A 49,275-nucleotide genomic window follows, 5' to 3' on the forward strand; every position below is an offset into this window, starting at 1 on the left:
AGGTGGTCAGCACATTAACAAAACCGATTCTGCAGTGCGTCTGACTCATGCGCCAACAGGTATTGTGGTGGCGTGTCAAAACCAGCGTTCACAACATGCCAACCGTGATGCAGCGTGGAAACAGCTTCGTGCGAAACTCTATGAATTAGAGATGAAAAAGCGGAATGAAGCAGCGCAAGCGCTCGAAGATACAAAGTCAGACATCGGTTGGGGTAGTCAGATTCGCTCTTATGTGTTGGATGATTCACGCATCAAAGATTTGCGCACCAATATTGAAACTTCAAATACCAAAGCGGTATTAGATGGTGATTTGGATAAATTTATTGAAGCGAGTTTGAAGCAAGGGTTGTAATAAATCCGTGTAAAATCCATTTTACAAATTAAATATTAAATAAATTCAGTATCTTGAATTTATATCGTAAAAAATAGATTTAAATATCGAAAAATTACGATATAGTGTATTCAGGTGCTGAATTAATTGATTCATTTCGATCATTGATAGAGATTTATGGATACTGAGGCAATATTCAAGGCGTTGGCAAACCCAGTACGTCGACAGATTTTACAGTGGTTACGTGCACCTGAGCAGTATCTCCCTGTAGAATTACACGACTATATTGTGCCAGGCAGTATGTGCGCAGGGCATATCGAACGACTCGGCGGTGTGTCGCAATCTACCATGTCCAATCATCTCTCGGTGTTGCAACAAGCAGGTCTGATCACTATGCAAAAACGTGGACAATGGTCATACTTCACCCGCAATGAAGACTTAATTCAGCAATTTATCGCATACTTAAAAGACGCATTGTAAGTCGTCATGTGAGGTCAAAATGGCTGAGTTAAATACACCATTACAAGTTGGTGATGTAGAGATTTCAAATCGTTTGGTGCTTTCACCAATGACACGTACACGTTCTGGAGAGATTCGTGTCCCGAATGATCTGAACATCGAATATTATCGCCAACGTGCCAATGCCGGTTTGATGCTTACCGAAGCGATTGTGATCAGTCCATCGGCAGTCGGCTATGAACACACCCCTGGCTTATATAATGCAGAACAAGTCGCAGGCTGGAAAAAAGTCGTCGATGCAGTACATGAGCAAGGTTCAAAAATTTTTGCTCAGCTATGGCATGTGGGACGTATTTCTCATTCAGACTTATTAAATGATGAAACACCTGTATCTGCAAGTGCAGTGCAAGCTGATGGTCATGTCAGTTTACTTCGTCCGAAACGTCCATATGAAACGCCACGTCCATTGTCGATCGATGAAATCAAAAGCATTGTACAAGACTATAAAAATGCCGCTGCACTTGCCAAACAAGCAGGCTTCGATGGCGTAGAACTACATGCTGCCAACGGTTATTTGATTGATCAATTCTTACAAAGCTCAACCAATCTGCGTGATGATGAATATGGCGGTGCGATCGAAAATCGTGCGCGTTTATTGTTAGAAGTGGTTGATGCCTTTATTGAGGTATGGGGTGCAGGTCGAGTCGGCGTACATCTTGCACCACGTATGGATGCGCACGACATGGGTGATGCCAACCCAAGTGAAACTTTTGGTTATGCCGTAGAACAACTGAGCCAACGTGGCATTGCTTTTATCTTTGCTCGTGAATACCAAGCTGAAGATAGCTTGAGTCCAGAGCTTCGTGCTAAGTTTAAAGGTGTTTGGATCGCCAATGAAAAGCTCACCGCTGAATCTGCAAAACAAATCCTTGCTGAGGACAAAGCTGATGCAGTGGCATTTGGTTTAGCCTATATCGCTAATCCTGATCTTTACCAGCGTTTACTTGAGAATGCACCGTTGAATCAAGTTAATCCAGAAACCTTGTACGGACGTACTGCTGAAGGTTATACCGACTATCCTGCACTGCAAAAAGCAGACGCTTAATTGTTACTTATGATTTTTATCTAAAAAGCTCATCATTAAGGCAATCTTGGTGGTGAGTTTTTATTGCACATTTACTAAATGTTTCACGTGAAACGTCGATATATGGCTATACTGTATCATGTCATCAAGTATAGAATAATAAAAAGGGAGCGGTGAAAAATGGAAAAAGCCATCAGTTTGCTTGCCACTTGTACTTTACTCAGTGCCTGTACCATAACACACGATCTGCTGTATCTAGGTTTAGGCTTTAACAGCTATGAAAATACTCCTGTGATTTTGACTCACTATGCGATGGAAATGCCATTGGCAGAAACGCCACCGATGCTCATTGCAGGTGCAGCAGATCAATCCATGTCGGAGCGTAATGGCGGTGGTGCAGGAAATAGTGTGCTGACACCGCCAAAAGACGTCGGTCGAGATGGGCAGTGGCAAGTGTCTGCGCAATGGGTCGAACTGATGACCAACCGTGCCTATCGTGCCACGCTGAATGTGCCGATTAAGGACATCAATATTGAACATGGCGGTTATGTCTTTACCCCGATTTTTGGTCCAAATGGCTTGATGATGATTGGCTCGGATAAAGTTGGTTTGGATGAAAGCTATCGTCGTAATATCGCTGCGGTGTGTGGCGAGCGTGTGCCGTCAGCCGATGCAGAGTGGAAAGACAAGCAAAACATTTTACCAGGCATAGCGGTCATTCTACCGAAAAATCCAAAACCTGCGGCTTATTCAGACTGTCGGATTCCTGCGCTGATAAAGAACAAATAAAAAGGAACAAATAAAACTGTTCAGATGAAAAAGCCCTGAAATTCACGCATAATGCGCAAGACCTTTTAGAATTATCAAAGCCATTTAGCCGATGACTGAACAGACTCAATTCCCACCATTTTGGTATAACTTGCTTTTAAGTTGTATCAAGCCACTGTATCGCTCACGGGTAAAAAAACGCTCGGGGCATTTGGCGGATTATCAGGATGAAGTGCGAGAGCGTTTTGGCGAATTTCAAATAGCGAAGAATCAAAAGGTGATTTGGTTTCATGCGGTATCGGTCGGTGAAACCAATGCGGCACAGCCGTTGATTGCACATTATCTCAAGCTCGGTCAGGCAGTGCTGGTCACCAATACCACACGCACAGGGCAGGTTCGTGCCAAGTCATTATTTTTAGGACAATATCCTGAGTTATTCCAAGCGGTATTTTTGCCAGTGGATCAACGTGATTTGATTGAACAATTTATCTCACAATATCAGCCACGGATTTTATTGTTGATGGAAACTGAGCTGTGGCCAAATCTCTTGGCGTGCGTACATCAACGACAGATTCCACAGCTGTTATTAAATGCACGCTTATCGGAAAAATCAGCCAAAGGCTATGCCAAGTTTAAGCGCTTAACCGCACCGATGTTGCAACAATTGGATTTTATTGCGGCGCAAGATCAAGCGAGCAAACAACGCTTTGTCGATTTGGGAAAATCGAGCGAACAAGTAGAAGTATTGGGTAATGTGAAATTTGACATGACTATGCCTGATCAGTTTCTTCAGCAAGCGGAACAATTCAAACAAGACTGGTCATTAGAAGATCGGCAAATCATCGTGCTTGCCAGTACCCATGCGCCCGAAGAAGCGCAAATACTCAACGGATTAAAACCGCATTTACAGCAGAATCCGCAACTTTTATGTATTGTGGTGCCACGTCATCCTGAGCGTTTTCAAGAAGTCTTTGATGCGATTAAAAGCCTTGATCTGAGCGTGCAACGTCGTAGTTTACATCAAACTATTGACGCATCGACCCAAGTCTATTTGGCAGATTCGATGGGGGAGATGTGGTTGTGGTTTGCATTGGCGCAGGTCGCCTATGTTGGTGGTTCGCTGAACGAACCGGGTGGCGGACACAATATTCTTGAGCCGATCGCAACTGATGTGGCAACAGTTTTGGGTAAAAATTATTTTAATTTCCAAACGATCGTTGATGAATTTGTTAGTCATGATGCGGTGCTTGTCGCATCAGATGCCAAACACGCTGTAGCTCAAATGATGGAGTTAATCAATGATCCGTCACGCCGTCAGCAACAGGTTGGTCGGGCACAGCAGATTTTACATGCCAATCAAGGCGCAGTGGAGCGACATATTGCCTTGATTGATCGCTACCTAAAAGTAGAAAATCGCAAAGCTGAAAGCAAAAAGTCTGAGTCTGCATTATGAATTTAGTGTTGCTGCCTGAACAAACGGATTCAACGATTTGGCAGATTAACGATGCACGACAAGTTAGTCATTTAAAGCAACATTTAGATGTCAAAATCGGCGATCAGATCAAAGTTGGTGTGCTCAATCAAGCACGGTATCTTGCTGAAGTCGTTGAAATTCAATCTAATCAAATGATTGTGACACCAGTCGAACAACAAGCCATTCCTAATAAATTACCTGTGACTTTGATTTTGGCATTGCCTCGCCCGAAAGTATTAAGGCGCTTGATCATGGATAGTGTGACTTTGGGTGTAGAGAAAATCGTCTTGCTACATAGCTATCGTGTTGATAAAAGCTATTGGCAAACGCCTTTTCTTGAGCAGTTAGATCATTATATTCAGCTTGGACTCGAACAAGCAGGGGATGTGATTGCACCATCAATTCTTCTTGAAAAACGCTTTAAACCCTTTGTTGAAGATCGTTTATCTGTGTGGAATCACAGTCAAACAACCTTTGTAGCACATCCTTATACAACAGATGTGATGCCGATCAACTTCAATCAACAGTGTCAACTGATGATCGGTCCAGAGGGTGGTTTTATTCCCTATGAGATTGATTTGCTCAAAGAAAACGGTTGCCACATTCATCATGTTGGCAACCGTATTTTGCGTACTGAAACCGCAGTGTCGAATATTCTCGGGCGATTATTCTGCGCTTGATGTTGGCGCCGCGATCGCTTGTGGTGTCGACATTTTCATCTCTTGGATTGGATATGGAATATTGACACCTTCACGGTTAAATGCTTGTTTCACTTCAGATTGAATCTCGCTACCCGAAGCGAGAATATTGGTTTCTTTCAGGTCAATCCACCAACGCACGGTAAGGTTGACCGAGAAGTCTGCCAATGCCGTTACGATCACTGTATGCGCAGGATTACCAAGTACATTGGCGTTATTTTCCAAGATACGATTGATGATCGCTTTTGCCTTATCAATATCATCATCATAGCCAATACCCACCACAAATTCACAGCGACGACGATTATACGCAGTGTTGACCGTGATCGGACTGGTATAAACCGTGGCATTTGGAATCACCAAACGACGACCATCATATGAGCGTAAGAAGGTCGCACGAATCTGAATGTCTTCAACTGTACCTTCCAAACCTTCGACGATGATATCATCACCAATACGGAACGGTTCGCCAAGTAAGATCAAAATCCCTGACAATAAGTTTTGGAAAATATCTTTAAATGCAAAACCGATGGCGACGGAGCCAATACCGAGTGCACCGATCAACTGACCCGGTGAAAAACCAGGAATGATGATCACCAATGCAACCAAAAAGCCGAGAGAAATAATCACCACACTACCGACACGGTTCAATACCATGACAAGATTTTGACGCGTATTAGCGCGTTTTAATAATGCTTTACGAATAAAATATTTGAATAGACGTGTAAGCAATAAGAAAATACAGAAAACAACAAGCCCGATAATGATATACGGCACACGCTCCCAAAAAGCAGCGATAAATTTATTCACGATGGCATAGCTGTCACTGTATTTTTGTGATTCTTCAATGACTTTAGCCGTGGTTTTTTGTCCTGCTTCAAGCAAAACATGACCAGCCTGTTTGGCTGTTTCTGAAGCTGTAGATTCGTTACTCACAACACTTTCCAAAAAATAAAAAACAGTGTGCCTGAAGCAGCAACGTCTTTCAGTTTATAAAATGTGAATTTTAGAAACATATTATGAAGTGGTAGTTTATGCTCGCTAAGCATGTTTTTAAAAATTGTTCCACGTGAAACCTCAACGATGATCGCCTTAAAATGATTTACACAAAGCGCATGATCTATTCATGATTGAGGATCGGCTTAACAAAATCAAACTGGTGAAGCACAGCAACGCAGGGCATTATTTTAAACGGTATAAAAATGACAGAATTCTTTGGAGAAATAACATGTTGAAATCAGAATTTGCAAAAACCTTTGCCATGCTTGCTACAGGGTTAAGTTGTGTACTGATGGCGCAAAATACACTTGCTGATGCGCCTGAGCATCGCATTATCAATCTTCAGGCAGAAGCTACGCGTGAAGTGGCGAATGATGAAATGCAAGCTACGCTCTATACAGAGCTGAATGAAAAAGATGCAGCCACGCTTGCCAATAAGATCAATAGCATCGTCAATCAAGCAATGAATACAGCGAAAAGCTATCCAAAAGTTGAGATCAAAACAGGTGGTCAAAATACCTATCCTGTATACAACGACAAACAACAATTGGTGAACTGGCGTGGTCGTGCGGAAGTGATCTTGAATAGCCAAGACTTTAAGCAAACCAGTGAATTGATTGCAAAATTGCAAGAAAGCATGCAACTCGGCAATATCAATTTTGAAGTGTCTGCGGAACAGCGCAACAAAGTCGAAAGTGAGCTATATATCGAAGCGTCAAAAGCATTCCAACAACGTGCCAAGCTTTTACTTGCACCGTGGGGCGCATCGAATTATGAGTTGGTGAATCTACAACTCAATGCCAATGCAAACCGTCCAATGCCGATCTATGCGGCACGTGACGCATCATTCAAAGCTGATAGCATTGAAAGTCAAAATATTGAAGCAGGGAATAGTGAAATTACCGTGATTGCCAATGGTAGTATTCAGTTGAAATAAGCGATTTGATCGCTGAAAAATACTCGCAAAAGCGAGTATTTTTTTACATTGAATTTCTGCGGTGGCTTTGTTGATCCAAAGGTTTATTGATCTAATACATCAAGTATGACTTGTGTGACATCTTGGCATAGATCACGATCATTAAAGATTTCATAAGCAGTGATGGTGACATCAGTATTCGATGGTAGGAGTTTTTGTTCTTCTTCGATCAAATGTTCGATTGGTAAAATAGTCTGTTTAATCGCAAACAGATCAATGTCTTCGAAAGGAATCTCTTCATCATCAAGAATCAGTGCATCTTGTGTCAAATACGGACGAATAATCGTCGGAATGATGGACTGAATATCAGTGATGTCAAATACGCAAATGTCACGCTCTTCATCGTTCTTTCCTAAGTTTTCTTTGGCTTCAATGATGAGATGATAGTAGGGCATTAGACGATCCTCAGTAAAAATTCACATCGGGTTGATTTCATTTTACTATGCGCAAAAATTCGCCATCACGCAAGCTTTTTACATGCTTATTTACATGCTGACGAAGCATTGATACTAAACACTGATAGCAAACGCTAAAATCCCTTGATTGAAAACCTACTTAAAAGCGTAATGCTGATCAGTTAAGTGAAATTTCAGGATTACTGATTGATAAATCTCCCCCTTGCGAAACAATGTTTCTCATCTTTGAAAAAGAGGGGAATACCATTGAATTCAACACTGTATTGAATGTCGGAATACCCCCTCCTTTGAAAAAGGAGGGTTGGCGAGGATTAAAAATGCTTAACTGACTGGCATTATACTTAAAAGCGGAGCTTTAAATCAGCATTCAGCAATGGAGATTAAAAAAGGCAGATAACAAGACACATTAAAAGCCTGATGCGTAACCTTCTTTTGGATATTTAAACTGATATTTCAAATCCAATTGCCACGTTTGATTTGCACCAAGTGGCTGTTGCCATTGGTAGATATTCTTTTGCCCTTGCCATTCTGTTGCTGTCGGTGCGTGGCTAAACTGATGCTCAACTTTAAGCGCATCATTTTGGCTCTGCGGTACACTTTCAAAGACGATTAAATCAATCGCTTGCGTATGGCGGTTTTGGATTTGATATTGTTTTGATAAGATTTCTACAGTTTGTTTGCTAAATGCGCCTGTTTGGTCTTGATCACGTTGATCATTTAAGACTTTGACCAAGACTTGCTCATCTTCACCAAAGTTAAAGTGCATTTGCTCTGCACTTGGGTTTTGCCACTGACGTTGACCGATATAGTCGCCATCACGATAGAGTTTGATTTCACCACTTGGCCAGTCACCTGTAACACGTGGAATCTCGGCACTCAAATAGGCACGTTGCTGTTGCTGTGGAATCACCCATGTACTGAGTTTTGCTACATAAGATTGTTGATCAAGTGGTAGTGAAATTTGTTGCTTACTGCTTGGCACAGAGGCACGTGTCGAGGTGGTAAATTGGGTGCTATAGGTTTGTTGCACTTGCTCAAACTGAGGAAAACGAGGTTCTTCTACACGCTTGGCACCCATCGCATCAGCAGTCGATCTTGCTTGTAATGCAACAACTTCCATCGCAACAGGCGCAGGTTCGTAAGTTGGTTCATTACGAGGTTCGTAATAGTTTACCCACCACGGATTGGGTTGGATTTGTTCAATCCGACCTTGTGGTGTATTGGTAGAAAGTGTCAATTTTACATTGTCCCAATCTTCACCTGTTTTTTGTGCAATCATCGCCATACGAGTGAGCGTGACTTGTTTCGTTGCACTATTTAGCTCAACTTTGTAGCTTGGTCGCCACGTCGCATAAGGCACTTGATAAGCAATTTGAATCACGCCTGAAGACGGTGCATTGACATGAAGCTGTAGCCTGCGCTGATTAAAACGATGATCGCCAATCTGGTTTAAATCTTGATTAAGCTCTTGTAGGCGTTGTTCAAGTTCTTTCTTCTCTTGGTTTGCTGTGGAAATGGTGAGGTAAGCATCATAAGCCTGTTGGCGTACCGTCAACGCATTGCCTTGTTTGATATTGCCTAAAAAGGTGTTTTGTAATTCGGCGGCTTGGATTTTGGCATTCAGTTTGGCGATGTCGCTTTCCAGTTGTTTGATTTCATTTTTAAGCGCAGAAGATTCACGTCCCGCAGGTTTATCCAATGCACTATCGACACTGGTCACTGCGCCAATATCGACATTTTGTCCTTGTACTTTGATCGCAGATACATCGAAGTTGGCAGGCAATCCTTCCAGTTCAATCAAACGCTCACCTGCACGGACAGGAATGTTACGCTCGACCAAAGCACCATTAGGATAAACCGTCACATGTTGAATCGGTGCATCTTTCAATGCCAAAGCCCAACTTTGCTGTGCAATAGCACCGATGATGCAGATGCTTAAAACTGAATATTTCATGGTCATGCCGTCCTCAAATTTATTATGCGAATGCCAATGTTGTTAAAATGATTAAATCAAAAGGAGTTAAAATGATTAAATCAAAAAAAATATAACAACTCTACGCATTTTGACTGCGAAATACAAAATACACACACGCCAATAAGCACAATCCTGCCCAAAGATAATCCATTTTAAAGGGTTGTTTAAACAGGTAAATCATAAAGGGCACAAACACGATCAAAGTCATGACCTCTTGGCTGATTTTCATCTGACCAAGTGACCAACCCTGTGCATCGAGCCAACGTGTTGCAGGAATCATAAAGCTATATTCAAGCAGTGCAATCGCCCAGCCAAATAGGACTGCTTGCCAAATGGGTGCATCGTGTAAAAATTTGAGATGACCGTACCATGCCAACGTCATAAAACAATTGGAAATGACTAAAAATACAAAAGCCCAAGCCGTGATTGACATGTAAAACTACTCTGGAATTTTTTCATAGTGTATGTTGAAATATCACATCATGACTATAAAAAAGTCGTCAAATCCTTCTCATTTTTATCCAGTAAACACAGACATTGATCTGACAATAAAAAGCACTATCTTTTCCCGATGAGCCTTGCTATCTTGCTAGGCGAATTAAAAACAATGCGTCGCAACCGTTTGCAACGTATAGCGATAGCAAGAGAGAAGAGAGTAGTACAGATGCATCTGCATATTTTGGGTATTTGTGGCACATTCATGGGTTCATTGGCATTATTGGCACGTGAGTTAGGACATACCGTGACGGGGAGCGATCAAAACGTCTATCCACCAATGTCTACCCAACTCGAAAATGCAGGCATCGCATTGATGCAAGGCTACGATCGGAGTCATCTACAGCCACATCCCGATTTAGTCATCGTCGGCAATGCCATGAAGCGTGCGATTGATGCGGTGGAGTATATGCTCGATGAAGGGCTTGCTTATACCTCAGGGCCTCAGTTCTTAGCCGATCATGTGCTTAAAGACAAACACGTACTTGGTGTTGCAGGGACGCATGGTAAAACCACCACTACCACCATGCTTGCTTGGGTACTTGATCAGGCAGGACTTAATCCAGGTTTCCTCATCGGTGGTGTACCACTCGGTTTTAGTGAAAGTGCTCGATTAGGTGACAAATATTTCGTGGTTGAAGCCGATGAATATGATTCTGCATTCTTCGATAAGCGTTCTAAGTTTGTACACTATCATCCACGCACAGCGATTCTAAATAATCTTGAATTTGACCATGCTGATATTTTTGATGATTTGGCAGCGATTCAAAAACAATTTCATCATCTAGTACGTACCATTCCAAGCACAGGTCGCATCATTGCACCCATCACTGAAACCCATATTGACGAAGTCTTAGAAATGGGCTGTTGGACGCCAGTGACACGTACAGGTTTTGCGGTCGAAGATCAAGTTGAACTTTCCGCAGAGCTGATCTTAGCCGATGGTAGTCACTTCAAAGTGTTGCATTTCGGCATTGAAAAAGGCGAAGTGCAATGGACGATGACAGGTCAACACAGTGTCGCCAATGCACTGGCAACCATCGCCGCAGCAGAGCATGTCGGTGTAAGTATCCATCAAGCTTGTGAAGCATTATCGAACTTCGGTGGCGTGAAACGTCGCATGGAGTTACTCGATACCATCAACGGTATTGAAGTTTATGACGACTTTGCCCACCACCCAACAGCGATCGAAACTACGCTGGACGGTGCACGCAAACGTCTCGGCGAACGTCGTCTATGGGCGATCATCGAGCCACGCTCGAACACCATGCGGATGGGTAGCCACAAAGCAGGACTTGCACACTCGGCACGTGTTGCTGATGAGGTGATTTGGTATCAGCCAGAAGGTTTGGATTGGGACTTACAGCCTGTGGTCGAAGCATCAAGCAACTCAGCACATGTCAGTCAATCTCTCGATCAAATCATTGAACGTGTAAAAAATGAAACACAATCAGGCGATGCAGTGGTGATCATGTCCAATGGTGGCTTTGGTGGATTGCATCAAAAGTTGATTCAAGCTTTAAAAGGCTGAGTTCACAGGTGAGTCACTTGTAAACTTTTGCAATACTTTTTGAAAAAAATACATAATCAGCACGATCAAAGCGCTAGACTTTGGTCGTGTAGAATTTTAAAAATCGCTAAGCTTAATTTTTATAAAATAAATTATAATCAATGGTTTGAGGTAAATTTTATCATTGTCATTTTTATCGAAGATTGGCAGTTTTAGACCAAAGCATGATTGTTCAACCATGCAAAGCAAGTTTTACTAAGTTCAGAATAAACATCATTTGATGTATTGTGATATTTGTCATGCTCCCGATCATGAATACGACTCATGCAAGCAGTCATGCAACCTCGCATTTGACAACATGTATGGCGAAGCGTGAAACAACATACAAATAGAACAACACATCAACGGACATAGCAAGCGAAGGGAAAGCCAAATGAATGAAATCTATCCAGTGCCAGAGCAATTTGCCACAACCGCACGTACCAACCTCGAAGAATATGAAGCACGTTATCAGCAGTCGATCGACGATCCTGAAGGCTTTTGGGTAGAGCAGGCAAAAATCATTGACTGGATTAAACCCTTTACCAAAGTCAAAGACACCAATTTTGATCGAGATAATTTTAAAATTGAATGGTTTGAAGATGGTGAGTTGAATGTCGCTGCCAACTGTCTTGATCGTCATCTCAAAGAACATCCACACAAGCCTGCGATCATTTGGGAAGGTGACCACCCATCTCGTCATAAGATCGTATCGTTTAAAGAATTGCACGATGAAGTCTGCCGTTTTGCCAATGTTTTGAAAAAGCGTGGGATTGGCAAAGGCGACCGTGTGGTACTGTATATGCCAATGGTGACAGAAGCTGCTGTAGCCATGCTCGCCTGCGCACGTATAGGTGCAGTGCATTGCGTGGTATTCGGTGGTTTCTCTCCTGATTCATTAGCGAGTCGTATTGAAGATTCACAAGCAAAATTGGTCATCACTGCAGACTCAGGCTTACGTGGTGGCAAGCTGTTACCACTGAAAGAAAATGTCGATGCGGCACTTGAGATCGCAGGGACGGAAAGCGTAGAAAATGTCATCGTGGTCTATCGCAATGCCAACCCAATCGACATGAAAGAAGGGCGTGACCTGTGGTATCACCTTGAAATCATGGAAGTCAATGCAGACTGTCCACCTGAGCCGATGAAAGCGGAAGATCCGTTATTTATTCTCTATACCTCAGGTTCAACTGGTAAACCAAAAGGCGTATTGCATACCACAGGTGGCTATCTTGTCTATGCGACCAGTACCTTCAAAGAAGTCTTCGATGTGAAGCAAGATGATGTGTATTGGTGTACCGCAGATATTGGCTGGATTACAGGACATTCTTACTTGATCTATGGACCACTTGCCAATGGGACAACCACGGTGATGTTCGAAGGTGTGCCACAATATCCATCGTGGGCACGTATCGGCCATGTGGTCGATAAACACAAAGTGTCGATACTCTACACCGCACCAACGGCGATCCGTGCCATGATGCGTGAGGGCGATGCTTATGTGCGTGAAAGTAATCGTAGTAGCTTGCGTCTGCTTGGGTCAGTCGGTGAGCCGATCAACCCTGAAGCGTGGAATTGGTACTATGAGGTGGTCGGTGAAGGACGTTGCCCGATCGTCGATACATGGTGGCAGACAGAAACAGGCGGAATTTTGATTGCACCATTACCGGGTGCGATTGACTTGAAGCCAGGTTCAGCGACCAAGCCATTCTTCGGAGTTAAACCGGCACTGGTCGATGGTGAAGGTCAAGTAGTTGAAGGTGCGGCAGAAGGTAATCTCGTCATTCAAGACTCATGGCCGGGTCAAATGCGTGATATTTGGGGTGATCATGAACGCTTCCTCGAAGCTTATTTCTCTACATTCCCAGGCAACTATTTCACTGGTGACGGCTCACGTCGTGACGAAGATGGTTACTACTGGATCACTGGCCGTGTCGATGATGTATTGAATGTGTCGGGTCATCGTCTTGGTACAGCAGAGATCGAAAGTGCATTGGTACTGCATGAAGCGGTTGCCGAAGCTGCGGTGGTCGGTATGCCTCACGAGATCAAAGGGCAAGGCATCTGTACATTCGTGACCTTACAAGCGGGTGTAGATGAGAGCGAAGAACTGCGTAAAGAATTGGTGCAATGGGTACGTAAAGTGATGGGGCCTGTAGCCAGTCCTGATGCGCTACACTGGGCACCTGCACTACCTAAAACCCGTTCGGGTAAGATCATGCGTCGCATCTTGCGTAAGATCGTTGCCAATGAGCAAGACAGTATCGGCGATACCTCGACCTTGGCAGAACCGCAAGTGGTCGAGCAATTGATCATTACGGTACATGGGCAGAAGTAAGCTCTCGTACTTGAATTGGTTGTAAATAAAAATCTAGCTTCTGCAAATGGGCTAGATTTTTGTATTTGGGATTGTGTGTGAATTGCTCAGTTCTATTGTCATTTTGACTACACTAGGGCAAACTTACTTTAGTGCACTAACCTAATTATCCAATGAATGACCAACTCAAACTTAGTCTAGAGGCTTATACTGATCTAGAATCATATGCTCAGACTACTCCAAAAAGTCAGACTTTATCAGTCCTGTCTTTATTTTCGGGCTGTGGCGGTATGGACTTGGGCTTTGAGGGTGGCTTTGCGGTACTAAAAGAATCGATTAATCAAAAGTTGTGTTCAGACTTTATCGATCATACGATTGATGAACACTTTATCAAAGTCCGAAAAACACGGTTTAATACCATCTTTGCCAATGATATTTTGTCGTCTGCGCAAAAGGCATGGACACACCATTTTGAGCAAAAAAATCAAAAAACCTTTCACCTTGAAAGCGTTGTCGATTTAGTCAAAAAACATCGTCATGGTGAAAGTGTCTTTCCTCACAGTGTAGATATTGTGACGGGTGGATTTCCATGTCAGGATTTTAGTGTTGCAGGAAAACGTAAAGGATTTCAATCGCATAAAAGCCATACAGGGCAACTGATAGAAGCATCGTTAGACACAAGTACGCCATCGGTTGAAACTCGTGGACAACTGTATATGTGGATGAAAGAAGTCATTGAAATTACCCAACCTAAAATATTTATCGCCGAAAATGTAAAAGGCTTGGTTAATCTAGATAATGTCAAAGAGATTATTCAGCAAGACTTTTCATCTGCACATGGTCATGGTTATTTGGTTTTATCACCACAAGTTTTAAATGCTGCAAATTTTGGTGTTCCACAATCGAGAGAGCGAGTTTTTTTCATTGGCATTAAAAAATCTGCATTAAAGCCTGATATTTTAAAACAACTTCTCGAAAATCCAACCACTGAAAAGCTGTCCCCTTATCCTCAAATCACACATATCAATCCACTTCATGTGGATGTAAATCACAAATCGAATCTTGCACCCATTGTGACATTGCAGTCTGTATTTAACACCTTAGAAGAGCCTGAGCAGACGACGGATTTAACACATCAATTTTACTCAAAAGCAAAATTCATGGGCAAGCACTGTCAGGGTCAGACCGAGATTAAGTTAGATGGTATTGCCCCAACGATCCGTGCAGAGCATCACGGCAATATTGAGTTTCGACGTTTATCCAAAGAACATGGTGGAAAATTAGACCGTGAATTAGAGCAAGGATTAACTGAGCGACGCTTAACACCTAGAGAATGCGCATTAATCCAAACCTTTCCGCCAGATTATGATTTTGTACTTGCAAATCCAAATGGGCGCAAGGGATCGTACTTGGTCAGCCCATCCCAAGCTTACAAAATCATTGGCAATGCTGTACCACCATTATTGGCTTATCATTTGGCAAAGCGGATTGAAAGTTTGTGGGATGTTTACTTCAATTAAATTAATTCTTCGAAAATTATGATCATTTCAAATAATTCTGAACCACATATCACTGAATTTCATCATCTTTTATATCTAACATTAAGTGAGTTACAGTCCTCTGCACCGAAAAACATAGTCAAACTACAACAACTTACTGCACAAAAATTTGAAACGCATCTTAAAGAGTTAATGACAGAGCTTGCTCAAAATACCGTTTTTGAAAACTCAATAGAACTGGTGAGTGGACAACGCTTTCCCGATATTGTTGCCAAGCAATATTATGGTATTGAGGTCAAAACCACGATCAAAAATCATTGGAAAACCACAGGGAACAGTGTGTTTGAGGGGACACGTGTTGATGGTGTAGAGCGTATATTCATGTTCTTTGCAAAACTGGCGGATCCGATTGAATTTCGATGTAGACCGTATGAGGACGTATTATCTGAGGTCGTGGTGACTCACTCTCCTCGTTATTTGATCGATATGAATCTTGCACAGGGACAGACTATTTTTGACAAGATTAATATGCCATATGACCAATTAAGAATTTCGTCTAATCCAATTCTGCCGATCAAAGATTATTATCGCAGTAAACTTCGTGATGGGGATGAACTTTGGTGGATGGACGCTGATCAGGACAAAGCCAATAATCTGATTTTGAGAATGTGGAACAATTTAAGCAAAGATGAAAAACAATTGTACCAACTCAAAGCAATGATTTATTTTCCCGAACTCTTTGGTAAACAATCCGATAAATTTGGCAAATTAGCCATGTGGCTTGTGCAACAAGAATCCATCGTTTGTCCAAATATTAGAGACCAATTTACGGCGGGTGGACGTATTGAAATTCACATCAACAATCAAAGTTTTGGAGAGTTGCCTCGAATTTTTTCTCATTTAAATAATAATTTACATCTCATACAAGAATTGTTTAAGGAGAGTGATCCAAGCCTTTTATCACATTATTGGAATGAGCCTACTACTGAGATGAGTAAATATGAGTTATGGACAAATAAAGTGGTTTATTTCAGTCAACAACATCATGAATATTCTGAAAACATTGTTCGATTTCTAAAAGTAATACTTTGATGAAATGTGTTTAAGTCATCGAACAAAAATTTGATCAAATAATCATATACAAAACACCCCTAAAAATTCGTATCTAACACAGCAATCCACGTCACAAAGTGCTACCATTTTGCCAGTTTAAATTTTCACAATTTGGAAGCGGTATGCTGATACAACGTGGCGGATTAAAAGTAGTCGCAGGACTTGGAATCTCTGGGGTTTCTGCAGTGAATTATTTGCATCAACAGGGCTATCAAGTCGCTGTGACTGATTCACGACCGACGCCACCGGGCATCGAGCAGATTCCTGCCGAAATTAGTCAAAGTTTTGGTGTGCTCGATCAAGAGTTACTCTTACAAGCCGAAGAAATCATTTTGAGTCCAGGTCTTGCGCCACAGCTTCCAGAGATTCTAGTGGCGATTGCGCAGGGTATTCCTGTCGTTAGTGACATTCAGCTACTACGTCGTGCCACCGAAGTACCGATCATTGCCATTACAGGTTCGAATGCCAAAAGTACCGTGACCACATTGGTCGGCGAGATGGCAAAAAATGCAGGCAAGAAAGTCGCCGTCGGTGGCAATCTCGGTCGTCCTGCCTTGGATTTATTACAAGACGAGCCTGAATTGATCGTTTTAGAATTATCCAGTTTTCAGCTCGAAACCACCACGCATCTTGGTGCTGAGGTCGCGGTGGTGCTGAATATGAGTGAAGATCATTTGGATCGTCATGGCGATATGGTTGGCTACCATGCTGCGAAACATCGCATTTTCCAAGGTTGTCATCAGTTTGTGTTTAACCGTGATGACGGACTCACTCGTCCATTGGTAGCGGACAATATTCCATTTCTCAGTTTTGGTTTGAATGCGCCTGACCTCAAGCAATACGGTGTACTGCGTGACAGTCAGGGCAAAATGTTCTTGGCGAAAGGCACAACACGTCTGCTCGATAGCAGTGAGATGTATATGCAGGGCAGTCACAATGTGGCGAATGCCTTGGCGTGTTTGGCTTTGGGTGAGTCGGTGGGTTTGCCATTAGAGGTGATGTTAGACACCATTAAACATTTCAAAGGCTTGGAGCATCGTTGCCAATATGTCGATGAGAAGCAAGGTGTGCGCTACTATAATGATTCCAAAGGTACCAATGTCGGGGCAACCCTTGCAGCGATCAATGGTTTAGGTCAGGCGCTTGCACCTCATCAAGCCAAAGTGGTGGCGATCCTCGGCGGTCAGGGCAAAGGACAAGATTTCAAACCATTATCGAATGCACTGTCACAATATGCTCGCCATGTGGTATTGATCGGTGAAGATGCCAATAAGATCGCCAGTGCGTTGGCTTCTGATATTGAGGTGAGTTTTGCCACGACATTAAAAGCTGCGGTCAAAGAAGCGCAAAGCCATGCCGAGCAGGGTGATGCGGTATTGCTCTCGCCAGCCTGTGCAAGTTTTGATATGTTTAAAAGCTATAATGATCGTGGTGAGCAATTTGTACAGTGCGTTGGGCAACTGTGAAATTGAAATGAAGCGCAATGAAATTACCAAGTGAAATAAAAAAGTCGCTATGAAAGATTTTATTTATCCAAAATTGCAATGGATGCAACATCGTATTGATCTCGGGTTTAATCGTCTGTTGGCGTTTTTACCTGCGGAAGTGACTGCACGCAATACCTTATTATTTTGTGTGTTAAGTCTGCTGTGTATCGGTACGGTGATGGTGGCGTCCGCGTCGATGCCATTTGCCGAACAACTGCATGAAAATCCATTTCATTATGTACATCGTCATGCCTTGTATATCGTCCTCGCCTTTGTCGCAGGGATCGCAGCCTATAACTTCCAACTAAAAAATTGGTTTGGTAAAGCACCAGTGCTGTTGTGGATATTAACGCTGATCCTATTAGGTTTGGTGCTCGCAGTTGGGCGAGATGTCAATGGATCAACACGTTGGCTGAGCTTTGCAGGCTTTACCTTTCAACCGTCGGAATTTGCCAAATTTGCCATGACTGTGTTTACCGCAGACTATGTAGTGCGTCGTGGCGGTGAGGTGCGTGAGAGTTTTGCCAGTTTTGTACGGCTCTGTATTCCTGTCGGAACGACCGTGGGTTTGATCATGTTCGAGCCCGATCTTGGAGCATCGGCAGTGATCATCATGACCATGTTTACCATGTTCTTTTTGGCAGGCGCACCGACCAGAGCCTTTATGGTGCTGTTTGGCGTGGTGGTGGCATTGCTTGCGATGTTTATCGTGATTGAGCCGTATCGTTATCGTCGTTTGATGTCGTTTAGCGATCCGTGGCAAGATCCGCAAGGTGATGGTTATCAGCTAGCGCAGAGTTTGATTGCCTTTGGTCGAGGTGAATGGTTTGGTACAGGGCTTGGTCATAGCGTGCAGAAGCTTGCTTACTTGCCTGAAGCACATACCGACTTTATGCTTGCGGTGACTGGTGAAGAGCTTGGTTTCTTTGGCATTAGCATTATTTTCTGCTTATCATTCTTGATGCTTGCAAGCTGTATGCGCATTGGTCATCGTGCGCTTGCCAATGGTCATTATCGTAGTGGGTATTTGGCGTATGGGATTTCGGTGATTTTCCTGCTACAAATCTGCGTCAATGCAGGGATGAATATGGGGCTAATCCCAACCAAAGGATTGACCTTGCCATTTATTAGTTATGGTGGCTCGTCATTGTTGATGTGTGCCTTTATGATCGGGGTGATGTTCCGTATTGATAAAGATACGCAAAATAAAGCTGAGCTTCGGACAGATACTTAATTGTTGAAATTTAGAAGTTCAAAGCAGGGTTAATCCCTGCTTTTTTATGCGCTGTAGATAAAACAAGGCTTAATAGACAAAAACTATTGATAAATCTGCGACAATATTGTGCTTTGTGGAATGCGTTCACGTTGCCATTGTGCCACTGCTTGCGCAAGCATGGTTGATGGGCGGTCAAGATCGAGCGGTGGTTGATTTAAAGCCTGAGCAGCCTGTGAGAGCAGTTCTGAGGCATTGTCTGGATCAAGTGCTTGTGCAAAGTTCTGTTTAGATAGCTTTCGACCATCGGCATTCATCGCCAGTGGTAGATGAAGATAATTAAGCTCAGGATAGCCTAGACAGTGACCTAGCCAGATCTGACGTGCTGTATTGTCCAGTAAATCTGCACCTCGTACGACATTTGTCACGCCTTGCAAATAATCATCGACTACTACAGCCAGCTGATAGCTGATAATGCCATCACGACGTTTTAATACAAAATCTCCAAGATCTTCTGCCAAATTGCTACATTGCCGACTTTGTAGGGGATCATCAAAGCAGATGGGTTCATCGTTCACTTTCAGGCGAATGGCTTGATTGGCAAAGTCTAAGTTTAAATCTCGGCATGTCCCTGCATAGATGGCATTGCTACCTAGCATTTTGCGAGTACATTGACAGGCGTAAATATCGTGTTGAGCTTTCAGTTGTACTAAGACATCTTCATAAATCTCAAGACGATCTTTTTGAAAGAGAATATCACCGTCAGGGACAAATTCAAAAGCGTCGATACAGCGTAAAATATGCTGTTCGCTATCGGGATAAATACGGGGAATGTCGGTATCTTCGATACGAACGAGCCATTGTCCTTGATTGGACTTGGCTTCGCAGTAGCTCGCTAATGCAGTGATCAGTGAGCCAAAATGCAATGGTCCTGTCGGTGATGGTGCAAAACGTCCTACATAATCCATCCTGTTACCTCCCTCCTTTTGTAAAGGATGAGAAGCATCGCTTCGCAAGGAGGGAGCTACAGACACAGTATTAACCGTTATTTTGCTTCTCTTTGATCTCTGCAAGTGTTTTGCAGTCGATACATAAGGTCGCTGTTGGACGAGCCTCTAAACGACGTAGACCGATCTCAATACCGCAAGTTTCACAGAAGCCATAGTCTTCATCTTGGATTGCTTGCAACGATTGTTCAATTTTACGAATCAATTTACGTTCACGGTCACGCGTACGTAGTTCAATTGCAAACTCTTCTTCTTGAGTGGCACGGTCATTCACATCAGGCAATGCAGATGATTCATCTTGCATTGAAGTCAAAGTACGATCGACTTCTGACATCAATTCTGATTTCCACGCTTCTAAGATTTTACGAAAATGCTCTAATTGTCCTTCGGACATATATTCTTCATTTTTCTTTTCTTGATATGGTGCAAAACCAAATAGGCTCGCCGTCGTCCCCGTCTCTGCGTTTTTCGCTTTAGGCTTGCGAGTGCGTTTTGCAGCTGGTTTTTCTGCTGTAGCCACGTCTTTTACATCTTCCAGTTGTGATTTATCTTGATTTGCCATTTGGGGGCATTCCTCATCGAACTAGTGTATATCTATACGCAAAAAGTGAGGTAAAAAGCAAGTGCTTTTGCAATTACTTGCCTGATTATTACTCGGGCGCACATCATATAGACTTTTTTATCAAGATGAAAGTGCCAAAACGTGTATAAATATGGCAAAAGTGGAAAATACGACTTAAGATACTGAATTAATAAGATTTTAGAGCAAAATCAACTTGACCAACGGCATGTTCAATACGATGAACCGAAGTTTCAAAATGCCCATCTGCATAGAGTTCGAGTAAGCGATATCCCGGAGTCGCCTGATCTAGGCAAAATTCATTTTGATTGGGTTTAAACTGAATACTGGTCGAAGGGCAAGACAGAAAAGTCATCTGACCATGTTGGTGTGCAAAATCTTGATGGACGTGCCCTGAGATGACCAAACGTACATGCTCATGTGACCCTAAGCAAGCCAATAACTGTTCACTATTTTGTAGGCGATGCGGTGATAGCCAATCACAACCGACATCAAAGGTATTGTGATGCAGTGCGATAATGATGTATTGCGTTTTATGCTTTGCAAGCAAGCGATCAAGTTGAATCAGATCATGATCAGAGATCATTCCTGACACTTTTTGATCGACCTGACTATTGATCAAAATCATACACCATGCGCCAAGATCAATAACCGTGGGCTGATCATTTTCACTTAATGATGGGAAATGTTTACTCTCATCATGATTGCCTCGCACCCAATAATGCGGTCGTTCTAATTTGGATAGGGTGTTTTGATAGAGTTCATAAGTCTGTGGCAAGGGTTGCTGTGCAATATCGCCTGTATTAATGACACAATCAAAGGCCACGTTCTTTTGCGCATGTGATAAGACGGCCTGTAAGGACTGATACGGTGCGATCCCTGCAAACTCACGATCGGCCTCAGCCATAAGGTGACAATCACTAATCTGCAATAGTCGCACAGGTGATTGATTTGAAAAATGTTCTGATTTGATGGCGTGGTTCATTGCACTTCTCCCATCAATTGTTTTTTCGATTGTTGTTGATGTAGATACAACTGAAACCATTGTATGGCGATAATTAAAGACGCATTACTTAGATAAGGACTCTGCATCAATCCGTCTAGCTGCGCATAGTCGAATACATGTACCTTGATGTCTTCACCTTCTTGCACCTCACCATGCACACCCCCTGCATGAGTTAAATCCGCTGTAGCAACATAAAGGTTGTATATCTCATCGCTTGCACCTGTCGATGGGTGATAGCGATACAATTGTTTTAAATTTTCAATCTGACAGTTTGCTTCTTCGAGCGCTTCACGTTTTAAACAGGTTTCGGCATCTTCGCCATCATCAATCAGCCCTGCAATAATTTCCAATTGCCACGGCGTGCGTTCAGAATTTAAAGCACCTGCTCGAAATTGCTCAATTAACAAAAATTTTTGCAAATGTGGATCATGTACCAAGACGCCTGCAGCCTCACGGCGACGGACGAGCTCTCTGTGAATAACACTGCCAAAGTCTTGATTGGCAAATAGGCGATGACGAATTTTTAATTTTTCAACATGCACGAAGCCACGATAACATTGTTGTCTGTCCAAGACTTCAACATCGCCGTGATCAAATTGTGGTTGGTATGAAAAAATATTTGTCATCGTTCGCAAATAGGCTAATTAAATTCTGTAACTTAATTAGCCTAGCTTGCAAGGTTAAAAAGATCAAACCTTTTGGTACAGAGAATTGCCTTGTTGTCGGAATTCTTCACTCATCTGCTGCATACCATCTTCACGTTTTGAATCAATAAGTTGCTGTGCAGCATAATCTCGAACATTTTGTGTGATTTTCATCGAACAAAATTTTGGACCGCACATTGAACAGAAATGCGCTGATTTGTGCGCCTCTTTTGGCATGGTTTCATCGTGCATGCTTCGTGCGGTATCTGGGTCGAGTGCCAAATTAAACTGATCTTCCCAGCGGAATTCAAAACGTGCTTTAGACAGTGCATTGTCACGTGCCTGTGCACCTGGATGACCTTTGGCAAGATCGGCAGCGTGCGCAGCGATTTTATACGTGATAATACCGTCTTTGACGTCTTTCTTATTGGGTAGACCGAGATGCTCTTTTGGTGTGACATAGCACAGCATCGCCGTACCGTACCAACCAATCATCGCTGCACCAATGGCTGAAGTGATGTGGTCATAACCCGGTGCGATGTCCGTCGTCAGAGGTCCTAGCGTATAAAACGGCGCTTCTTTACAGACCTCGAGCTGTAAGTCCATATTTTCTTTGACCATGTGCATCGGCACGTGTCCCGGCCCTTCGATCATCACTTGTACATCATGTTCCCATGCACGATGTGTTAGCTCACCCAAAGTTTTTAATTCGCTAAATTGCGCTTCATCGTTGGCATCTTGAATACAGCCTGGACGCAAACCATCGCCTAAGCTGAATGACACATCATAGGCTTTCATGATTTCGCAGATGTCATCGAAATGGGTATAAAGGAAGTTTTCCTCATGATGGGCAAGACACCACTGCGCCATGATCGAGCCACCACGTGACACGATCCCTGTCAAACGATTTGCCGTCATTGGCACATAGCGCAGTAATACGCCTGCATGAATGGTGAAATAGTCCACACCTTGTTCAGCTTGCTCAATCAAGGTGTCTTTAAAAATTTCCCAAGTCAGGTCTTCTGCGACACCATCGACTTTTTCCAAAGCTTGATAAATCGGCACAGTCCCGATCGGTACAGGTGAATTGCGAATAATCCATTCACGCGTTTCATGGATATTTTTACCTGTCGATAAATCCATGATGGTGTCAGCGCCCCAACGGGTCGCCCACGTCATTTTTGCCACTTCTTCATCAATGCTTGAGCCAAGCGCAGAGTTACCAATATTGGCGTTAATTTTCACCAAGAAGTTGCGACCAATGATCATCGGCTCACATTCAGGATGGTTGATATTGGCAGGAATAATCGCTCGTCCTTCAGCCACTTCTTGACGGACGAATTCAGGGGTGATTTCGGTTAAATTCTTTGCGCCGAAGTTTTGCCCCGCGTGCTGACGCATATCCACGCCGTCACGTTGACGCTGATTTTCACGGATCGCAATATATTCCATTTCAGGGGTAATAATGCCTTGTTTGGCATAGTGCATTTGGCTGACGTTTTTACCGATTTTTGCACGACGTGGGTTTTGGATATGGGCAAAACGAATTTCTGCGGTACGAATATCTTTGAGGCGTTCTTGCCCGAATTTTGAGCTTAAACTGTCGAGCTTTTCACTGTCGTTACGCTCTTCAATCCACGTTTGGCGAATCGACGGTAAGCCTTTATTTAAATCAATTTTGACATTTGGATCGGTATAGACGCCTGATGTATCGTAGACACGAAGCGGGAGATTTTTTTCACCGCCTAAGCCTGTTGGTGTATCGGTGAGCGTGATTTCACGAAACGGCACTTGAATATCACTGCGTGAGCCTTCGACATAAACTTTTTGTGAGGCAGGTAAAATGCGGGTTAAATCTTTGGCATCTTGTTCGTGCTGTGCGTTGATTTCTTGTTGGGTTGTTGAGCTAGATGATGAATTGAGATTCGAGAGTTGGTTCATGGCTGTATCCTATGGCAGAACAATCACGAATCAAGCAGAACTAAAACAGAGATAGAAAATGGGACGATGATAAATAAATTTATCTTATATTTTCAATGTATTAGCAGGCTTGATTCCTACGCAGGTCTTAACCTGATCAGGTTCAACGGTACTCGTATTTAAACTCTTTTGACTTCAAAATTTTCAATTCTGAAGTCATAATCAAAGACTTAATACGATCTCAGCGAGTGCTTACTCGCGCTCCGTCAAGCAATGTTAAAAGATTAACAGAATTGAAAAAAATTGCTTGGCTATTTTGTCAGCAAGGATTCAATCATTGGTCAAAATATTGACTAGACTTACTGCTGCCACATCACACAAATTCCATCCGCATGACAGTCACGATAGCTATCACTGCTACTGTCCCACGGATCAGACAAATTCAACACTTTGCGGAGTTGTTCGCGAGCGATTGTATAAGAACTTTTTTCATAACCATCTCGGTCTTTTGGCTCGACAGGATACTTTTTCATACGCTCATTTACAGGTGTCTTGATGAACGTGAGGAATTTTTTTGCAGGTTCTGCGAGCGCAGTATCTTGGCGTTTGGCAAGGGCTTTGATATGTCCTAAAGCGTTTTCATCTATCCATGTGTCTGGCGCAAACTCATCAGATACAGGCGTGTTGTCCGATCCAAAGAAAATGAAATATTGGTATTCTTCAAAGAGTTTCTTTGCATCTGCTTTAAAATGGCTTTGTGGATATTTTTGAAGATAATTTTCCCAAAACAAAGCACGATCGACCATTTCTGCCCACGAGATCGCAATGGCGGCATCATTGAAAAATAGTGCGTCATTATCCTGTGCCATACGAGTCACGAAGACACGCTGATCTTCAGGAAGTGCTTCAGCGAAAATGGCTTTGATATACGCAGGGCTACGACGATATTGGAACATACCTTCACCTTGATAATGTAGCTCAATATAAGCTTTATCTTGTTGATTCATCAAATATTGATCACGAGGCGACAGTGTTTTAAAAATCTTTTGATCGCCTTTAACCACTGGCTGATCAAGTGCATCACCTTGCTTCGCTTCTAAAATACTGAGTCCATATTCATCAAATGCCGCCATCTGCTTGGCATCGGTGAGCTCATGCGCAAAGAAGCGCTCGTACATTGACGTTGTTTCATCAATCCATTTGAGTTGCTGTGCATTATCGACTAGGGTGACGCAGTCTTTGAGCAATTGATTGACCTGTTCTAAAGCTTCTACTTTGCTTTCATGGTTAATCGCTCGCATGGATGTGCTTAAACTCAGGCAGGCTTTATCTACTTGTTTTGCCTGTGCGGTATTTTTTAGCTCATTCGTTTTTGCATCATTTGCGGTCTTTTGATTTGGTTCATTTGAGGGTTGGCATGCGCTTATGAACATTGCACTCAGTACGGTTGCATTGAGTAGCGTGATCGGCGAAAATTTTTTTAGAGCCTTCGTATTTAAAATTATTGTATTGAGAACGGTATTTAGAATAGTCATATCAAACCTTTTAATCGTTGGTTTTTGGAAAAATTTTGGAGTTGTAATTTGGATATAAGCTCAGATGCCATTCTAAGCGAAAAATACGTCGCATAAATCAGCTATTACAAAAGCACACGGAATGTACTGTGAAGTTTACGGACATTCACAGACCCTAGAAATCAGCAAATGAAAGTTAAAAATGCACGAGAAAGTGCTGTGGACATGAGAGCAATTGGCTAGCTTTTATATAGCGAAGTACAACGAGCTACAAAGATAGGGTTAGATTTTGCAAAGAAGTTTAGTTAAAATAAATTGCTTTACATCTGTATGGCAAACACTTCATGTCACAAGTTACTCAAATGGAAGTCATGATCTCGGCAGACGAGATTCGTGAACGTATCTACGAACTTGCAGCGCAAATCAATCAAGACTATCAAGAGAATAAAAAAGAACTGGTTTTGATTGGTCTATTACGTGGCAGTATCATCTTTATGGCGGATTTGTGCCGTCAGATTGAGATTCCACATGAGCTCGATTTTATGACTGCATCAAGCTACGGCAGTGGTACTTCATCAACTCGTGATGTAAAAATTCTTAAAGACTTAGATGGTCAGATCGCTGGTAAAGATGTATTGATCGTCGAAGATATTATTGACTCAGGCTATACACTAAGCAAAGTCGTGGAAATTATACACACGCGTACGCCGCATAGTATAGAGATTTGTACTCTCATTTCAAAACCATCTCGCCGTGTGATAGACATTCCTGTCAAATATGTGGGCTTTGAAATACCAGATAAGTTCATCGTTGGCTATGGTTTGGACTATGCACAGAAATATCGCCATTTGCCGTATATTGGTCACGTGCTCGGTATTGAGTGATTTTTGTGCACAATATCACAACATAAAGCGCATAAAGTCACTATATATTCTCGCATTTTGTCGATAAATAATAACTAAAATAACGACAAAGGAGAGGCATTATGCTTTCGCTAATTTGGGCTATTATCGTGGGCTTTATTGCGGGTCTGATCGCTCGTGCGCTACATCCAGGTGATGATAAAGCTGGATTTATTGTCACGACCTTACTTGGTATTGGTGGCTCATTGTTGGCGACCTATGGTGGTCGGATGCTCGGGTGGTATTCTGCCAATGAAGCTGCTGGATTTATCGTATCTGTGATCGGCGCTGTGATCGTATTAGCGATTTATAATTTAGTTCGCAAAAAAGTTTAAGCTTCGGCTTAAGCTTTTTGTAGCTTTGGGAAGTTCCAGTTTTTTTAAGTCTACGGTACATCACCTGCTAAGCAACGACGTTTCCCATCTTGGTTAAATGCTTCGAGAATTAAAATCACATTAACCGAATCCCTTGCTGACCTTGCGGTGTGACTTTAAAAATTTCCACCGCAAAAGTAATATTTTTCCCTGCAAGCGGATGATTAAAATCAATCTCGGTAATGTCATCTGCTACAGACATCACTACGCCAAATAGGCTGGCTTTGGCTTTATCTTCAAACTCGATCATATGACCGACTTCGGGACGCTGTTCAAACTTCACCGTGTCAAAACGTTGCACATTCTCAGGATTCCATTCACCGAAGGCATCTTCAGGCGGTAGGCTCACGGTACGGCGATCGCCTGCACGCAAGCCGAAGAGCGCTTTTTCAAAACCGGGCAAGAGATTACCATCGCCGATGATCAAAGACACAGGCTCATCACGGCTACGGGTATTGTCGATTTCTACGCCATTTTCGATCGCCACAGAAAAGTGCAGTTGCACTTTTGAACCATCTTCGATGCGGGTTTCGTCATTTGGATTGATAATTTCAGACATAATTTTTCACTGTGATTCACAATAGTTTTTAGACGGTTTCGCCACGGAAATGATCAGGCAGACGGCGTTTGATGACGTTTTTTCTCAAGGAAAAAGGTGTCGATCAATAACAAAATCGTCCCTAAAGTAATCGCACAATCGGCAAGATTAAATACAGGGAAATTCCACGTTTGATAATGCACATGCAAAAAGTCGATCACCACGCCATGTACCTGTTCACCACGATAATTGACCAATTGCGTGGTCAAGCGGTCGATCAAGTTACCCACTGCACCACCCAAAATCAACGCAATCGAGGCCGGCAAAACTTTTAAGGTTTTTGGCATGCGCAGTAACCACACCACAAAAAATACAGAAACCACACTCGCCAATACTGTAAAGAAGTAGCGTTGCCAACCGCCTGCATCGGAGAGAAAGCTAAAAGCCGCACCGGGGTTGTATGCCAATGTCCAACTGAAGACTGGCAGGACATTGACACTATTGCCTTCAAAGACCAATTTATCCAGCGCAATTTGTTTACTGATTTGATCCAAAATGATAGTCAAGATACTGAGTCCTAACCACCAAAAATTCACTGCGTTAAAGCGCAACCAATCTGCTTGCTTAGGCATATTTTCTCTCTTCACCTGTGCCTGATGGCAAGTTGATGATACAACGTGAACACAATCCCTCATGACCTGCATGGGTGTTCACATCAGGCAGTACATGCCAACAACGCACACACTTTTCACCGTCTGCACCCGATACCGCAACACGTAAGCCGTCAATATCAGTGGCTTCACCTTTTGATTCATCAAACGTGTGTACAGCGACTTGCGAGGTGATCAGTACAAAGCGTAATTCATTTTCCAAGCGGTCAAGAGTGGTTTTTAATGCCTCATCCGCCCAAATATCAACTTTGGCAGAGAGATTTGAACCGACCAATTTGGCATTACGTGCCGCTTCGATTTGCTTATTCACCGCAGATTTGACTTGAATCAGACTTTGCCAATCGGCTTCACTGATTAAGTTTTGCTGAGTTGATTTAGGCAAATCATACCATTCGGCAGTAAACACATATTTCTCTGTTTGCTCAGGGATGAGTTCCCATGCTTCTTGAGCGGTAAAGCTTAAAATTGGACTCATCCAACGCACAAAAGCTTGCACCAAATGATACAGTGCGGTTTGCGCAGAGCGACGTGCTTGCGAATCAGCTTTGGTGGTGTATTGACGATCTTTGATAATATCGAGGTAGAAACCACCCAAGTCATTAATACAGAAACTGGTGAGTGCATTGCTCACGACATGGAAATTCATCTCGTCATAGGCTTTGCGAATCGTTGCTTGCACTTCGCTAGCACGTTGAATGATGTATTGATCTAATGCGATCAACTCATCCATTGGTAGCGCATCACGACTTGGCACAAAACCATTCAAATTTGCCAGCATAAAACGCAAAGTATTACGAATACGGCGGTAGCTGTCCGATACCCGATTGAAAATTTCTTTCGATGCGGCGATTTCATAGCGATAATCGCTCGAAGCCACGTACAGGCGTAGACCGTCTGCACCGAGTTGCTTGATAATTTCTTCTAATGGAATGTAATTGCCCAAAGATTTTGACAATTTACGACCATTCTCATCAACGGTAAAACCGTGCGTCAGCAATGACTTATACGGTGCATGACCACGCACACCAATACTGGCAAGCAATGAGGTCTGGAACCAACCACGATGTTGATCCGAACCTTCGAGATAGAGATCGGCAGGGCTTTGCAAGTCGTCACGTTGATCAAGCACGGCAAAATGCGTTGTACCCGAATCAAACCACACGTCTAAAGTGTCACGCACACAGTTGTATTGTTCAGCATCTTCGGCGGACAAGAAGTCTTTGCCATCACGGTTAAACCATGCGTCAACACCTTCTTGCTCGATGAGTTTGGCGACTTCTTCAATCAGCTCAGGCGTGCGTGGGTGAAGTTCATTGGTGTCTTTATGCACGAAAAATGGAATCGGAACGCCCCACGTGCGTTGACGAGAGATACACCAATCTGGACGACCATCGACCATGGATTGCATACGATTTTTACCCCAGTCAGGAATAAATTCGATGTTGTTTTCAATCTCATTCAAAGCGGTTTCACGCATGGCACATTGTTCCATGTTGATGAACCATTGTGGTGTAGCACGGAAGATGATCGGTGTTTTGTGTCGCCAGCAGTGTGGATAGCTGTGAGTGATTTTTTTATGCGCCCATAGACGACCTGTTGCACCGAGTGTCTCGATGATTTTCGGATTGGCTTTATAAATATGCTCACCTGCAAATATAGGCGCAGTCGGTAGATAAACACCATTTGACCCAACAGGATTGTCCACTGCAAGGCGATATTGCAAACCGACTTTATAATCGTCCACGCCATGACCCGGTGCAGTATGTACCGCACCTGTACCACTGCCTGCAGTGACGTGCTCTCCTAGAATGACAGGCACTTGACGTTCAGCGATCAACGGATGTTGTAATAATAAGTGTTCAAGTTTATCCCCTGTAAAATCCGCCAAAATTTTTGGGTTTTCCAGTTGATAACGGTCACAAGCCGAAGCGACCAATTCTTTCGCTAAAATTAAATTATGTGTTCCACGCTCCGATTGCACTTCAACCAATTGATACTCAAGTTCAGCGTGCAATGCCACCGCTTGATTGGCAGGCAGTGTCCACGGTGTGGTCGTCCAAATCACGATATCGGTTGCTGTATTGACAGTGTCGCCGAGTTTCGCTGACAAATCAGCAAGATCAACTACGCCAAAACCGACATCAATGGCATCAGACTTTTTATCTTCATATTCCACTTCGGCTTCCGCAAGCGCAGAGCCACAGTCCAAACACCAGTTCACTGGTTTTAGACCCGGGTGGATGTGACCATTTTTCTGAATTGCAGCTAATGAACGGACAATATCCGCCTCTTGCTTAAAGTTCATGGTCAGATACGGATTGTCCCAATCGCCAAAGACGCCTAGACGTTTAAAGTCTTTTTTCTGCAACTCTACTTGGCTTAGTGCATATTCACGGCAGGCTTGACGGAACGTCGTTGCATCGACTTTGACGCCAACTTTACCGATTTTTTCTTCGACTTTCAGCTCGATCGGCAGACCATGACAGTCCCAACCCGGTACATACGGCGCATCCATGCCGTCCATGACACGGCTTTTTACGATAATATCTTTTAACACTTTATTCACCGCATGACCAAGGTGAATACTGCCGTTGGCGTATGGAGGACCATCATGCAGAATGTATTTTTTCTTGCCCATTCGAGATGCACGAATCTGCTGATAAATGTCGTCGGCGTACCAGTCGTCTAACCATTTTGCTTCACGCACGGCCAAATTGGCTTTCATGGCAAAATCAGTCTGTGGCAAGTTAAGTGTGGCTTTATAATCCACGACATTTTCAGAAGTTTGCTTATCGCTCATGCATCTGCCTTCCAGTTGGGTTGTAAAATCAGCATCGCTGATCGTTAAAGATAAATAAGGTCAATGGTGTCAGCGGTTTAAAAAATCAATCGAGTCGTTGTCGTCTCGAAACTTTTTCAATTGCATCACATCATCATCAATACCATCTTGCAAAGCCTGCAACGATGAATAATTTTTTTCGCCGTGTAAATAGTGCAAAAAGGTTACTCGCACCAGCAAACCATACAGATTAGCAGAAAGTTCAGGGAAATGAACCTCCAATCGCCACTCAGGTGTATCTTGCTCGATCGCAGGGCGTGTACCGACATGACCTGCACCATACAGGCTTTCAGGCAAATAACCTTTAATACCAATTTGATCTGTATTTTGCGTTGCTAAAACTTGTGAAAACGGTTTTTCCAAGCTCTGTACATCGACTGCATAAATGCCACTTAGACATGGTTTATGACGATGCAAAGCGACATTAATGGTGGGGAAATTGATGGTACGACCAATCTGATCTCCGTAGACCACACGTCCAGTAATGCTGTACGGACGACCAAGAAGCTGTGCAGCAAGGGCAAAATCCCCTTGTTGCAACACCTCACGAATGCGAGTTGAGCTGACACGATCGGCATCGTGATTGACAGTATGCAAATTGGTCACGTCAAAACCTTGTTGACGGAGAAAGTCACTGTCGCCACTACGATTTTTACCAAAATGAAAATCATCACCGAGCACAAGACTTTTGGCATTGAGTTGATGTTTTAATAATTCTGCAAACTCAAGCGCACTCATGCCACGAAAGGCATCATCAAACTTGGCAACGGCAACATAGTCCACGCCAAGCTCGGTTAGTAATTCAACTTTCTCACGCAAGGATGAAATGCGAGGCGGTGCCTCGCTACCTTGAAAAAACTCTAAAGGTTGCGGTTCAAAGATCATCACCAAGCTATGTAATTGTTGTGCTTCGGCAACTTTTTTTAGCTCAGCAATCATCGCCTGATGCCCGAGATGGACACCGTCAAAGTTGCCAATCGTGACAACCGTTGGAGGTAACTGATGGTGAGGAGTCAGCGCATGTAAACGAAGCAGCTTCATAGCCAAAATGAAATCTGAACAATTTAAAGGCGACTATTGTGCCATAAATTGATTGAAAATGTTATGTGTCAATGCAGTTCGCACAATGTTTCAAGTACAAGTTTTAAATCAAGATGTTTTAAATCAGGGCATTTCAAGCCGAGCAACTACGGATAAAGTTATTTTGACAGACGGTAATAGGAATATTGCACGTTTTTATCTCGATACACATCGTAGCTACGTTGTTTAAAGTCGGACACCCAACTGTTGCCGCTATAGCCTGCGATATGACCATATTTATGTTTTTGCGTACGGTGGATAATATAAATATCACCATCTTGTGGATTGTCAAAAGACGGTTGAATTTGACGATAGCCGATCGTCTTCAAAGTATCGCCCCAGTCTGCGGCTGCTACAGGATGCGATTGAAATTTTGCACCAGCAGATTGAAATGCAAGACGAATGCTACGAGCGCAACGACTGGTACTGGTCTGACGCGTGATGCTTTTTAATTTATTGGTAAAAGAATCTAAATTGAAAAATTTCGCACTCAAACCACGCGCACCATCAAAAGGTCCAGAATGCTTTTCGGCAGACTCGGCGATCACTTGGACTTGAGGTTGAGTATTAAAGTTTGCAGGATCCGTTGCAACATTATCGTAAATCATATTTACATCATAAAACTGAAGGCGGCGTATAAATAACACACATTTTTGAGAAATGGGAGTAATGTAATAATTTGAAATATTATTACATTACGCACTTGGCATAAAAATTTGCAAAGTGTGATTTTCTTCAAAATATTTATTTAAGTATTCACTGCTATGTAGTGGTTTTGTTTATATCTAATGAATATATGTTTTAAATATGTGTCATCGAGCCGAGCACTCGAAAGCCGTTTGCGCCTGTGACCGCAGGCAGATTTCCAGCCTGACCTTCACAAAAGCGCATTGCAAGCCACGCAAAGGCGGTCGCTTCCACCCAAATCGGTGCCAGTCCAAGTGCTTCGGTGGTTTGCACAGACCAGTTGTGCTTACGCAGTCGCCAACGCAGTTGTTCGAGTAATGTGCCATTAAATGCACCACCACCACAGACATAGATTTCACCTGTCGGCATGGTGTCTTTACTACGATAAATGGCTTTTTTAATCGCTCGAGTGGTGAGCTTCATTAAGGTCGCTTGCACATTTTCAGGCTGATCTTCGAGTTCATCATAGTCGAGATCATTACGCCAATCAGCAAGTTGATCATCAAGCCAGTCGATATTGAAGTCTTCTCGCCCTGTGCTTTTTGGTGGTTCTTTAGAAAAATAATCGTGCGCTTGTAGACGATCGAGTAGCGAGCGAATCGGATGACCGTATGCCGCCCAATTGCCATTTTCATCATAAGGCTGACCTGTATAACGATCGCACCACGCATCCATCAGAATATTGGCAGGCCCTGTATCAAAACCGAAAATTTGCTCGGGTTGACCCGCAGGAAGCATGGTGACATTGGCAATTCCGCCCAAGTTTAAAATCACCCGATGAATACTTTCATGCTGAAATAACACTTGATGAAACGCAGGAACCAGCGGTGCACCTTGACCATTCGCTGCCAAATCACGACTACGAAAATCGTAAACCACAGGAAGATTGGTCAGTTCGGTAATGATATGCGCATCGCCAATTTGCAGAGTAAAACCACTGTCTGGACGATGGCGAATGGTTTGACCGTGCGAGCCGATGGCTCGGATTTGGCTGTGATCCAGTTGGTTGTCTTCGATCAGTTGATTGACACCATGACCAATCATTTTACCCAGTGCCACGTGCGCAACCGCCATGCGATCAATTTCATTATCATCAGGCAATGACAATGCCATCAGCTGATCACGCAAATCTTCTTCAAATTTTAAAGTCAAGGTAGCGTGGATCTTTAATGGATCAAAAGATGCGGCAACGAGGTCTAAGCCGTCCATGCTCGTGCCTGTCATCACACCAATATATATTGCACTCATGCCGATCTTTGCCTGCATTTTTCTGAAAAAATGTTAGTATATCGCACAATTTGAAAGTTAGAACGATTAGGTTTTACTGATGAGCACTTTTCTACCTGCTGAAGAGCAGTTGGCGTTAATCCAACGTGGCACGCATGAGATCATTTCTCAAGATGATTTATTGAAAAAATTGAAACAAAATAGACCACTACGCATCAAAGCAGGTTTTGACCCGACGGCGCCTGATTTGCATCTCGGTCATACTGTACTTATTAATAAACTTAAAGTCTTCCAAGATCTTGGGCATGAGGTACTATTTTTGATCGGCGACTATACTGCCATGATCGGTGACCCAACAGGGAAAAGTGCGACACGTCCGCCATTGACTCGTGAGCAAGTCGAAGCCAATGCCAAAACTTATCAAGAACAAGTCTTTAAAATCCTTGATCCTGCCAAAACCAAAGTGGTATTCAACTCAGAATGGTTTTCAAAACGCTCTGCTGCGGATTTGATTCAATTGGCAAGTCAGCAAACTGTGGCTCGAATGCTTGAACGTGACGACTTCTCAAAACGCTATCAAAGTGAACAACCGATTGCCATTCATGAATTTTTGTATCCATTGGTACAAGGTTATGATTCTGTAGCGATGGAAGCCGATGTTGAGTTAGGTGGTACAGATCAAACCTTTAACTTGCTGATGGGACGTACCTTGCAAGGACGTTATGGGCAAGAGTCGCAAGTCTGTATCACTGTGCCGATCTTAGAAGGTTTGGACGGTGTCAAGAAAATGTCCAAATCGCTTGGCAACTATATCGGTGTATTTGATGCACCAGGTGCGATGTATCAAAAAATCTTGTCGATGCCTGACAGTTTGATTGAGCGGTATTTTGAATTGCTCAGCTTTAAATCAATGGATGACATCGAAATCTTGCTCAAAGAGATGGCAGAAGGACGCAATCCGCAAGAGATTAAACGTATCTTGGCATTAGAAATTGTAGAACGCTTCCATGACCAAGAAGCTGCGGAAAATGCCCATAAAAGCGCAGGTAACCGAATTGTCGATGGTGAAGTGCCTGAAGACACGCCTGAAGTCGATATTTCACTGTCTGAAAATGGCGGAGAAATCTTTATTGGTTCGATCGTGCGTCTTGCAGGATTGACGAAGAATGCAGCGCAAGCTAAAGATGCAGTCGCTCGTGGCGCAGTCAAAGTTGACAATGAAGTAGTCGATGGTTCATTTTCTGTGAATGCACCAAAAACTGTGGTGATCCAAGCAGGGAAGAAAGCCATTGCTCGGGTAAATTTTATTAAATAAACCGCAAATCTAAACAGTTGATTGGAAAAACGCTACTTTTACCAGTGGCGTTTTTTTGTTTTGAGTTTTCGAATTTTGTCGATCATTGCGAAATGGTTTAAAACAGATTACACGCACCACTTGATCTCTGAAAGATGCGTTGTTATAAACAATTCATGAAAATGCGTAGAACATACGTATTATTTTCAAGCATAATACAAAATTGTCATTTCGATTTTACTTATAAAATGAATCATCAGATTGTTAAGACGTTTATGGCGATCTGACAGTTGATTGGCAATTATCAGATTAGAATATTTGAGGTAAAAACATCATGTCCCTGATCCGAAGGTGGTTTGATCCGATCCGATCGAAATGGTATTTCGACCGTCCGCATCGTCAAGCCGAATTGCCGATAGATCAAGGAATTAGTGCCTATCTGCGCTTGGATGATGTCTATAGCTATCTTGCGGTTCAACAGCTCATACAGCTCGAAGAAATTCTGATCGACGAGATTCGACCTTTAAAAATTGTGATTTCTACACAAACTGCTCCGCCACCGCAAGGCATGTCAGTCAAAGCATGGCAACATTATACTTTAAATGATGCCAAAATCTTGGCAATGCAGCATCGCTTTGCCTTTGATGATGTGCCAGAGATGCCGACACAGCAGGCTTTGGATCAAGCGCACACTATTCTTGAGCGCACACCGCTGACAGGTCGTGACTTTTTATATTTGCTTGAAGATATTTTCCATATGTTGTGGAATCAACAATATGGCAAATTAAACATGCTCTATATGATGGCGAAAAATTACCGTCAGCCGAGCGAAGATGCGCAGTTTCGTTTTGATGATACGCCTATTCTGACGGCATTCTTTAGTTTTGGTGGACGAGAATATCAAGCGGTAGACGATTTACTGCGTTTGACACGTCGTTTACAACAACAGAAATTACTCACTTCATCGCCAATTTTCCTGATTAATCATATCGAATGGCGTGAGCATCTGATTCAAGATGCCGAAGAGCTGACTGATATACAAGCCATGCAACCTGAGCTTGATTTGTATTTCACCTTAGAAAATCCAATTTCATGGTTATTACTTGCCTATATCAAAGAAGAGTTGGCGAATCTTTACAACATCCATATCAATATTTATCCGCTACCGTATCAAGGGCGTGATTTCTTTGATTGGAGTTTGGCGATGCGACTGTCGAAACGGACAGATGTGGCATTTACACCATTTTGTCGTCCTGATCAAAACACAGTCATGGCCATGGCAAAATTATTTTATCAAGTTGAACCTGAGCAACGTGTTGATGCGGTCTTAGAAATGCTACGACTGACATGGACGAAGGGTAAAGATTTAAGCTTGGCGAGCCATCAGCGCAGTGTGTTAATGAATCATCAATTTATTCAGGAAAGTGTTCAAGAAAAAATTTCTAATGACGACGTTTATCAGGCTTTACAGCGTAATCAACAACACTGTGATGCGTTACAACAGCCGAATCAACCTGTCATGGTATTGCGCATTGCCGAACAAGAATTTGTCTTCAATAGCTTGTATCGGGTATGGATGATTGAAAGTATTTTTTCGAATATTTTGCAAAAGAAATATGAAGCAGAATCTGCATCGAATGAGTCAGACTTAGTTGAAAAAGACTTGAGGATTGAATCACAAAATGTTGAATAATTGAGCCATTTATTATTTTTTGAAGCGCATACATTTCAATCACGTCAATATTAAAAACGCTCAAGGCCAATGTTCAAAACGCTCAAGACTACGACTGAAATGGTCTAAAATGATAATAAGCTGTCCTTTTCGGCAGTTCTTTTGAACCCTAATGCCTTTGATAATTTCGGATAGAAACTCAAAGTATATTAGGTGACGCAATGAATGCACCCGCACAGCTTAGTTTGCAGGACGCAACTGCCCATGCAAAAAAGATTGATAAAAAACGCCGTTGGTGGCTTCTCAGCCCTGGTCTGCCGATGATCGGTGTGGGTATTTTGGCAGGTTATCAGTTTGGTCCAAAATGGACACGTAAGCTGTTTGCGCTCAGTGGTCCGATTGTGCTGCATGCGATCATTCCTGCATTCGATGCCGTGATTGGTAATGATGAAAACAATCCAACCGATGAAGATGTGCAGAGCCTCGTCAAAGATCCGTACTACGATTGTCTGGTCAAAATGTTTATACCGATCCAAATGGCGGCGAATGTCTATGCGGCGTATTTGGTATCACGTAAAGACACGCCGATGCTCGATCGAATTTTACTTGGCATCTCAATGGGTGCGATCAACGGTATCGCAGTGACCACGGCGCATGAGCTATCCCATCGTCCGAATAAATCAGATCATATGTTGTCACATGCGACATTGATGCCACTGTTTTATAATCATTTCCGTGTGGAACATCCGTATGGTCATCATAAGCGTGCAGCGACACCTGAAGACCCCGCATCATCACAAATGGGTGAGAGCTTTTACCAATTTTGGCCACGTACCGTATTTGGTGGTATCAAGTCGGGTATTGAGATCGAAGCTCGCCGTTTGAAACGTAAAGGTTTACCATTTTTCAGTAAAGACAATGAGTTGCTTCAAGGTTGGGCGATGAGTGCGACATTCCATGCTGGTTTGATTAAAACCTTTGGTACGCAAATCATTCCATATCTTGCTACGCAAGCGTTCTATGGTATTAGCCTATTTGAAATCATTAATTATATTGAACACTATGGACTGAAACGTGAGCAGAAAGCAGATGGTAGCTATGCTCGCACCATGCCTGAGCACAGTTGGAATAATAACAATGTGGTGACCAATCTGTTCCTGTATCAGCTACAACGTCATTCTGACCATCATGCCTATCCGACACGTCCATTCCAAGCGTTGCGTCACTTTGAAGAAGCGCCTGAATTGCCGAGTGGTTATGCGACGATGCTGTTGCCTGCACTCATTCCATCGTGGTGGTTTAAGATGATGGATCAACGTGTCTATGATCATTATCAAGGTGATTTAAACAAAGCCAATATTCATCCGAAACGACGTGCTGAATTAATGCAGAAGTTTAATGTGGTGGATGAAACAGATCATGTTTGATTTTTGAAAAGGCAGGCTTGGAGGTCGGTAGCCCTGCAAACTTTACACAAAATCAGTTTCGCTTGCGAAAGTGATTTTGTGTTTTAAATTCTTGAATTCTTATGACAACTGAAAAATTGATAGATTTTGGTGGATTTACTTACAAAACACCGAGAAAAATTTCTGCAATATACTTAAAAACTACTGCGCATCAATACTTTCACCAGTCACCGCATGACTATCTTTACCCATCAGGTACAGATATGCAGGCATGATGTCTTCAGGTGTCGGCAAGGTTTTTGGGTCTTCACTTGGATAAGCTTTGGCACGCATTGCCGTGCGTGTGCCACCTGGATTGATACAGTTAAAACGAATATTGTCTTGATCTGCAAATTCACGTGCAAAGATTTGGCTTAACGCTTCTACGCCAAATTTCGATACAGAATATGCACCCCATTCTGCACGTGCATCACGTCCCACGCCACTACTGGTAAAGATAATGGATGCACTGTCAGAGCGTTTTAACAAAGGTAATAAGGCTTGGGTCAGGACAAAAGGAGCACGTAGATTGATATTGAGCACATCATCCCACACCTCAGCAGGATAATTTTCCAAAGTCACTCGTTCGCCCAAAATCCCTGCATTATGCAAGATGCCATCAAGACGACCAAACTGCTTGTCTAAGGTATTAAACAAGGTGTCATAATCATGTGCGGATGCACTGGATAGTTGCAATGGTAAAATCGCAGGTTGCGGTGCGCCAAGTGCTTCGATCTCATCATAAATAATTTCAAGTTTATTAATGCTACGACCATGTAGAACCACTGTTGCACCGTGAAGTGCATAGTTAATCGCTGCGGCGCGACCAATACCATCGCCACAACCCGTCACAAGGATGACGCGACCTTTGAGTAAATCAGGATCAGGTTGATAGCTTTTAAAGTCCATGTGGAACCTCTAGTGGTATGGGTAATTCATTGTAGAAATTGTTGAATAGATCATTTTATTTATCGGTCAAAGCATGTACAAAGTCAAAGGATATTTGTTAATGACTTTGCACTACTTTTACCTTTCAAATTTATTGATTAACCAAAGACAGCAACAAATCAGATAATTCAGTAACATCTTGAACGATATAATCTGCACCCCATGCTTCCAAGTCATCAGCAGATTCAGGTGGAAGATAGCCATAGGCAGCCAGTATCGTTGGCATATTGGCATTTTTCCCGGCATCAATATCACGAGGGTGATCTCCGACATAGACGATTTGATTTGCTTCGATATTGAGCTGTGATGCAGCAAGGAACATGGGTTCTGGATCAGGTTTGGTATTTTTGACATCATCAGGACAGACCAAGACCGCACAACGCTCGGTCAGATTCAGTGCTTTGAGTAAGGCTTCGCTGAGTCCACGAGGCTTATTGGTGACAATGCCCCACGGAATTTTGCGCTGTTCAAGCTGAATGAGTAATTCATCCATTCCCTCAAATAGCGTGGTATCCACTGCAATATCTGCACCGTAGCGATCAAGAAAAGCTTGACGGAGTTCGAGAAATCTAGGATCGGTAACTTCTAGGTCTGGATAGACCAAACGCACCATAGCACGAGCGCCTTCGGACACTTGAGTGCGAATGCGTTCGGCAGATACGACCTCAACGCTACCTTCACGGCACATGGCTTGAATGATGCGAATAAAGTCTGCTGCTGTGTCGATCAAGGTGCCATCAAGGTCGAATAAAACCGCTTTGATCATGCCTCGTTACCTGCTTGAGTTGTTTTGCTTTTTTTAGCAGTTTTATTTGATGCTTCTTCAGTAGATGTGGCTACAGCAGGCTTGACCGTGTGTACCATATAGTTCACATCGACATTCGGGGCAAGCCAATAGTATTTGGTCAATGGATTGTAATGCAGTCCTGTCATGGCTTTGAGTTTCAAACCTGCACCACGAATCGCACCTGCTAATTCAGAAGGGCGAATGAATTTGTGATAATCATGCGTACCACGAGGCAACATGCGAAGTACATACTCCGCACCGATAATCGCAAACAGGTACGACTTCGGATTACGGTTGATGGTCGAGAAGAACACATGACCATTTGGCTTGACTAAATCAAAGCAAGCTTTCACGATAGACGCAGGATCAGGCACATGTTCGAGCATCTCCATACAGGTCACTACATCATATTGACCTGCTTGCTCACTTGCCAATTGTTCAACAGGAATTTGCTTATACTCGATATTATTTACACCTTCTTGCTCGGCATGGATACGTCCAACCGCAAGCGGTGCTTCACCCATATCAATACCGAGTACAGAACCTGCACGACGTGCCATACTTTCCGCCAAAATACCGCCACCACAGCCGACATCGAGAATTTTCTTCCCTGTGAGTCCACCAGACTTTTCATCAATCCAATTTAGACGTAGCGGATTGATCTGATGCAAAGGGCGAAATTCGGAGTGTTGATCCCACCATTTATCTGCCAAAGCTTCAAATTTGGCGATCTCTTGGGCATCGACATTGGGTGTGGTCATATCTCAGTACCTTTGGGAAAATGGAAAATTATTCTATAAATAAACGGATTACCGTAGCTTAGCTTAGAATACCAGTGAAGAACATTATTAATCGTAATCAACGAACAAAAATCTGTTCACAGATTAAAACGATTCGTCCCTATTTACTCTATATTTATTTTATTTAATATCCTTTATAGTGTGAACACTTAAAAAATTATTCAAGATGATGAGGACGTATAGACCAATGAAAAAGCTTGCTTTAACGGTAATGTCTGCTGCAGTGATGACAGTTTCAGGAATGACGTTTGCCGCAGAACAATTTATCGAAGGAAGAGATTATAAATTGGCACCAAAAGTAGGCAAAGTGGACGTTGCTGGCAAGATCGAGGTGCGTGAGTTTTTTTGGTATGGTTGTGGACACTGCTACAGCCTAGAGCACCCAATGCAACAATGGCTTCGCAAATTGCCAAAAGACGTGAACTTTGTGCGTACACCTGCGGCGATGAATCCAGTTTGGGAGCAAAATGCACGTGGTTACTATGTGTCTGAAGCATTGAAAATCCGCCGTAAAGCGCATATCCCATTATTTGATGCGATCCACAAAGGTGGTCAACAGATTTTTGATCAAGCATCTTTGGCGCAGTTCTATACCAAATATGGTGCAGATACCAAGAAATTTAACAGCTTGTTCAATTCATTCGCGATCACAGGCAAAATCAACAAAGCCAAAAACTTGGCAATGGATTATCAATTGACAGGTGTACCTGCGGTAGTTGTCAATGGTAAATACATCGTGCAAGGTGATAGTCAACGTGTTATTCAAGTCGTGAATTATTTGGTCGATAAAGAACGCCAAATCATGAAGAAAGCCTCATAAGACAGTACTTTAGATTGAAGTAATTAAAAATAAAATTGGAAAAGCTCGGCATGGTTCGGGCTTTTTTATGCACAAAATTTTGATTAGGCTCTAATTTGAAAATATAAATTCTATTTATTCAGCACTTTGCCAATTTTCAATGCCACGAAACATTAGTCGCACTTGAACTGTCACTTGGTCAATATATTGCTGTTGCTCTGTTTCAAGCTGAGGCGAGCTGAGATTTTCACGCATATTGCGCCACGTCATTGCCCAAGTAAATGATAAATTGATCAAAATGGTCGAAATTACCATCAAGTCTTCAACACTTTCCACATGTTTAAAACTGGTACTTTCCGTCAGATCATTACCCAGTCCTGCGATCAAAATATCAATTTCATTGGCAATCTCTTGGCGTACTGCAAGAGATCCGCCCCAACGCTCTGCGATAAAGAATAACCAATCTTGTGGGCTTTCATCCACGGCTTTAAAAAATAATTCGATACTGCTACGCGTTTTAGCATTTTGTTGAATGAAATAACCCTGACGCAGTTGCAAGATGACTTCTCTTAAACGCAAAGAAACTTGTTCGACCAAGTTGCAACCGAGCTGATCCATATCTTCAAAATGACGATAAAACGCCGTCGGTACTAAACCAACCTCACGAGCGATCTCACGCAAGCTAATGGTGCTAAACGAACGCCCTGATGTGCTGAGCTTGAGTGCTGCATCAAGTAAAGCTTGGCGACTTTGTTGTTTGCGTTCATCACGAATCGACATGGATTAAACTCAAAAAATGCAATAAAGACATATGGAAAGCCACAGTCTAGCAAAAAAGAAGAAATTGACCTAAAAAAATTCAGTGTACAAGTGTTGACTTAAATTAAAACTGCGGATATAGTGCACACATGTTCTCTCGGAGAACATATGTTCACTCAATAAAAACCAGCAGCAAAGAGGAACACGAGCATGAACACAGCAGTAACTCACGTAGCAATATCTAACACATCTTATCAACCGCATTGGATCAAAGAAGACTTTGTCGACTTTGTCCTAGCACAGTTCAACCCACTATGGTCGATGCGTAAAATCAAAACTACGATCATTGCACGCCAAGCTTTGGGCAATGATATGTATAAAGTGGTTTTGGCGAATAATCCAAAATTCAAAAACCACTGGCAAGCAGGGCAGTCAGTATTAGTGACTGTGCAAGTCCACTGCGTACATCATCAACGTAGTTACTCGATTGTTGATATTGATGCCAAAGGTCAAATTGTTTTAGGTATTAAAGCACAAGGTTTGGTTTCAGACTATCTTTGCAAATCCGCAGATGACATCGTGGTGGAAATCTCTCAAGTGCAAGGCGATTTTGTTTTGCATACAGATCAATCACCTGCATTGATGATTGCATCAGGCAGTGGTATTACAGCGATTTATGCAATGGTGAAGCAAGCCATTGCACAAAACCTTGAATCAATACATTTGATTTATTTCAACCGTGCGCCAGTGTTCCACGTGGAACTTGAGCACTTGAGTCAGCAGTATCCACAGTTTCATTATCACTTCATTGATACAAGTAGCTCTAAACAGTATTTAGATGAAGCTTTATTGACAGGGCAGTGCGCTGATTGGAAATCTACCAATACTTATATCTGTGGTTCAACACCGATGATGAAAAGTGCAAAAGCCATTTTTGCAAAGCATGATATTTCAAATCAGTTGCATAGTGAATACTTTCAACCATGTGTAGACGATAGTGCAACAGAGCAACCGATTACGTTTCGCCGAGCACAGCGTGACTTCATCGCCACCAAAACACTTTTGGAAAGTGCTGAAGATGCAGGACTTCGTCCAACTTCAGGTTGCCGCATGGGCATCTGTAATAGCTGCACTTGTACCAAAGTCAGTGGTGTCACCAAGAACATTATCACAGGTGAAATTGATCAAAGTGACAATCAACAGATCAAGTTGTGTGTCAGTCAGGCATTAAGTCCTGTCACCATTGATCTTTAATCCATTCACTTTAGTCCTAGAAAAACAAATACGAGGAAAATAGCCATGAATTCAGCAGTGAAATTTCCGTTAAATAGCAAATCAAAATATTTAACTCCAGACCAAATCGAAGCATTTGGTGCAAAGATTGATGCCATTCGCCAAGAGGTGATGGAAGATTTAGGCGAGAAGGACGCAAAATATATCTACAAAGTCCGTAACTTTGTGCGTTATACCGAGATCGCATCTCGTAGCATGTTGATGTTTGCAGGATGGTTGCCACCAGTATGGTTGCTTGGCACAGGTATGTTGGGTGTGTCTAAGATCGTTGAAAATATGGAGCTTGGTCATAATGTCATGCACGGTCAATACGACTGGTTGAATGATGACAGTTTGCGTGGCAAAGACTTTGACTGGGATAACGTCTGCACAGGTGATGATTGGAGACATACGCACAATTATATTCATCATACTTATACCAATATTGTCGGCATGGATCACGATGTTGGCTATGGCTTGCTTAGGGTCAGTGACGAGCAAGCTTGGGAGCCACGCTTCTTATTAAACATTCCTTTGGCGATTCAATTGATGGTGTTCTTCGAATGGTATGTGGGTATTCAAAACTTACACCTTGAAGATGCCATGGTGTATAAAACCAAGACATGGGCGCAAGTTTGGCAGGATTCGGCGAATTTCCGTAAAAAAGCCACACGTCAAATCTTGAAGGACTATGTATTTTTCCCTGTCATTGCCACAGTGAACTTTATTCCTGTACTTACAGCCAATGCAACAGCGAATATTATCCGTAACCTATGGTCATCGGCAGTGATTTTTAATGGTCACTTTACCGAAGATGCAGAAAACTTTGAGCCAGATAACACAGCGACTGAAACACGTGCAGAGTGGTATTTACGCCAAATCCGTGGTTCAAGTAACTTCACAGGTGGCAAATGGATGCACTTTTTAAGTGGTAATTTGAGTCATCAGATTGAGCACCACTTATTCCCCGATATGCCTGCCAATCGTTATCAGGAAGTTGCACCAAAAGTTCGTGCTGTGTGTGAAGAGTTTGGTGTCAACTACAACAGTGCAAGTTTTAATGCACAGTTTGTGACAGTGTGGACTCGATTGGCAAAAATGTCTGTACCAAATAAAGATGAGCGTCAGCAATGGAAAGCTGAGGTTCAAAACAAATTGAAAGCTCGCTTTGGGAAGTTGTTGTTAAAATAACTGAAGTAAGTGCTTCAAATTTAAATCAAAAATGTCGTTTCTTGCATGGAGCTAGTAGGTGTGTTCGCTAGCTCTTTTTTTCGCTAAAATAAGTAAACTTCTTCAAACTGTATAAATTTCAATATGTCAGAAAAAATTCTGTTTATTCATGGTTTTGCATCAGTTGGTCATGGTGTGAAATCTTTACAACTCAAACAATGGTTTGGTAATGATGTTTTTGCACCTGATCTGAATCATCGACCGCTTACTGATTTGAATGATTTATCCGCACTGATAAAAAAAGAACAGATCACCACGATCGTCGGTAGTTCATTAGGTGGCTTTTATGGGCTATTACTTGCCATGCAATTTCCTGTGAAATTGGTGCTGATTAATCCTGCTTTACAATCTCCGCACACCTTACAGAAATATATTGGAACAGTGGCACGTTATAATGGCGAACAATTTACATGGTCACAACAACAAGTCGATGAATTATCCAGTTTATTGAAACAGTTTGCTATCTCGAAAGATCAACAACTTGATCAATCTAAAATATTGATATTATTATCAAAGCAAGATGAAGTCTTAGATTATCAGATAGCGATCGACACTTTGCCAAATGCCAACATCATTGTCGATGAATTTGAGGATCATCGTTTTGCAGATATTGGTAAGTATCGACAACAGATTGAAACTTTTATCAAACGCTGATGCGTGGAAATGGCTAGGCTTTGTCATATTCGGTTGTTATACTTTTGCCTCAAGCCCTGAGCAAACTGTGCTATTAATTTGTTTCCTCAATATTTCCCAAGTATTTTTAAACCATTTTTATAAGGATCGACCATGCGCATAGATCAACGTGCTGAAAACCAACTTCGCCCAATCAAAATCACACGCAACTATACACGCTATGCAGAAGGTTCGGTCTTGGTCGAGTTTGGGCATACCAAAGTGCTTTGTACTGCGAGCATTGAGAACAGCGTGCCACGTTTTTTAAAAGGTCAGGGACAAGGTTGGGTCACTGCGGAATATGGTATGTTGCCACGTTCGACGCATACTCGTTCAGACCGTGAAGCAGCACGTGGTAAGCAAAGCGGTCGTACTCAAGAGATTCAACGCCTAATTGGTCGTAGCCTACGTGCGATGGTGGATCTGAAAAAGCTCGGAGAAAATACCATTACTATCGATTGTGATGTGATCCAAGCGGATGGTGGTACACGTACAGCGTCGATCACAGGTGCGGCAGTTGCATTGATTGATGCGATGAATGTATTGCTAGAAAAGAAAAAAATTAAAAATGATCCGCTGAAAGGTCTGGTTGCTGCGGTTTCTGTGGGTATCCATAATGGCCAAGCATTACTAGATCTCAATTATGATGAAGATTCAACGTGTGAAACAGACTTGAATGTGGTGATGACCCAGTCAGGTGAATTTATCGAAATCCAAGGTACAGCCGAAGAAAAACCATTTACTCGTGAACAAGCCAATCAAATGTTGGCATTGGCGGAAGAAGGGATTAAACAGCTAGTTGAGGAACAACAAAAAGCTTTAGGTTGGTAATTTCCTTTTTTAATTTAGATCAACACCGAAGACAAAAAATGCCACAAGATTGTGGCATTTTTTGATGATAAAGTTCTTCTGTAATAGGTTTTATGATTCCACTTTTAATAGCTGTACATCGAAGATCAAAGCACTATTTGGCGGGATATTTGCACCTGCACCTGTTTCACCATAAGCCAATTTTGCAGGGATGAATAAACGATATTGATCGCCTTCTTGCATGAGCTGCAAACCTTCTTGCCAACCTGCAATGACTTTATTGAGAGGAAAAGAGATTGGTTGATCACGTGCGATAGAGCTATCAAATACTGTGCCGTCGATCAAACGACCTTCATAATGCACAAGCACTTTACTGGTTGCGGATGGCTTTTTCCCAGAACCTTGCTTGATCACTTGGTACTGTAACCCTGACTGAGTCACTTTAATGCCTGATTTTTTGGCATTATCAGCAAGGAAAGATTGTCCTTGTGTCAGGTTTTTATCAGCAAGTTTTTTGAATTCGACCAACTCGGCTGCTTCAGATTTCTTCTTATATTGATTGAGGATGCTAATCATCTGTTCATTGCTCAGCGACGATTCTTTACCTTCGAAGCCCTGTTTGAAACCTTCAAAAAAGCTATCCAAATCTAAATCATCTAAAGCATTACTATTTGAACGACCGACTAAATAGCCAAAACTATAACCGGCTTGAACACGTTCACTACTCTTTTCTGTCACTTTCTCTGCTGCAAAGCTTTGGCCTGCGATGAGCATGAGGCTTACTAAGGCAATTTTTTTCATCATTATTCCAACTTTTTTGTTTCACCGACACAGCTTGATTCTTTAGGACGTCGTTTAGCTATATTTAGCAAGTGCTACATGCTTTAAGCTTATAGCCAAACGGAGAACCACTTTGACATCACATTACAATAATTTATTGTACTGGTTGTATGTTTTTGTAATAGAAAATCAATATGATTTACTTAAAATCAGCAATAAAAAAAGCCCTCAAATAATGAAGGCTTATTGATGATAAAATTCAAATTACATCACTTTGATGAGCTGTACCTTAAAGATCAAAGTGCTGTTTGGTGGAATTGGTCCTTTACCTTGAGCGCCATAACCAAGTTCAGAAGGAATATAAAATGTATATTCAGCACCTTCTTTCATCAATTGTAGACCTTCAGTCCAACCCGGAATGACTTGATTTAAACCGAACTCTACAGGCTCACCACGTGCGATCGAACTATCGAAGATTTGACCATTAAGCAACTTGCCTTCGTAATGGACACGGACAGTATCGGTGGCTTTCGGTTGCTTGCCAGTACCTTCTTTATCAACGGTATACTGTAAGCCTGAAGCTGTGGTTTTGACATTTGGCTTACTGCCATTGTCTTTTAAGAAAGCGACATCAGCAGATGCGTCTTGCGCAGGCATTTGATTCACGGCTTGCTCAGCAGGTATTGCTGCATTTTGTTGTGAAGCGATAAACTCTTCATACGCTGCTTTGACTTCATCTTCCGTCATCGGGAAGGTTTCCTTGCCATGTCCCGCTTTTGCACCCGCAGAAAAGGCATTCACATCCAACTCTGGTGGCGTCATTTGACTCGTGACTTCATAACCAAGTACATAGCTAATTTTTTCAACTGCAGACGCTGATTCAGAATTAAATGTTGCTGAATGAGAGCTCGCCTGAAATTTTGCAGGATCTTTGCTTGCCATATATACAGGTACCATAGCGGCACCACCAATGACAGCTGCAACAACGATGGGTAAAGCTTTACTCATAAGATATCCGTAGGACAAAAAATAAAACAAAGGTGTGACAAGTTTAACAGATATTTTACCTTTTAAATGCTGTATTATCATAAACCTGTACAAAAAATTATACAGAGATAAGGTACAACGTCCTTTAAATTAATGCTTTCAGAAATCAGTCTTTGAAAATCATGGATTGTTTCAATCCTTTCCAAAGAAATTAAACGAGGAAACTCGACAAGGAATCTCAAAATGAAAATGCAACACCTACTCTTAGCAACAACTCTTTTACTTGGTACACAAATGAGCTTGGCAGCAACGCAAGTCACCATGAAAACCTCAATGGGCGATATTCAAATCGAACTTGATGATGAAAAAGCGCCAATTAGCACAAAGAATTTTGTGCAATATGTAAAAACAGGTTTTTATAAAGGCACGATATTTCATCGTGTTATTCCAGGATTTATGATTCAAGGTGGTGGATTTACGGCAGAAATGCAGCAAAAAGAAACCAATCCGCCAATTAAAAATGAAGCAAAAAATGGTTTGAAGAATACCCGAGGCACAATCGCAATGGCACGTACAGGTGTGGTGGATTCGGCAACTAGTCAATTTTTTATCAATTTGGTTGATAATAGTATGCTTGATCATGGTGCACGTGATTATGGTTATGCGGTATTCGGCAAAGTGACCAAAGGCATGGATATCGTCGATAAAATTGCCAAACAACCAACGACCCGTAAAGGCATGCACGCAAATGTACCAGCGCAGACCATTATCATTCGTGATGTAAAAGTGACTAAAACCAAATAAAATGCAAAAACAAATGCACAACAAATGCGCATAAAATGATAATTTGCTCAAAAAAGGCACAAGCATTGCAAAAAAGTTGCATAAAGGGCTTGTGTCAGCAAATTATTTACATATAATGCGCACATCCCAACGCAATTGATCGGAACGTCACTTAGGGTGATGTGAGTATTTTATTGCGTTGCGTTTTTATCGACGAGATAAAAACATGATCATTAAGAGTTAAAGAAGAACAACTTGTGTGGATTTTTACTGGTTGATTGATCGATATATTATCATTGATTGAATTGGTAGAAATTTCTCGAAGTTTATTTGAGCGAATTTTTAGTCAGTAAGATTAATGAGCCAGAATTGTGACCTTAAGTCACTGAATGATA

The 49,275-nt window shown here is 42.4% G+C and carries 45 protein-coding genes, 1 pseudogene and 1 riboswitch (1 of these 47 cut by a window edge); of the genes and pseudogenes, 24 read left to right on the forward strand and 22 right to left on the reverse strand.

Annotation, left to right across the window (positions count from 1 at the left end; all coding sequences use genetic code 11):
* The 6 genes from prfB to MKI79_RS08150 form a co-directional block, all read left to right on the forward strand.
* Positions 1-352 (forward strand): peptide chain release factor 2 gene (gene prfB, locus MKI79_RS08125; RefSeq protein ID WP_241571879.1) (it extends 744 nt beyond the left edge of the window). Within the gene, positions 1-352 belong to an annotated coding region that runs on past the window's edge; the region does not span the whole gene.
* Positions 353-508: 156 nt separating this feature from the next.
* Complete coding sequence (locus MKI79_RS08130; protein ID WP_241571881.1) at positions 509-811, forward strand: ArsR/SmtB family transcription factor; 303 nt, start codon at positions 509-511, stop codon at positions 809-811.
* A gap of 19 nt (positions 812-830) precedes the next feature.
* On the forward strand, positions 831-1,895 hold the full coding sequence (locus tag MKI79_RS08135; RefSeq protein WP_241571884.1) for an alkene reductase: 1,065 nt from the start codon (positions 831-833) through the stop codon (positions 1,893-1,895).
* Between the two features lie 159 nt (positions 1,896-2,054).
* Positions 2,055-2,663 (forward strand): hypothetical protein, encoded by a 609-nt coding sequence (locus MKI79_RS08140; RefSeq protein WP_241571887.1) that lies wholly within the window; start codon positions 2,055-2,057, stop codon positions 2,661-2,663.
* A gap of 91 nt (positions 2,664-2,754) precedes the next feature.
* Positions 2,755-4,095 (forward strand): 3-deoxy-D-manno-octulosonic acid transferase, encoded by a 1,341-nt coding sequence (locus tag MKI79_RS08145; RefSeq protein ID WP_241571889.1) that lies wholly within the window; start codon positions 2,755-2,757, stop codon positions 4,093-4,095.
* Positions 4,092-4,796, forward strand: coding sequence for a 16S rRNA (uracil(1498)-N(3))-methyltransferase (locus tag MKI79_RS08150; RefSeq protein WP_241571891.1), 705 nt, complete (start codon positions 4,092-4,094; stop codon positions 4,794-4,796). The genes MKI79_RS08145 and MKI79_RS08150 overlap by 4 nt, the downstream gene beginning before the upstream one ends.
* On the opposite strand, the gene MKI79_RS08155 is transcribed toward MKI79_RS08150, so the two are convergent.
* Positions 4,782-5,750, reverse strand: coding sequence for a mechanosensitive ion channel family protein (locus MKI79_RS08155; RefSeq protein ID WP_407651600.1), 969 nt, complete (start codon positions 5,748-5,750; stop codon positions 4,782-4,784). The genes MKI79_RS08150 and MKI79_RS08155 overlap by 15 nt on opposite strands.
* A gap of 292 nt (positions 5,751-6,042) precedes the next feature.
* Here MKI79_RS08155 and MKI79_RS08160 point away from each other — a divergent pair, with 292 nt between their 5' ends.
* Positions 6,043-6,750 (forward strand): SIMPL domain-containing protein, encoded by a 708-nt coding sequence (locus MKI79_RS08160; protein WP_241571896.1) that lies wholly within the window; start codon positions 6,043-6,045, stop codon positions 6,748-6,750.
* An 83-nt stretch (positions 6,751-6,833) separates the two neighbouring features.
* On the opposite strand, the gene MKI79_RS08165 is transcribed toward MKI79_RS08160, so the two are convergent.
* The 3 genes from MKI79_RS08165 to MKI79_RS08175 form a co-directional block, all read right to left on the reverse strand.
* Positions 6,834-7,184, reverse strand: a complete 351-nt coding sequence (locus MKI79_RS08165; protein WP_241571898.1) for a hypothetical protein — start codon at positions 7,182-7,184, stop codon at positions 6,834-6,836.
* 427 nt (positions 7,185-7,611) lie between these two features.
* The gene (locus MKI79_RS08170; RefSeq protein ID WP_241571900.1) at positions 7,612-9,159 is read right to left on the reverse strand and encodes a DUF4139 domain-containing protein; all 1,548 of its coding nucleotides are present in this window, start codon (positions 9,157-9,159) and stop codon (positions 7,612-7,614) included.
* Between the two features lie 100 nt (positions 9,160-9,259).
* Positions 9,260-9,613 carry a DMT family protein gene (locus tag MKI79_RS08175; RefSeq protein ID WP_241571904.1) on the reverse strand — a complete coding sequence of 118 codons (354 nt, stop codon included), beginning with the start codon at positions 9,611-9,613 and terminating at the stop codon, positions 9,260-9,262.
* Between the two features lie 231 nt (positions 9,614-9,844).
* On the opposite strand from MKI79_RS08175, the gene mpl reads away from it, so the two are divergent.
* The 6 genes from mpl (at position 9,845) to ftsW (ending at position 18,874) form a co-directional block, all read left to right on the forward strand.
* Complete coding sequence (gene mpl, locus MKI79_RS08180; RefSeq protein WP_241571993.1) at positions 9,845-11,206, forward strand: UDP-N-acetylmuramate:L-alanyl-gamma-D-glutamyl-meso-diaminopimelate ligase; 1,362 nt, start codon at positions 9,845-9,847, stop codon at positions 11,204-11,206.
* 412 nt (positions 11,207-11,618) lie between these two features.
* The gene (acs, locus tag MKI79_RS08185; RefSeq protein WP_241571908.1) at positions 11,619-13,562 is read left to right on the forward strand and encodes an acetate--CoA ligase; all 1,944 of its coding nucleotides are present in this window, start codon (positions 11,619-11,621) and stop codon (positions 13,560-13,562) included.
* A 152-nt stretch (positions 13,563-13,714) separates the two neighbouring features.
* Positions 13,715-15,061: a DNA cytosine methyltransferase gene (locus MKI79_RS08190; protein ID WP_241571912.1), complete on the forward strand. Its 1,347-nt coding sequence runs from the start codon at positions 13,715-13,717 to the stop codon at positions 15,059-15,061.
* Positions 15,062-15,079: 18 nt separating this feature from the next.
* Complete coding sequence (locus MKI79_RS08195) at positions 15,080-16,132, forward strand: hypothetical protein (RefSeq protein ID WP_241571914.1); 1,053 nt, start codon at positions 15,080-15,082, stop codon at positions 16,130-16,132.
* Positions 16,133-16,275: 143 nt separating this feature from the next.
* Positions 16,276-17,619, forward strand: coding sequence for a UDP-N-acetylmuramoyl-L-alanine--D-glutamate ligase (gene murD, locus MKI79_RS08200; protein ID WP_241571916.1), 1,344 nt, complete (start codon positions 16,276-16,278; stop codon positions 17,617-17,619).
* 82 nt (positions 17,620-17,701) lie between these two features.
* Positions 17,702-18,874, forward strand: a complete 1,173-nt coding sequence (gene ftsW / locus MKI79_RS08205; protein WP_241571996.1) for a putative lipid II flippase FtsW — start codon at positions 17,702-17,704, stop codon at positions 18,872-18,874.
* Positions 18,875-18,957: 83 nt separating this feature from the next.
* Here the strand turns inward: ftsW and gluQRS are convergent, their stop codons facing one another.
* The 6 genes from gluQRS to MKI79_RS08235 all read right to left on the reverse strand — a co-directional run bounded on the left by gluQRS (position 18,958) and on the right by MKI79_RS08235 (position 25,545).
* The gene (gluQRS, locus tag MKI79_RS08210; protein WP_241571919.1) at positions 18,958-19,821 is read right to left on the reverse strand and encodes a tRNA glutamyl-Q(34) synthetase GluQRS; all 864 of its coding nucleotides are present in this window, start codon (positions 19,819-19,821) and stop codon (positions 18,958-18,960) included.
* A gap of 70 nt (positions 19,822-19,891) precedes the next feature.
* A complete protein-coding gene (gene dksA, locus MKI79_RS08215) occupies positions 19,892-20,422 on the reverse strand; it encodes an RNA polymerase-binding protein DksA (protein WP_241571922.1) in 531 nt (176 codons plus the stop codon).
* Positions 20,423-20,609: 187 nt separating this feature from the next.
* The gene (locus tag MKI79_RS08220; protein WP_241571924.1) at positions 20,610-21,425 is read right to left on the reverse strand and encodes a metallophosphoesterase; all 816 of its coding nucleotides are present in this window, start codon (positions 21,423-21,425) and stop codon (positions 20,610-20,612) included.
* On the reverse strand, positions 21,422-22,072 hold the full coding sequence (locus MKI79_RS08225; protein ID WP_241571925.1) for an NUDIX domain-containing protein: 651 nt from the start codon (positions 22,070-22,072) through the stop codon (positions 21,422-21,424). Before MKI79_RS08225 ends, MKI79_RS08220 begins: the two co-directional genes overlap by 4 nt.
* Before the next feature lie 63 nt (positions 22,073-22,135).
* Positions 22,136-24,031: a phosphomethylpyrimidine synthase ThiC gene (thiC, locus tag MKI79_RS08230; protein ID WP_241571928.1), complete on the reverse strand. Its 1,896-nt coding sequence runs from the start codon at positions 24,029-24,031 to the stop codon at positions 22,136-22,138.
* A 96-nt stretch (positions 24,032-24,127) separates the two neighbouring features.
* Positions 24,128-24,286, reverse strand: a riboswitch (TPP riboswitch).
* 83 nt (positions 24,287-24,369) lie between these two features.
* The gene (locus MKI79_RS08235; protein WP_241571931.1) at positions 24,370-25,545 is read right to left on the reverse strand and encodes a hypothetical protein; all 1,176 of its coding nucleotides are present in this window, start codon (positions 25,543-25,545) and stop codon (positions 24,370-24,372) included.
* Positions 25,546-25,868: 323 nt separating this feature from the next.
* On the opposite strand from MKI79_RS08235, the gene hpt reads away from it, so the two are divergent.
* Complete coding sequence (hpt, locus tag MKI79_RS08240; RefSeq protein WP_322111815.1) at positions 25,869-26,408, forward strand: hypoxanthine phosphoribosyltransferase; 540 nt, start codon at positions 25,869-25,871, stop codon at positions 26,406-26,408.
* A gap of 101 nt (positions 26,409-26,509) precedes the next feature.
* Positions 26,510-26,761 carry a GlsB/YeaQ/YmgE family stress response membrane protein gene (locus tag MKI79_RS08245; protein ID WP_241571934.1) on the forward strand — a complete coding sequence of 84 codons (252 nt, stop codon included), beginning with the start codon at positions 26,510-26,512 and terminating at the stop codon, positions 26,759-26,761.
* A gap of 115 nt (positions 26,762-26,876) precedes the next feature.
* Here MKI79_RS08245 and MKI79_RS08250 read toward each other — a convergent pair whose 3' ends face one another.
* From MKI79_RS08250 to MKI79_RS08275, 6 genes are all read right to left on the reverse strand, one after another.
* Positions 26,877-27,359 (reverse strand): FKBP-type peptidyl-prolyl cis-trans isomerase, encoded by a 483-nt coding sequence (locus MKI79_RS08250; RefSeq protein ID WP_241571938.1) that lies wholly within the window; start codon positions 27,357-27,359, stop codon positions 26,877-26,879.
* Between the two features lie 53 nt (positions 27,360-27,412).
* Positions 27,413-27,970 (reverse strand): signal peptidase II, encoded by a 558-nt coding sequence (gene lspA / locus MKI79_RS08255; RefSeq protein WP_241571940.1) that lies wholly within the window; start codon positions 27,968-27,970, stop codon positions 27,413-27,415.
* On the reverse strand, positions 27,963-30,809 hold the full coding sequence (gene ileS, locus MKI79_RS08260; protein ID WP_241571943.1) for an isoleucine--tRNA ligase: 2,847 nt from the start codon (positions 30,807-30,809) through the stop codon (positions 27,963-27,965). Before ileS ends, lspA begins: the two co-directional genes overlap by 8 nt.
* A 69-nt stretch (positions 30,810-30,878) precedes the next feature.
* Complete coding sequence (ribF, locus tag MKI79_RS08265) at positions 30,879-31,889, reverse strand: riboflavin biosynthesis protein RibF (protein ID WP_241571945.1); 1,011 nt, start codon at positions 31,887-31,889, stop codon at positions 30,879-30,881.
* 158 nt (positions 31,890-32,047) lie between these two features.
* A complete protein-coding gene (locus MKI79_RS08270; protein ID WP_241571947.1) occupies positions 32,048-32,536 on the reverse strand; it encodes a hypothetical protein in 489 nt (162 codons plus the stop codon).
* Positions 32,537-32,729: 193 nt separating this feature from the next.
* Positions 32,730-33,863, reverse strand: a complete 1,134-nt coding sequence (locus MKI79_RS08275; RefSeq protein ID WP_241571949.1) for an anhydro-N-acetylmuramic acid kinase — start codon at positions 33,861-33,863, stop codon at positions 32,730-32,732.
* A 79-nt stretch (positions 33,864-33,942) separates the two neighbouring features.
* On the opposite strand from MKI79_RS08275, the gene tyrS reads away from it, so the two are divergent.
* The 3 genes from tyrS to MKI79_RS08290 all read left to right on the forward strand — a co-directional run bounded on the left by tyrS (position 33,943) and on the right by MKI79_RS08290 (position 38,235).
* Positions 33,943-35,157, forward strand: a complete 1,215-nt coding sequence (tyrS, locus tag MKI79_RS08280) for a tyrosine--tRNA ligase (protein ID WP_241571952.1) — start codon at positions 33,943-33,945, stop codon at positions 35,155-35,157.
* A gap of 313 nt (positions 35,158-35,470) precedes the next feature.
* Positions 35,471-36,829, forward strand: a complete 1,359-nt coding sequence (locus MKI79_RS08285) for a hypothetical protein (RefSeq protein WP_241571954.1) — start codon at positions 35,471-35,473, stop codon at positions 36,827-36,829.
* A gap of 200 nt (positions 36,830-37,029) precedes the next feature.
* Entirely contained in the window at positions 37,030-38,235 is a 1,206-nt protein-coding gene (locus MKI79_RS08290; RefSeq protein ID WP_241571955.1) for an alkane 1-monooxygenase, read from the forward strand.
* Between the two features lie 180 nt (positions 38,236-38,415).
* Here MKI79_RS08290 and MKI79_RS08295 read toward each other — a convergent pair whose 3' ends face one another.
* The 3 genes and pseudogenes from MKI79_RS08295 to ubiG all read right to left on the reverse strand — a co-directional run.
* A complete protein-coding gene (locus tag MKI79_RS08295) occupies positions 38,416-39,162 on the reverse strand; it encodes a YciK family oxidoreductase (RefSeq protein WP_241571958.1) in 747 nt (248 codons plus the stop codon).
* 130 nt (positions 39,163-39,292) lie between these two features.
* On the reverse strand, positions 39,293-39,967 hold the full coding sequence (locus tag MKI79_RS08300) for an HAD family hydrolase (protein WP_241571961.1): 675 nt from the start codon (positions 39,965-39,967) through the stop codon (positions 39,293-39,295).
* Positions 39,968-40,050: 83 nt separating this feature from the next.
* Positions 40,051-40,749 (reverse strand): annotated as a pseudogene (ubiG, locus tag MKI79_RS08305) (bifunctional 2-polyprenyl-6-hydroxyphenol methylase/3-demethylubiquinol 3-O-methyltransferase UbiG); the annotation flags it as partial.
* A 226-nt stretch (positions 40,750-40,975) separates the two neighbouring features.
* On the opposite strand from ubiG, the gene MKI79_RS08310 reads away from it, so the two are divergent.
* Positions 40,976-41,608: a thiol:disulfide interchange protein DsbA/DsbL gene (locus MKI79_RS08310; protein WP_241571963.1), complete on the forward strand. Its 633-nt coding sequence runs from the start codon at positions 40,976-40,978 to the stop codon at positions 41,606-41,608.
* Between the two features lie 114 nt (positions 41,609-41,722).
* Here the strand turns inward: MKI79_RS08310 and MKI79_RS08315 are convergent, their stop codons facing one another.
* On the reverse strand, positions 41,723-42,367 hold the full coding sequence (locus tag MKI79_RS08315; RefSeq protein WP_241571965.1) for a TetR family transcriptional regulator: 645 nt from the start codon (positions 42,365-42,367) through the stop codon (positions 41,723-41,725).
* Positions 42,368-42,556: 189 nt separating this feature from the next.
* On the opposite strand from MKI79_RS08315, the gene MKI79_RS08320 reads away from it, so the two are divergent.
* The 4 genes from MKI79_RS08320 to rph all read left to right on the forward strand — a co-directional run bounded on the left by MKI79_RS08320 (position 42,557) and on the right by rph (position 46,351).
* On the forward strand, positions 42,557-43,600 hold the full coding sequence (locus tag MKI79_RS08320; protein WP_241571967.1) for a flavin reductase family protein: 1,044 nt from the start codon (positions 42,557-42,559) through the stop codon (positions 43,598-43,600).
* A gap of 45 nt (positions 43,601-43,645) precedes the next feature.
* Positions 43,646-44,809 carry a fatty acid desaturase family protein gene (locus MKI79_RS08325; RefSeq protein ID WP_241571969.1) on the forward strand — a complete coding sequence of 388 codons (1,164 nt, stop codon included), beginning with the start codon at positions 43,646-43,648 and terminating at the stop codon, positions 44,807-44,809.
* 123 nt (positions 44,810-44,932) lie between these two features.
* Entirely contained in the window at positions 44,933-45,502 is a 570-nt protein-coding gene (locus MKI79_RS08330) for a YqiA/YcfP family alpha/beta fold hydrolase (protein WP_241571972.1), read from the forward strand.
* 132 nt (positions 45,503-45,634) lie between these two features.
* On the forward strand, positions 45,635-46,351 hold the full coding sequence (rph, locus tag MKI79_RS08335) for a ribonuclease PH (protein WP_241571974.1): 717 nt from the start codon (positions 45,635-45,637) through the stop codon (positions 46,349-46,351).
* Positions 46,352-46,441: 90 nt separating this feature from the next.
* Here rph and MKI79_RS08340 read toward each other — a convergent pair whose 3' ends face one another.
* Together MKI79_RS08340 and MKI79_RS08345 are read right to left on the reverse strand one after the other, a co-directional pair.
* Positions 46,442-47,131, reverse strand: a complete 690-nt coding sequence (locus MKI79_RS08340) for an FKBP-type peptidyl-prolyl cis-trans isomerase (protein ID WP_407651602.1) — start codon at positions 47,129-47,131, stop codon at positions 46,442-46,444.
* Between the two features lie 243 nt (positions 47,132-47,374).
* Positions 47,375-48,118 (reverse strand): FKBP-type peptidyl-prolyl cis-trans isomerase, encoded by a 744-nt coding sequence (locus tag MKI79_RS08345; RefSeq protein WP_241571981.1) that lies wholly within the window; start codon positions 48,116-48,118, stop codon positions 47,375-47,377.
* Positions 48,119-48,346: 228 nt separating this feature from the next.
* On the opposite strand from MKI79_RS08345, the gene MKI79_RS08350 reads away from it, so the two are divergent.
* Positions 48,347-48,901, forward strand: a complete 555-nt coding sequence (locus MKI79_RS08350) for a peptidylprolyl isomerase (protein ID WP_274619075.1) — start codon at positions 48,347-48,349, stop codon at positions 48,899-48,901.
* Positions 48,902-49,275 lie beyond the last annotated feature (374 nt).

This window comes from Acinetobacter sedimenti (assembly GCF_022601685.1).
GTDB lineage: Bacteria > Pseudomonadota > Gammaproteobacteria > Pseudomonadales > Moraxellaceae > Acinetobacter > Acinetobacter sedimenti.

Excerpts from the sequence above, each read along its gene's own strand:
- MKI79_RS08175 (WP_241571904.1), bottom strand. The coding sequence starts at position 9,613 with ATGTCAATCACGGCTTGGGCTTTTGTATTTTTAGTCATTTCCAATTGT.
- mpl (WP_241571993.1), top strand. The coding sequence starts at position 9,845 with ATGCATCTGCATATTTTGGGTATTTGTGGCACATTCATGGGTTCATTG.
- MKI79_RS08245 (WP_241571934.1), top strand. The coding sequence starts at position 26,510 with ATGCTTTCGCTAATTTGGGCTATTATCGTGGGCTTTATTGCGGGTCTG.
- MKI79_RS08325 (WP_241571969.1), top strand. The coding sequence starts at position 43,646 with ATGAATTCAGCAGTGAAATTTCCGTTAAATAGCAAATCAAAATATTTA.
- tyrS (WP_241571952.1), top strand. The coding sequence starts at position 33,943 with ATGAGCACTTTTCTACCTGCTGAAGAGCAGTTGGCGTTAATCCAACGT.
- MKI79_RS08150 (WP_241571891.1), top strand. The coding sequence starts at position 4,092 with ATGAATTTAGTGTTGCTGCCTGAACAAACGGATTCAACGATTTGGCAG.
- MKI79_RS08165 (WP_241571898.1), bottom strand. The coding sequence starts at position 7,184 with ATGCCCTACTATCATCTCATCATTGAAGCCAAAGAAAACTTAGGAAAG.
- acs (WP_241571908.1), top strand. The coding sequence starts at position 11,619 with ATGAATGAAATCTATCCAGTGCCAGAGCAATTTGCCACAACCGCACGT.
- rph (WP_241571974.1), top strand. The coding sequence starts at position 45,635 with ATGCGCATAGATCAACGTGCTGAAAACCAACTTCGCCCAATCAAAATC.
- MKI79_RS08290 (WP_241571955.1), top strand. The coding sequence starts at position 37,030 with ATGAATGCACCCGCACAGCTTAGTTTGCAGGACGCAACTGCCCATGCA.
- MKI79_RS08320 (WP_241571967.1), top strand. The coding sequence starts at position 42,557 with ATGAACACAGCAGTAACTCACGTAGCAATATCTAACACATCTTATCAA.
- ileS (WP_241571943.1), bottom strand. The coding sequence starts at position 30,809 with ATGAGCGATAAGCAAACTTCTGAAAATGTCGTGGATTATAAAGCCACA.
- lspA (WP_241571940.1), bottom strand. The coding sequence starts at position 27,970 with ATGCCTAAGCAAGCAGATTGGTTGCGCTTTAACGCAGTGAATTTTTGG.
- murD (WP_241571916.1), top strand. The coding sequence starts at position 16,276 with ATGCTGATACAACGTGGCGGATTAAAAGTAGTCGCAGGACTTGGAATC.
- MKI79_RS08190 (WP_241571912.1), top strand. The coding sequence starts at position 13,715 with ATGAATGACCAACTCAAACTTAGTCTAGAGGCTTATACTGATCTAGAA.
- MKI79_RS08135 (WP_241571884.1), top strand. The coding sequence starts at position 831 with ATGGCTGAGTTAAATACACCATTACAAGTTGGTGATGTAGAGATTTCA.
- MKI79_RS08225 (WP_241571925.1), bottom strand. The coding sequence starts at position 22,072 with ATGACAAATATTTTTTCATACCAACCACAATTTGATCACGGCGATGTT.
- hpt (WP_322111815.1), top strand. The coding sequence starts at position 25,869 with ATGTCACAAGTTACTCAAATGGAAGTCATGATCTCGGCAGACGAGATT.
- dksA (WP_241571922.1), bottom strand. The coding sequence starts at position 20,422 with ATGGCAAATCAAGATAAATCACAACTGGAAGATGTAAAAGACGTGGCT.
- MKI79_RS08350 (WP_274619075.1), top strand. The coding sequence starts at position 48,347 with ATGCAACACCTACTCTTAGCAACAACTCTTTTACTTGGTACACAAATG.
- MKI79_RS08340 (WP_407651602.1), bottom strand. The coding sequence starts at position 47,131 with ATGAAAAAAATTGCCTTAGTAAGCCTCATGCTCATCGCAGGCCAAAGC.
- MKI79_RS08160 (WP_241571896.1), top strand. The coding sequence starts at position 6,043 with ATGTTGAAATCAGAATTTGCAAAAACCTTTGCCATGCTTGCTACAGGG.
- MKI79_RS08195 (WP_241571914.1), top strand. The coding sequence starts at position 15,080 with ATGATCATTTCAAATAATTCTGAACCACATATCACTGAATTTCATCAT.
- MKI79_RS08250 (WP_241571938.1), bottom strand. The coding sequence starts at position 27,359 with ATGTCTGAAATTATCAATCCAAATGACGAAACCCGCATCGAAGATGGT.
- MKI79_RS08285 (WP_241571954.1), top strand. The coding sequence starts at position 35,471 with ATGTCCCTGATCCGAAGGTGGTTTGATCCGATCCGATCGAAATGGTAT.
- gluQRS (WP_241571919.1), bottom strand. The coding sequence starts at position 19,821 with ATGGATTATGTAGGACGTTTTGCACCATCACCGACAGGACCATTGCAT.
- MKI79_RS08345 (WP_241571981.1), bottom strand. The coding sequence starts at position 48,118 with ATGAGTAAAGCTTTACCCATCGTTGTTGCAGCTGTCATTGGTGGTGCC.
- MKI79_RS08270 (WP_241571947.1), bottom strand. The coding sequence starts at position 32,536 with ATGATTTACGATAATGTTGCAACGGATCCTGCAAACTTTAATACTCAA.
- MKI79_RS08140 (WP_241571887.1), top strand. The coding sequence starts at position 2,055 with ATGGAAAAAGCCATCAGTTTGCTTGCCACTTGTACTTTACTCAGTGCC.
- MKI79_RS08310 (WP_241571963.1), top strand. The coding sequence starts at position 40,976 with ATGAAAAAGCTTGCTTTAACGGTAATGTCTGCTGCAGTGATGACAGTT.
- ribF (WP_241571945.1), bottom strand. The coding sequence starts at position 31,889 with ATGAAGCTGCTTCGTTTACATGCGCTGACTCCTCACCATCAGTTACCT.
- MKI79_RS08235 (WP_241571931.1), bottom strand. The coding sequence starts at position 25,545 with ATGACTATTCTAAATACCGTTCTCAATACAATAATTTTAAATACGAAG.
- MKI79_RS08170 (WP_241571900.1), bottom strand. The coding sequence starts at position 9,159 with ATGAAATATTCAGTTTTAAGCATCTGCATCATCGGTGCTATTGCACAG.
- MKI79_RS08315 (WP_241571965.1), bottom strand. The coding sequence starts at position 42,367 with ATGTCGATTCGTGATGAACGCAAACAACAAAGTCGCCAAGCTTTACTT.
- MKI79_RS08295 (WP_241571958.1), bottom strand. The coding sequence starts at position 39,162 with ATGGACTTTAAAAGCTATCAACCTGATCCTGATTTACTCAAAGGTCGC.
- MKI79_RS08300 (WP_241571961.1), bottom strand. The coding sequence starts at position 39,967 with ATGATCAAAGCGGTTTTATTCGACCTTGATGGCACCTTGATCGACACA.
- MKI79_RS08220 (WP_241571924.1), bottom strand. The coding sequence starts at position 21,425 with ATGAACCACGCCATCAAATCAGAACATTTTTCAAATCAATCACCTGTG.
- MKI79_RS08330 (WP_241571972.1), top strand. The coding sequence starts at position 44,933 with ATGTCAGAAAAAATTCTGTTTATTCATGGTTTTGCATCAGTTGGTCAT.
- MKI79_RS08130 (WP_241571881.1), top strand. The coding sequence starts at position 509 with ATGGATACTGAGGCAATATTCAAGGCGTTGGCAAACCCAGTACGTCGA.
- MKI79_RS08275 (WP_241571949.1), bottom strand. The coding sequence starts at position 33,863 with ATGAGTGCAATATATATTGGTGTGATGACAGGCACGAGCATGGACGGC.
- thiC (WP_241571928.1), bottom strand. The coding sequence starts at position 24,031 with ATGAACCAACTCTCGAATCTCAATTCATCATCTAGCTCAACAACCCAA.
- MKI79_RS08145 (WP_241571889.1), top strand. The coding sequence starts at position 2,755 with ATGACTGAACAGACTCAATTCCCACCATTTTGGTATAACTTGCTTTTA.
- ftsW (WP_241571996.1), top strand. The coding sequence starts at position 17,702 with ATGCAACATCGTATTGATCTCGGGTTTAATCGTCTGTTGGCGTTTTTA.